This window comes from Streptomyces sp. NPDC053542 (assembly GCF_044544685.1).
Taxonomy (GTDB): domain Bacteria; phylum Actinomycetota; class Actinomycetes; order Streptomycetales; family Streptomycetaceae; genus Streptomyces.
In genome coordinates, this window is the sequence record NZ_JBITXL010000004.1 from 206219 (window position 1) to 262739 (window position 56521).

Here is a 56521-nt window from a genome sequence, read left to right on the forward strand (position 1 = left end):
CGGCGCCGGGCTGGGCTCACCGGCGTCTCGTTGGGGGGGGACTTATCGGGTTCCCCCCCGCACCCGCCAATAACGCCAACCGCCGGTCCGCCTTAGGGGGGGGGCCCCCGGGTGGCGGGGGCCCACCGCCCTTCCCTTTTGGCGGAAAACCATCTGCCGCGCAACCTTGCCAACGCCTACTGGCGCACTTACATTCAACTCAACTCGCCAGTAACACCGGCGGTAACACTGGCAGTCGGTAACACCGGGCTCGCGGCTCGACCCGCCGCGCTCACCCCCTCCCCACGCGCCTCGCTCTTCTCTCTTCTCCCCCCACTCATCGATCACGCACGCATCGAAGGGGATATATGCCATGAAAGACGCACACGGCAGACCGGTCACGGGACGCGTCAGCGCGCGGAAGTTCGCCGTGCTCGCCGTCCCGGCCTTCGCGGGCACCGCGGCCCTGGCCATCGCCCTGGCCAACGGGGCGCTGGCGGCGTCCTTCGCCGTATCGGGCCAGCAGTTCAAGGTCTCGGCGAGCAGCCTCGACGGGGACGGCTTCGCGCAGTACGGCGGCGTGGACGCGAACGCCCGCGGCGAGCTGCTGCCGGTCGCGGTGACCGCCATCAAGAAGGCGGAACTGAACAACCTCTGCCAGTCGGTGGTCACCAAGCTGCCGGTACTGGGCAACATCTCGCTCAACCTGACCGCGGGCAAGAACGGCAAGCCCGTCGAGGCCAAGAACCTCTACGTGGACGCCACCCAGCTCTCCGGCAACGCGTCCTTCCACAACATCGAGATCGGCCGCGACGCGTCGACGCTGGACAAGGGGCCGGCCGACGCGCAGGGCATGCAGGACGCGTTCTCCCAGCAGGCCGATGACGTGCACATCACCGATCTGAAGCAGACCGCGTGGGCGACCAACGCGGGCACCTTCAAGCTCTCCGGCCTGAGCATGAAGATCAGCAAGGGCAAGAAGGAATGCTTCTGACCCGGCGACCGACGGCCCGGCGGTCGGCCGACGGTCCGGCCCGCCCTCGCTCCGCCTGGTGGCACTGGCGCAAGGCGCGCCCCTTCTGGGGCGGGCTGGCCACGATCCTGGCGGGCGCCGAGATCTGCGTGATCCCGCTCGCCCCGCTGAAGATCATGCTGCAGCAGGGCATCGCCGGCATCCCGTCCGTGCTGCTCGGGCTGGTGATGATCGTGCTCGGCCTGGCGGTCTGGATCGCGCCGCAGTACCGCGGGCTGGCAGGCGTACTGACCGTCCTGCTGGCGGCCGCCGCGCTGGTCATGTCCAACCTCGGCGGCTTCCTGATCGGCACCGTGCTCGGCATCCTCGGCGGCGCCCTGATGTTCGCGTGGCAGCCGCTGCCGGCCGCCGTGGACTCCGCGGCCCCGGAGCCGCCCACCGCAGAGTCCGGCACCCCCACCGACCCACCCCCCGCACCTCCGCACCGGTAACCGCACGTTCACCCGCAACAACGGCAACCGTGAAGGAGCTCCCCCCGATGAGACACCACCTCAGACCCGGCACGTCCCGCCGCGCCTCCGTCCGCACCCTGCTCGCCGCCGGCACCGGCGTCGCGGCGGCCGGCGCGCTGTGCCTGGCCGTCACCGCCCCGGCCACCGCGGCGGCCCCCGCCGCGGCCGGCTCCACCACCGTCACCCCCGCCGGCCACGCCTTCGCCGCGAAGCTCAGCGGCAAGGCCACCTTCAAGGCCGGTTCGGTGACCGTGACCTGTACGGTCTCCAACGCCACCGGCAAGGTCCCGGACGCGCCCGCGAACCACAACGACGCGGGCCCGGTGGCCAGTACGATCACCGCCCCGACGTACAGCTCCTGCACGACGAGCATGGCGGGCGTCAGCGCCACCGTCACCACCAGCGGCAGCTGGGGCGTGGCCATGCAGAACGGCGCGCCCAGCACGGCCGCCATGCAGATCCCCCAGGGCGGCGTCGTCGTGAAGACCAGCGGCCTCGCCACCTGTACGGTCACGGCGGCGCCCGCCGGGCCCGCCACCGTGAACGGCACGTGGGCCAATGGCGCGCCGTCCACGCTCACCTTCTCGGGCGCAACGGTCCCGGTGACCGTCACCGGCGGCTTCGGCTGCCCGACCAGCGCGACCACCTCGACGTTCGGTGCCACGTACACGGTGTCCGACACGACCGACCCGGCCGCACAGATCACCGTCACCGGCTGACCGCCGTCACCGGCCGACACCGTTACCGGCCGACAGCCGTGACCTGCTGACCGGCCGGCCCGCATCCGTCCGAGTGGCGCTCCACCGCCGCCGGGCGGATGCTGGACGGGCGACGATCCGACGGCGCGGTACTCACCGGAGTGCCGCGCCGTCCACGTGCGCCAGGCCACACGAAACGCCCCAGTTCCGCCGGATCGCAGCGACAAGGATCACAGGCATACTTTCGCGATGTCCGGTTTGGCGCCGAGGTCGCCCTTGCGATGCGGCGCTTTTAGCCGATTCCTTTATGCAACCGTGCACACTCCGTGACGGTCCGTTCTGCCCCTATGGTCGATGTTCGCTTGCCGGAGGCCCGTCGTTTGCTTGTCGGAGGCCCGGCGGGCGAACGTTTTGCAGTCGTCCCAGAGAGCGCAGGCGAGCGAGCACGTGCCGACGCACACTTCCGTCGCACCCGGCCCGGATACCCGCACGAAAAGTCCGTCCAGCACCTCGGTGCACGGTGCCACGGTCGTCGACCCGGCCATGGCCAAACGGGCCGTCTCGGCCGCCGCGCTCGGTAACGCGATGGAGTGGTTCGACTTCGGCGTCTACAGCTACATCGCGGTCACCCTCGGGCAGGTCTTCTTCCCCTCCGGGAACCCGACCGCGCAGTTGCTGTCGACGTTCGGAGCGTTCGCGGCGGCCTTCCTCGTGCGGCCCATCGGCGGCATGGTCTTCGGCCCGCTCGGCGACCGTATCGGACGCCAGAAGGTCCTCGCGATCACCATGATCATGATGGCGATCGGCACCTTCGCGATCGGCCTGATCCCCTCGTACGCCGCCATCGGCGTCTGGGCCCCGGTGCTGCTGCTGATCGCCCGCCTCGTGCAGGGCTTCTCCACCGGCGGTGAGTACGGCGGCGCCTCCACCTTCATCGCCGAGTACTCGCCCGACAAGAAGCGCGGCTTCCTCGGCAGCTGGCTGGAGTTCGGCACGCTGGCCGGCTACATCGGCGGCGCCGGCCTGGTCACCCTGATGACCGCGCTGCTCAGCCACGACGACCTGATCTCCTGGGGCTGGCGGATCCCGTTCCTGATCGCGGGCCCGATGGGCGTCATCGGCCTGTACCTGCGGATGCGCCTGGAGGAGACCCCGGCCTTCGCGGAGATGGAGAAGGAGGCGGCGGAGCAGGAGAAGGAGCGCCGCGCCGCCGAGAAGAAGACCGGCATCCGCGAGATGATCTTCGGCCAGTGGCGCGCGATGCTGCTCTGCGTCGGCCTGGTCCTGGTCTTCAACGTCACGGACTACATGCTGCTGTCGTACATGCCGAGCTACCTGACCTCGGAGCTGAAGTACGACGAGACGCACGGCCTGCTGGTCGTGCTGGCCGTGATGGCCCTGATGATGTGCGTCCAGCCGTTCGCGGGCCGGCTCTCCGACCGCTTCGGCCGCCGCCCGGTCATCGCCGCCGGCTGCATCGGCTTCTTCGTCCTCTCCGTCCCGGCGCTGCTGCTGATCCGCCAGGGCTCGCTGGCCGCGATCGGCCTGGGCATGGCCGCGCTCGGCCTGCTGCTGGTCTGCTTCACCTCGACGATGCCGTCCACGCTGCCCGCGCTCTTCCCGACGAAGGTCCGCTACGGCTCCCTCTCGATCGGCTTCAACATCTCCGTCTCGCTCTTCGGCGGCACGACCCCGCTGGTCGTGACGGCCCTGATCAGCGCGACCGGCGACAAGATGATGCCCGCGTACTACATGATGGCCGCCGGCGTCATCGGCGGTCTCGCGGTGTGGAAGATGGCCGAGAGCGCCGGCCGCCCGCTCCCGGGCTCCAAGCCCGCGGTGGCCACCGAGGCCGAGGCCCGCGAACTGAGCAAGGCGGCCTGACCCGCCCGCGCCGACTGCACGAGAGAGCCCCCTGCCCCGCGGCAGGGGGCTCTCTCGTGCGCGCGGACCGATGCGGCAGGATGACGGCATGAGCATCGTGAAGATCAATGTGCTGACCGTCCCCGAGGAGCAGCGGGAGGTCCTGGAGAAGCGCTTCGCCTCGCGCGCCGGCGCCGTGGAGTCCTCCGACGGTTTCGAGTGGTTCGAGCTGCTGCGCCCGGTGGAGGGCACCGACCAGTACCTGGTGTACACGCGGTGGCGGGACGAGGAGTCCTTCCAGGCGTGGATGGAGGGGCCGATGAAGGCCGCGCACCAGGGCGGCGGCGAGGGTGCCGAGCGCCCGAAGCCGGCCGCCTCCGGCTCCACTGTGTGGTCCTTCGAGGTCGTCCAGCAGGCCGCGCCGAAGCAGGGCTGATCCGTATGACGGGGGAATGCGTGGCCGGCCGCCCGGTGTGGGCGGTCGGTGCGGAGCCGGTCGCCTCGGCCGAGGCGGCCGGCGTGCTGCGGGAGTACCTCGCCGAGGTGGCCTCCCGCTGGTACGGCCGTCCGGCCACCGATGAGGAGCTGGACCGGGCCATCGCCGAGGATCCGGTCGATGACCTGACACCGCCCGGCGGGGTGTTCCTGCTGGCCCGGTACGGCGATGAGCCGGGCGGCTGCGCGGGCGTACGGCTGCTGGCTCCGGGCACGGCCGAGCTCAAGCGCATGTACGTCCGGCCCGGGCTGCGCGGCAGCGGGGGCAGCGGCGCGCTGCTGGCCGCCGTGGAGGCCGCCGCGCGCGGCATGGGCGCCCGGCGCGTCCGGCTGGACACCCGGCTCGACCTGGTGGAGGCGATCGGCTTCTACCGGCGGTCGGGGTTCGTGGAGATACCGGCGTACAACGAGGGTCCGTACTCGCAGATCTGGTTCGAGAAGCGGCTGGACTGAGCCACGGGCCCGGCGGACCGGGGATCAGCCCGCCGGGGTGGCTCGCGTCGTGCGGTGCTGGAGGGGTCTGGCGTCGCCGTTGTGCGGGCGTTCGCCGTCCGAGCCGCCCATTTCGGCGGTCAGCTGCTGGACGAGCTCGGTCAGGTCGGTGGGGCGGTCCTTGGTCCACCAGTCGCCGAGGAGGTCGGCAAGGGCCTCCTGGCGGGCGGCCGCGAGGCGGTGCGCGATCCGCCGGCCGGCCTCGGTGAGGACCATCGGCATGCCCTCCCGCTCGGCCAGCCCGCGCTCCTCCAGCTGCCGGGTCGCCTCGGAGATCACACCGAGGGGTACGGTGCTGCGCTCGGCGAGCAGCGCGGGCTCCACCGAGCCGTAGCGGTTCATCCGCAGCATCATCCAGCTCGCCGCCGGTTTCAGGTCGAGGCCGGCGCGCGCGGTGATCGACTGGTACAGCTTCTTGCGGCCTTCCAGGCAGGCGAGCTTGCTGAGCGCGCGGGCGCACTCGTCGCGGGAGGAGCGTTCGACCGGGTTGGAGGAGAGGACTTCCGTGGTGTCCGGGGCCGTGACCGAGCCGCGCAGCGGCTCTTCCTTGAGCAGCCAGGCCAGTGCGAAGGCGAGCAGGACGACGGGCACCGCGTACAGGAAGACGTCGGTGATGGAGGTCGCGTAGGCGTCCAGGACGCCGGACGCCTGGCCGGGCGGCAGCTTCGCCACGGCGCGCGGGTCCTCGGCGAGCGTGCCCGGGTCCACGCCGGGCGGCAGGCGGCGGCCGGCGAGCGCGTCGACGATCCGCGGGCCCAGCATGTTGGCGAAGATCGTGCCGAAGATCGAGACGCCGAAGGACGCGCCGATCGAGCGGAAGAAGGTCGCACCCGAGGTGGCCACGCCCAGATCGGCGTACGGGACGGCGTTCTGCACGATGAGCACGAGGACCTGCATGACCAGGCCGAGGCCGAGGCCGAAGACGAAGAAGTACCCGCTCATCTCGGCGACGCTGCTGGCGCGGTCGAGGTTGTGCAGGAGCAGCAGGCCCACGGCGGTGACCGCGGTGCCGGCGATCGGGAAGACCTTGTAGCGCCCGGTACGGCTGACCAGCTGGCCCGAGACCGTGGAGGACAACAGCATGCCGACCACCATCGGCAGCATGTGCACGCCGGACATGGTCGGCGAGACACCGTGCACGACCTGTAGGAACGTCGGCAGGTACGTCATCGCGCCGAACATCGCGAAGCCGATGACGAAGCCGATGGCCGAGGTGAGCGCGAAGGTGCGGATCGTGAAGAGCCGCAGCGGCAGGACCGGCTCGGCGGCCCGCCGTTCGACCAGTACGAAGGCGCCGAGGAGCAGCACGCCGAGCACCCCGAGGCCGATGATCTGCCAGGAGCCCCACGGGTAGCTGACCCCGCCGAGCGAGGTCATCAGGACGAAGCAGGCGGCGACCGCGGCGATCAGGACGGTGCCGGGGTAGTCGATGCGGTGCGGGGTGCGGCTCGACGGGATGTGCAGCACGGCGGCGATGACGATCAGCGCGACCGCGCCGATGGGCAGGTTGATGTAGAAGACCCAGCGCCAGCTGAGGTGGTCGACGAAGAGCCCGCCGAGCAGCGGCCCGAGCACGCTCGTCCCGCCGAAGACCGCGCCGAACAGGCCCTGGTACTTGCCGCGCTCGCGGGGCGGCACGATGTCGCCGACGATCGCCATCGACAGCACCATGAGGCCGCCGCCGCCCAGGCCCTGGATCGCGCGGAAGGCGATGAGCTGCGGCATGTTCTGCGCGATGCCGCACAGCACGGAGCCGATCAGGAAGATGCCGATCGCGGCCTGGAAGAGTTTCTTGCGGCCGTACTGGTCGCCGAGCTTGCCCCACAGCGGGGTGGCCGCCGTGGACGCCAGGAGGTAGGCGGTGACCACCCAGGAGAGGTGGTCCAGGCCGCCGAGCTCGCTGACGATCGTGGGCAGCGCCGTGGCGACGATGGTCTGGTCGAGCGCCGCGATCAGCATGCCGAGCAGCAGCGCGCCGATCGCCACCAGGACGGTCCGCTGCGGCCGGTCCTCGGCGGGGACGGCGGGAGCGCTGGTGTCCTGCGCCATGGACGTCTCCTTACGTCGGAACCGCGGCGGGCGGGCAGGGGCGGGCCCGGCCGCGGCCGGGGAGCGGAGCCGCACTCCCCGTCCCGATCATTTTGCCCCGCTATGGCCGGTCGGGCGACGCGTCGGTCGCCGCTTGTTCACGTCCGGGGCCCCTGTGCAGGAAGCGGCGGCGACTGGATAATCGCAGCCGAAGACGAGGGAGGGGACCCGCACGTGGAGGCCAGGAACTGCCCGACCTGCTTAGCCCCCGCTCGGACCGACGGCCGCCCCGGCTGCCGGTGCGAGCAGGCGGCAGCGCCGGATTTTGACCCCTTGCACATCCGTCCGTACGTCTCGTTGCCGGACGCGCCCGACCCGGACGATCACCCGGACATGCACCGCAGGCCCCGCTCCTTCACGGTGCGGGCCTACAGCCCGCCGGCGTTCCCGCCGCCTTCGTACGTCCGGGTGGAGCGGCCGCCGTACGCGCCGCGGCCGGCGCCCGAGCCGTACACCGCGCGGGCCGAGGAGCCGTACGCCGCGCCGGCCGAGGAGCCGGTCCCGGAGCCGTACGAACCGTATGAGCCGTACGAACCGTACGAGCCGCACGCCGAGGAAGTCCCCGCGCCGCACGACGCCGGGTTACCCGGCCCGCGCCGGGCCCGGCTCCCCGTCGCGGGGCCGGTGGCCTTCATGGACCCGCCGCCGGAAGCCGCCCCCACGGCCGCGACGGCCCCGCCCGCGCCCCGGCGGCGCGGCCGGTCCGCGCTGCTGGCCGGGCTCATGGTCACCGCGGCGGCCGGCTCGGTCTGTGCCGCGCTCTTCGGCGGTGAGCTGCGCACCGCGGACGGTACGGGCCAGGCGCTGCCCGACCTCGGCGGGCGCTCCAGCGCCGACCTGCCCACGGAGGAGGCAGGGGAGGCCGGCGAGGCCGGGGAAGCCTCGCAAGCCGAGGACGCCGGGGAAGCCGCGCAGCCCCGGCCGTCCGCCCCCGCCGCTGCCTCCCGCTCGGCGGCCCGGCTGCCCGGCCCGCGGGCCGTCAGCGCGACCGTACTGTCGGCGGGCGCGAGCGGCCCGGAGGTCGTGGAGCTGCAGCGACGGCTGGCGCAGCTGGCCCTGTACGCCGGACCGGCGGACGGCCGGTACGACGCCGGGGTGACCGCCTCCGTGGCCCGTTACCAGCGGACGTACGGCGTGACCGGCGAGCCGTACGGCGTCTACGGGCCCGTGACCCGTGCCTCACTGGAGTCCCGTACGGCCCGCCGCTGACCACCCCTGACCAGCCCTTTCTCCGCTCCGTACCACTTCGCCCCCTTGGTCCTTCGGCCAGGGGGGCTTGGCGTGTGCCACCCGCGCTTTGTATCGTGGATGAACAAAGTGGTTCCGCCCGCTTCCCCTGACCGGCGGGCGGAGCCGCTCTGTCTCGCACCACTCAGCTCTCCAGCCGAGGAGCCCGCCGATGACGGCACCCCGCACGCTCACCGCCCGCGCGCTGCTGCTCGACATGGACAGCACCATCGTGAACTCCGAGGCCGTCGTCGAGCGCTGCTGGCGCCGCTGGGCCGCCGAGCAGGGGATGGACGCCGCAGAGGTACTGAAGGTCGTGCACGGCCGCCAGGGCTGGGCCACCATGGCCGCACTGCTCCCCGACCGTCCCATGGAGCTGAACCACGAGGACAACCGGCGGATGCTGGAGCAGGAGACCGCGGACACCGACGGCGTCGTACCGGTGCCGGGCGCGCCCGCGTTCATGGCCGCGCTCGACGGTGTGCCGCACGCCCTGGTCACCTCCGCGAGCATCCCGCTGGCCGACGCCCGGATGGGCGCCGCCGGGCTGGCGATGCCGGCCGTACGGATCACCGCCGAGTCGGTGAGCGCCAGCAAGCCGGACCCGGAGGGCTTCCTCAAGGGCGCCGCCGAGCTGGGCTTCGCACCCGAGGACTGCGTCGTCTTCGAGGACTCCGAGGCGGGCATCCGGGCCGGCCAGGCCGCCGGGATGCGCGTCGTGGGCGTGGGCGAGCGGGCCGCGGCCTTCGCACCGGCGGTGCAGGTGGACGACCTGACGCAGGTACGCGTCGAGGTACTCCCCGAGGGCGGCGTGCGGCTGCACTTCACCGCCTGAGCGCGCCACACAGACCACGAGGGGCGCCACCCGGCCGGGTGGCGCCCCTTCGCGCTGTCACAGGCGCGCTCAGCCCGCGATCGCCTCGTACAGGCTGAACCCCGCGAGCACGATCATCACGCAGGCCGCGATCTTCGTGATGAGCTTCAGGGGGACGAACCGCATCAGCGTGCGCCCGCCCAGAATGCCGAGCGCGGCCACCGCCCACAGGGCGAGCACGGCGCCGATGCCGACGGAGACGGGATCGCCGTAACGGGCCGCGAGGTTCGCCGTCATGATCTGCGTCAGGTCGCCGAACTCCGCGACCAGGATCATCATGAAGCCCGCCCCGGAGACCTTCCAGAAGCTCTGGTCGGCGGGCTTCTTGACCTCTTCCTCGTCGTCGTCCTTCTTGAAGAGCAGCACGGCGGCGCCCGCCAGGAAGAGCACGCCGACGATGCCCTGCACCAGGCGGTGCGGCAGCAGCGTGAGCACGCTGCCCGCGGCGATGGCGAGCGCGACGTGCACCAGGAAGGCCGCCGCGACACCCACGAAGACGTACGAGGCTCTGTAGCGGGTGCCGAGCATCAGCCCGGCCAGTGCGGTCTTGTCGGGCAGCTCGGCGAGGAAGACGACGCCGAAGACGACGGCTGCGACGGAAAAGCTGAACACGGGGTGGGATACCTCGTTCGATAGGGCCGCACCGAAAGGGGCCCGGGAAAGGGGTCGCTTCGGCACGGCAGCGTCGGACACTGCGGCCGAAGGTCTCGCTGGCGTACGGACGGAATCCGTACGCTCCGGGCGCCGGCGGGCCACGAGGGCCCGCAGTATGTCGACGGTCCGGCGGAGAGCTACTCCCCTTCTGCTGGGCTCAAGGGTACGCGGTGCAACCGGCCGCACGCGACCAGCTCCAGTACCACCGATACCGCGACCGCCTGCACGGCCAGCAGCGCCACCAGGACGAACAGCTGCACCGCACCGGCCTGAACGGGTGAAGCGCCGCCCAGCAGCATGCCGACGAACGCGCCCGGCAGTGTGACCAGTCCCACCGTCCGGGTCTGGTCCAGCCCCGGCAGCAGCGCGTCGGAGGCGACCGGCCGGGCGACCTCCAGCCGCGCCTCCCGGTCCGGCAGCCCGAGCGCGAGACCCGCCTCGACCTCCCCGCGCCGGGTCTCCAGCTCGTCCAGCACGCGCCGCCCGCTCAGTACCGTCGCGGTGAGCGCGCCGCCCATGAGGATGCCGGTCACGGGGATGAGGGTGACCCCGCGCGGCGGCACCAGCCCGGTCAGCAGCAGCGCGGCGACCACCGGCAGCACCCCGGCGGCGATCGGCACCGCGGCCCACCACCAGGTGCGATTACGGGTGATCCGGCGGCCCGCGGTACGCACCGCCACCGCGAACATCAGCAGCAGGAAGCAGACCAGCAGCGGGACCGCGCGCACCACCCAGCCGATGAGGAAGGAGACGGCGGCGAGCTGGGCGGCGGCGCGCAGGCCCGCGACGGCGATGTCCCGGGCGTGGTCCAGCCGGCACAGCGCGGCGACCGTCACGGCGGCGACGAGCAGCACCGCGAGCACGACCGCGAGGGTGGCGTTGACCGGCAGCAGCACACGATCACCTTAAGGAATCGGGTCGGTCGGCGAGGTCAACGAACGTGCGTTCGGCGCTTGCTGGCGGCGCGTCACCTCTTGATCTGACGTGAACATGTCGTCACTCTGTTACCTGGAGCCCACGCGGGCGAAACCCCCACTCGCCATCGTGTGGCCCGATCGACCGCACCATCGACCGATCGACCGATCGCTCGCGACTTCCTTCCCCCCACATCACACGGGAGTTCCGATGTCCAAGGTCTACGCGCGTCGTGCGGCCCTCGCCGCCGGCTCGGCCGCCGCGCTCGTCTGCACGCTGCTGCTCAGCGGCCAGTCCGCACAGGCCGCGCCGCCCTCGCCGCCCGATGCCGCCACCGCCCGTACGTATCTCGACGGGATCAAGGAAGCGGCCGAGGGCCCGCAGGACGGTTACAGCCGCGACAAGTTCCCGCACTGGAGCGACCAGGGCGACAGCTGCAACACCCGCGAGGTCGTCCTCAAGCGCGACGGCAAGGACGTCGAGACCGATGGCAGCTGCGCCGCGACCAGCGGCTCCTGGACCTCCCCGTACGACGGCGCCACCTGGACGCAGACCTCCGACGTGGACATCGACCACATGGTGCCGCTCTCAGAGGCGTGGAAGTCCGGCGCCGCCGACTGGACCACCGACCGCCGCGAGCAGCTCGCCAACGACCTCACGCACTCCCAGCTCCTCGCGGTCACCGACAACGTGAACCAGGAGAAGGGCGACCAGGACCCCGCCGAGTGGCTGCCGTCGAAGACCTCCTACCACTGCGAGTACGCGCGTATGTGGGTATGGGTCAAGCATGAGTACGGCATGACCGCCGACTCCGCCGAGAAGGCCGCGCTGAAGAAGATCCTCGACGGCTGCTGACCGGACGTCCGACCGGCTGCCGGCCGGCAGCCACCCCCGACCGGGCGGCTCCGCCCTCCATCCCCATGCCCCGCGGAGCCGTCCGACCCACCTCCCTCCGGCCGCCCGGCCACCGCCCGGCAGTACGCGGTACTCCTATCCTCGGAGCCGAGGCGCGGGCGCTCGCCCGTACGAGGTGCGGGCACCGGCCCGCGCGAGGGAGGACCGCGATGACCGGACTGCGGCTCGGACCGCTGCTGCGCTACGTGGACGAGGACAGCGCGACGGTGTGGGTGGAGACCGGGGCGCCCTGCGAGGTGACCGTGGCCTGCGGCGACGGCGTCACCGCCACCGACCGCACTTGGCAGGTCGCCGGGCACCACTACGCGCTGGTCCCCGTCGAGGGCCTGACGCCGGGCGCGGAGACGCCGTACCGGGTCCTGCTGGACGGCGAGCAGGTATGGCCGCTGCCGGACAGTCCGTATCCGCCCTCCGTCATCCGCACGCTGCCGCCCGAGGGGCGCGGCCCGCTCTCGGTGGCGTTCGGCTCCTGCCGCTGGGCCGCGCCGCCCTCGGGGAGCCGGAGCCACCATCTGTCGGCGATGCCGGGCGTGCCGGGCGACCACCACGACCCGGCGGGCCCGGACGCGCTGGACACCCTCGCCGCCACGCTGGCCCGCGATCCGGCCCGGCCCCGCCCCGACGTACTGCTGCTCCTCGGCGACCAGGTCTACGCCGACCAGACCTCCGAGGCGACCGCGGCGCTGCTGGCCCGCCGCCGCGACACCTCGCGGCCGCCGTGGACGCAGGTGGCGGACTATGAGGAGTACACCCTCCTCTATGAGGAGTCCTGGCTGGACCCGGAGGTGCGCTGGCTGCTCTCCACGGTCCCCAGCTGCATGATCTTCGACGACCACGACGTGATCGACGACTGGAACACCTCGGCCGCCTGGCTGACCCGGATGCGCGCGACCCCGTGGTGGCGCGACCGGATCCTCGGCGGCCTGATGTCGTACTGGGTCCACCAGCACCTGGGGAACCTCTCCCCCGCCGACCTGGCGCGCGACGAGCTGTACGGCCGGGTGCGGGCGGCGGCGGACGGCACGGACCCGGTGCGCGAGTTCGCCGCCGCGGCGGACGCCGACCCCACCTGCGCCCGCTGGAGCTACCGGCGCGACTTCGGCCGGGTACGCCTGGTCATGGTCGACACGCGCGCCACCCGCGTCCTGGAGGAGGGCAGCCGGGCGATGCTCGACCCGGCGGAGGCGAAGTGGCTGCGGCAGGAGGTGCTCGACGGACCCGGCAGCTACGACCACCTGCTGATCGGGAGTTCACTGCCGTGGCTGCTGCCCCACCTGGTGCACGACGCGGAAGTCTGGAACGCGGCGCTGTGCCGCGGCGTGCGCGGCCCGGGGTGGGCGCGCCGCGGGGAAGCGCTGCGCCAGCGGGCCGATCTGGAGCACTGGGCGGCGTTCCCGGAGTCCTTCGCGGCGCTGGCCGATCTGCTCTCGGCGGCCGCCGACGGGCCGGCCGCGCCCGCCACGGTGTGCGTGCTGTCCGGCGACGTGCACCACGCGTACGTGGCCGAGCCGCACTGGCCCGAGGGCGCGGGCCCGGCGGGCCGCGTCCTGCAGCTGACCTGCTCGCCGGTGCACAACAGCATCCCGGCGGCGCTGCGCGCCGGCTTCCGCTTCGGCTGGAGCCGGGCGGGCCGGTGGCTGGGGCGCGCGCTGTCCCGGCACGTGCGGGCCGGCCGGCCGCCGGTGTCCTGGCGCCGCACCGGCGGCCCGTGGTTCGGCAATCAGCTGATGACGCTCACCCTGCACGGCCGCGACGCCCGGCTGAGCCTGGACCAGGCCCGCGAGGCGACGGACTCCGGGAGCGGGCGGCGGTCGGCACGGCTGGAGCGCGTACTGGAGCGGTCGTTGACGTGAGGCGGCGTGATGCGGCGTGAACCGGCGTGCGGCAACCGGTGCTGCGCATCCTCTTGACGGACCCATTGGTCTGGACCAAAGTGACGGTCACGGCAAAGGTTCAGACCAAGACCGTCGGTAAACGCTTGAAGTTGCAAGCACGAATAAGGCACGCCTAACCTTCAGGTCTCTCGGTTACGTCCCCAAACCGCAGGAGTCCCTGTCATGTCCACTCCCCTCCCCGCGTTCACCGAACGCGCCCGCCCCCACGCAACAGCCCTCTTCCGCATCGTCACCGGCCTGCTCTTCGCCTGCCACGGCGCCTCCTCGCTCTTCGGCGTCCTCGGCGGCGCGATGGGCCAGGGCGGCACCGTCCCGGCCGGCACCTGGCCCGGCTGGTACGCCGCGGTCATCCAGCTCGTCGGCGGCCTCCTGGTGCTGCTCGGCCTCGGCACCCGCACCGCCGCCCTGATCAGCTCCGGCTCCATGGCGTACGCGTACTTCGCCGTCCACCAGGGCGAGGCGCTGTGGCCGATCCAGAACGGCGGGGAACCGTCCGCGATGTTCTGCTGGGCCTTCCTCCTGCTGGTCTTCACCGGCCCCGGCGCCTGGGCGCTGGACCGCGTCTTCTTCGGCTCCGGCGACCGGGACGAGAGCGCCGCTCCGGCCGCGCCCCGGCGGGAGCCCAGCGCCGCCTGACCGGCCGCGCGCACCGTCCGCTCCGCTCACAGGACCTGAGGGCCGCCCGTCCCGGCGGCCCTCAGGCCGTTTCGGATCCCGTCGCTTCGCCTACTTGGCCGTGTGCTTGAACGGCACCGAGAGGCAGCCCAGCCGGTCGCCCGCCATGCCGGCATGGCCGTGCCCGGTGTGCGTCTTGTGGTCGTGGATCACCACGGACCGCGCCTCACCCTGGCGGAACCACCACCAGTGCTTCGACGACACCGAGGCGTCGCCGTCGGAGTCCGTGGTGAAGTCCAGCCACACCTCGTTCTCCGGGTTGGCGTACTTGGGGTCGACGGACGGCTGCTTCGGGTCCTTCCGGTTCTGGTAGTGCGGCCCGGAGGAGTCCGGCTTCTCGCCGCACGGCTTGGTGTGGACGTGTGAACCGTAGGTGCGGTGCGGCTGGAGCCCCTTCACCTTCAGCCGGATGGTCATCCCGTGGTCGTTCTTCCACTGCGCCACCGCGATCCGCGCCGTGGTCGGCACCTTCTTCGTGTCGTACGTGACCGCGTCGGACGGGTCGAACTCCGACACCGGGGTGAACCGGCTCTCCTTGCCCACCACCAGGTCCCCGCCGCCGGGCGTGCCGCCGTGCGCGGGCGCCGCCACCGCCGGCGCCGCCAGCAGCAGCGCCGCCATCGCACCCGTCACCATTCCTGCCGCCATCCCACTTCCTCCTCGTGCTCCCCGTACCGGAGGCGCGCGGGCGCGCGCCGGATCCACGGTGTAGCCCAGCAGGCGATCTCACCGGCAGGAAATGCGTGATTCGGACAACACCTGCGCCCCTGGGCTCCGATCTCCGGACATCCCAGGCGTACGCTGTACAGCTGTACGAGCGACAAGCCGCCCCTGCCGCTGCCATGCGACGTCGCGGCCGGGGACGACTTGGAGTGACGAGGTGCTGGAAAGTCTGGGGGCGCTGGCCGATCCCCCATGGATTTATCTGATCGTCGGGCTGTGTGTACTGCTCGACGTCTTCGTGCCCTTCCTGCCGAGCGGCGTGCTGCTGATCGCCGCCGCGACGGCCGCCGGCACCCGGTCGGCCGCCGTCGGCGTCTCGCCGGTACGCGGCGACTCCGGCCTGCCGGACCTGCTCGCGCTCGCCCTGTGCGCCGCGACCGCTTCGGTGCTCGGCGACCTGGCCGCCTACCGGGTGGCCTGGCGCGGCGGCGACCGCTTCGACCGCGCCATCGCCCGCTCGCGCCGCCTGACCGCCGCGCAGGAACGTCTCGGCACCGCGCTCACCCGGGGCGGCGGGACCATCGTGGTACTGGCCCGCTTCGCGCCCGCCGGACGCTCCGTGGTCAGCCTCGGCGCAGGCGTCGCCCACCGCACGGTCCGCGAGTTCCTGCCCTGGTCGATGGTGGCCGGGGTGGCCTGGGCGGCGTACAGCGTGACCCTGGGCTACTTCGGGGGCCATCTGCTGGGCGCCACGTGGTTCAGCACCGCGGTCTCGGTCCTCGCCCTCTTCGCCGCCGGCTCCGCCGCGGTCTACGTGATGCGCCGCCCGGAGCGCGAGCCCGCGCACTGACCGTCCGGCGCGCCCCGCGCACTGGGGCTGACGGCCGCCGCTTCGTACTCCTAGGCGCCCTCGTCCCGCGCCACCTCCGGTACCACCGCGATCGGGCACAGCGCGTGCAGCAGCACGGCGTGCGCGACCGAGCCCAGCCGGCGGCCGATCCGCAGCCTGCGGCGGTGCCGCCCGACCACCACCAGGTCGCTCTGCTCGGACGCCTCGACCAGCTGCCCGGCCGCGTCCGCCGGGCGCAGCGTGGCCTCCACCGCGACCTCCGGATACCGCTCCCGGTATCCGTCGAGGACCTCCGACACCTGCCTGACCAGCGCTTGCTCGTACTCCCGCTGCGTCGTGTCGTACGCGATCACGTAGTCGTAGGCGTTCGGCACGACCATCGGCCACATGTACGCGGCGATCACCTGGAGGGCCGCGCCGCGCCGGGCCGCCTCCTGGAAGGCGAAGCCGATCGCGCTGCTCTCCCGCGCCTCCTCCGCCGTCGGGTCGATGCCCAGGGTGACGCGGCCGTGCGCCGGTCCCTGCCGGCGGCCGGCGCCGGGCCGGGCCGCGCCGCCGTCCGCCGCCGCCGTCCGCGCGCCGCCCCGGTCCGGGCGCGGCACGACCACGACGGGGCAGGCGGCGTGCGCGGCGCAGGCCATGCCGTTGGAGCCGAGCAGCAGGCTGGCGAAGCCGCCCCGGCCGCGCGAGCCGAGCACGAGCAGCTGCGCCTCGTCGCCGAGCGCGGGGAGGATGGTGTCGGTGAGGCCGTTGAGGCTGCGGAACTCGACCTCCGGCAGCCCGGCGGCCCCGGCCAGCCGCTGCCGCAGCTCTTCCAGTACGGGGTCGCCGGTGCCCGCCTCGGCGTCGGCCGCGCGTTCGGCGGTGAGGTACGGCCAGACGTGCACGACCTGCAATGGCGCTGCGCGGAGCCGGGCCGCCTCCGCCGCCCAGTGCAGCGCGCGCTCGCTGTCCGGGGACCCGTCCACCCCGACGATGACCGGCATGCTGTCCATGTCTGCCTCCCTGCGTTCGCCGGCGGGCCGTGGCGGCCGCGCGGCCGCCGCCCCGCGGCCGCCCCAGCCGCTCCACTGCGATCGTTACCACTCCCGGAAAGGATGCGGCCAGTACGCATTACAGGCGACATAGCCATGTATTCCGGACAGTCGTCGATGCCGTCGGACGAGCCGGGTGACGATCGTCAGAAGGCCGGGTGTCCCGGAGCCGGTAAAGTCGAACGTCCTCGCACCGCCCCGCTCCTGGGGCGTGCCCCTCCTCCGGGACGCGCCCTCAGCCGGCCGTGCCGCCTGATCCGGGACGTCATGAACGCACACCGGCCGACCGCCTCCACCACCGCCGCCGACTCCTCGTACCCCGTCCTCACCTGGGAGGAGTCCGGCGTACAGCGCTCCGCCCGCTGGCGTTCGGAGAACGGCGCCGCGCCGCCGCGGCGGGTCGCGATCGCCGACGACCGGACGAAGGCCGACGCCGCGTACAAGCTGGTCTGCGAGGGCACCGCGCTGCTCTGGCGCGGCGACTTCCACAACGCCCGCCAGCTGCTGGCCGCGCTGGCCCGGCGGATCGACCGCCGCCCCCGCAAGCCGGCCCCGGCCGACGACCCGGCCCGCGCCTTCCACCTGCACCGCGCCGCGCAGAGCCAGCGCGCCCGCATCCTCGGCATGCTGCTGGTGCCGCTCGACGCCGAGTACGGCGTGCCGCTGCACCGCGCCCCCGACGTCCGCGCGGCCTGCGCCCTGGCGTACGGCCCCGCCGGTCCCGCGCACGAGGGCGGCGGCGCGGCGGACGGCACGGATTCGGTCGTCTCCCTGCGCGAGCTCCTCGGGCTCGTCGGCGCGTACGAATGGCACCGCAAGGGCGTCGAGATCCCCGCCCTCGGCGGCGAGCGCGTCCACCCGGACTACGGCGTCTTCTCGCCCCAGCGCGGCGAGTACGTCGACCTGGTCGCGCAGGCGCCGCTGCCCGGAGAGCCGCCGGCGCTGGCGTTCGACATCGGCACGGGCACCGGCGTCCTCGCGGCGGTACTGGCCCGGCGCGGCGTCCCGCGCGTCATCGGCACCGACCAGGACCCGCGCGCGCTGGCGTGCGCGCGGCGGAACGCCGAGCGGCTGGGCGTCGCCGACCGGGTGGAAATCATTCAGGCCGACCTCTTTCCTTCCGGGCGCGCGCCGCTGATCGTCTGCAACCCGCCCTGGGTACCGGCCAAGCCGACCTCCTCCGTGGAGTACGCCGTCTACGACCCGAACAGCCGGATGCTGCGCGGCTTCCTCGCGGGGCTCCCGGCGCATCTGACGCCGGGCGGCGAGGGCTGGCTGATCCTCTCCGACCTCGCCGAGCACCTCGGGCTGCGCACCCGCGCCGATCTGCTCGCCCTCTTCACAGCGGCCGGGCTGACGGTCCTGGACCGGCTGGACATCGCGCCCCGGCACCCGCGCGCCCGCGACACCACCGACCCGCTGCACGCGGCCCGCGCGGCGGAGGTCACGTCCCTGTGGCGGCTGGGCGCGGCGACGGACTGAGCGCCCGCGGCTGGGCGGCTGGGCGGCTGGGCGGCTGGGCGCGCAACGGGCAGGCGAAGTGACCGATTCCGTCCGTTCTCTCCCGCCCTTCCCTTATCCACAGCAAAAGTGTGATCATGACACCATGAGCAGCGATATGAGGATGCCCGCGGGCATCGAGCCGGAGCCGTTCCCCGAGCCGGGCGTCGAGTCGGGCACCGCCCCCGTGGCGGGCGGCGCGCTGTACTACGAGGCGGCGGGGACGGGCCCGGCGGTGGTGCTGCTGCACGAGGGCATGCTCGATCTGACCATGTGGGACGAGCAGTTCGGGTGGCTCGCGCGCTCCGGGTACCGGGTCGTCCGGTACGACGCGCGGGGTCACGGCCGCTCCTCCGTCGTCGACGGGGACTACGCCCACCACGAGGACCTCCTGGAGCTGCTCGCCCATCTCGGCATCGACCGGGCGACGTTGGTCGGGCATTCGCACGGCGCGCGCGTCGCGCTGGACAGCGCGCTGGCGTATCCGGACGCCGTCACCGCTCTGGTACTGGCCGCGCCGGGCATCAGCGGCCGCGCGTTCTCCGACCCGTTCCTGCTGCACCACATCAGGGAGCAGGTCGCGGCGGTGAGCGAGCCGGGCGGCGTGAAGCTCTTCATCGAGCACTTCCTGCGGATGTGGGTGGACGGCCCGCACCGCGAACCGGCGTCGGTCGACGCCGATTTGCGCGAGCGGATACGCGTGACGGCCAGGTCCACCGTGCGGGCGCACGCCGAGGGGATGGGGCGCGGCATGGCCCAGGAGGTCGGCGCCGCGGGCCGGCTGGCGGAGATCAGGGTGCCGACCCTCGTCATGGACGGCGACCTCGACAGCACCGACATTTCGGCCAACGCCCATGCGGTGGCCCTCTCGGTACCGGGCGCCCGACGGGCCCGCATCCCGGCCGCCGGCCACATGGTGAACCTGGAGAACGCCGCACGGTTCGACCGCGAACTGGCCGAATTCCTACGCGGCGCCGCGTACTAGCGCGGGCGCTGACATCCACCGGGACATCAGCGGCCCCGCCGTCGCCTCCGGCCCCCGCGGGCAGTCAGCCGCTCCCGCGGGGAGCCGGGGTGCGTGCCGCCCGGCGACGGGCGGCGTCAGAGGCCGGGCAGCACGTCGTCGTCCACCTGCTCGATCAGCTCGAACGGCTCGCGCAGGGCGGCCAGTTTGAGCAGACGGAGCACGATGGGCCGGGGATTCATCAGCGCCAGCCGGCCGCCCCGGGCCGTCACCTCGTCCCGCAGCCGGCAGAGCAGATCCAGGCCGCTGCAGTCCATGAACGTGACGTGCCGCAGATCGACCACCATGGCCTTCTCACCGGGCCTGGCGTTCCGCCCGCCGGTCTCGCGGCAGCCCGCGAACACGCCGGGCAGCCCGTCGAACCGCACTTCGGGCAGAAACCCGGGAAGGGCGAGCGGCGCCCCGATCGCACGCGAAATCATTTCCGCGGGCACTTCGGTCCGGTCATCGGTGCGGCTTTCGCTCCGGTCATCGGAACGAACATCCGAACGGTCTTCGCTACCGACTTCCGCCCAGCCCTCCGACCGATCTTCCGGCCAGCCGCCCGACCGGCCTTCCGGCCGGTCTTCGGTCCGGACGACGTCAGGTCGGGCTTCCGGAAGAGTCTTGACGCGCGGAAGTATCCGCGGAATCACCCGCGGCGGCCTCGGTGCCACCCGGGCCCGAGGAGCGGGAAATATCGCCGACCGCCGCAGCGCGTACAGCGCGTGGAGCGCCAGCAGGACGTCGGCTTCGATGCGTAGTGCCATGGCCAGGTCGAGTTCGCCATGAAGTGCGAGAACGACCAGGTCGCCACCACGGCGAACGGTCGCCTGCACATCGGCGTCGCTTCCCCCCACGTCACCCCCAGTTGTGCTTCAGGCCGTATCACGAACACGGCGACGGGCCGGTGCGCACCGGGGTCTGGGATGCACAGGCACCGTAACCGCGCCCTGCGACGCAGAATCGATCAGGCATGACAGAACGCCACTGACGGGTGAATTTTATCCATATCGCTTGACGGCAGGCCAGGCTCAGATCGTGGCCGAATGGCGCCGTAAAACACCGCAAGGGGAAGCAGGATGCTGCATTTATGCAGTCAATCCCCGAACACCGGAAAGCATAAAGCAGAACGGTGAACGGTCAACCCTCGGCGGCCATATCCGTGGTGACGGCCTCGGCCCTGCCGCAGGCCCCGGACGCGAGCGGAACGACCGGCAGCGGAACGACATCCGCCGAGCCCTCCCGCTCGGCACCGCTCGCAGCCTCCCGCTCGCCCGGCCTCTCCGGACCGTCCGGCGCCAGCTCGGCGACCGGCGGGAACGGCCGGCGGAAGAACACCGAGACCGAGCCGTCCGCACGGTGCTGCACGCACAGCCGCCCGAAACCCGCGTCCCCGACGCCCTGCGACGGCCCAACTCCCTGCAGCTGGCCGGCTCCTTGCGGCTGGCCGGCCCCCTGCAGCTGCCCTGCTCCCTGCTGCTCCGCAGCTCCCTCGGTCCCCGAATCCTCGCCCGTCTCCCGGTCGTCGACCCGTACCGTGCACTGCCCCCCGTCGATCTCGATCGTGAGGCGGTACGCGTCCGCGCTGCCGTGGGTCAGCACGTAGGCCGTCGCCCGGGCCAGGTCCGAGACCAGGGACGCGCTCCCCTCCCCCGGCACGCCGAGCGCGTCCAGCACCGCACAAGCCAGCACGGTGGCCTCCTTGTCGCTACCGGGTCGTCGCCGTGCGCTGAGCGCCCAGCGGAACGCGGGGGCGCGGCCGGCGGCCGGGGACACGGGGGAGGCGGCCGTACTCTGCTCCATGGCCGGACCCTGCTCTCCTTCGGAAGTGGACTCGGGGGCCTGCTGCCGGCGCATCCCACCGGCACTCCGCCACCGAAAGGGCGGGCTGAACAGGCGCGACCGGGGTCCGGGGCCACTCCGTTTCACCATAGAACTCACGATCGACACGGAACCCGCCAATTCCGGCCACTTCGCCTCTCGGCCACCTCACAGGCACACTGCTCTCTCCGCCCGTCACACCCGCCCCTTCCAACCCACTCCCGGCGCAGGAAGTCACCACGGCTGCATAACCGACAGAAAGGACACCCGGCGACCGCGCCCCAACGGCTACGCGGCCCGCCCCGGGCCGATGTTGTGGTTACCGCGGAAGACGTTGTCCGGGTCGTACGCGGCCTTCACCGCCGCGAGCCGCGCGTGGTTGTCCGCGCCCACGCCCGCGACGACCCGTTCGCCGCCCTCGTCCCCGATGAAGTTGAGGTTCACCGCGCCGATCGACCACGGCCGCATGTCGGCGCGCAGGTCACGTGCCCACTGCCGGGCGCGCGCGTCGTCGGCCGGGTCCTCCCAGAGGCCGAGCGGATGCACCGCCCACGGTGCCGACCGCCACGGCACCGGGTAGTCCACCGTGCCGCGCGCGAGCGCGCCGCCCAGCGGCAGCATCAGATGCTGGGACGGCGAAGGCACGACCATGTCACCGGCGCGCCCGCAGAAGACGTCGACGGCCCGGTCGGGCAGCTCCGTCAGGTACTCCGCCGACCAGTAGTTCCGGTAGCCGGGCGGGTCGTCGAGCATGCACTGGAAGTCCGCGTACGGCATGTCCGCGATCAGCTCGCCCTCGTGCCCGAGGCGCAGCATCGGCGCCATCACCTCGCGCGCCTGCGCCACCGGCCCCGCGTACGTGATCAGGCACGCACACGCCATCCGGCCCCGCAGCTGCGCGGGCACGAACTCCTCGGGCGGGCCCGTGAGATAGAGCAGCCCGCCGCCGATCTCGTCGGGCGCCGCCGCCATGAAGTCGCGGTACGCGCGCAGGACCTCGGGGCCGGCCTCCGGACGCCACAGCAGCAGCCCGAAGCTGAACGCGGGCAGTTCGTACAGCCGGAACGTGAAGGACGTCGCCACCCCGAAGTTGCCGCCGCCCCCGTGCAGCGCCCAGAACAGCTCCGGATTCTCGGTGCCGCTCGCCCGTACGGTCTCCCCGGCCGCCGTGACCAGCTCGACCTCCAGCAGGTTCTCGCAGGTCAGGCCGTACTTCCGCTCCAGCCAGCCGGAACCGCCGCCCAGCGTGTAGCCGCCCACGCCGGTGGTCGAGACCCGCCCGCCGGTCGTCGCCAGCCCGTGCGCGCCGGCCGCCCGGTCGAGGTCCCCCATGGTCGCGCCGCCGCCGACGCGTACCGTGCGGCGCTCGGGGTCGGCCGTCGCGCCGTTCATCCGCCGCAGGTCGACGACGAGACCGCCGTCGTTCACCGCCGTCCCGGCGACGCCGTGCCCACCGCCGCGCACCGCGATCTCCAGCCCCTCCTCGCGCGCCCAGCGGACCGCCCGCCCGACGTCCTCGGCGGTCGCGCAGCACGCGATGACGGCGGGCCGCCGGTCGATCATCGCGTTGAAGACACCGCGGTACTCGTCGTACGACGGATCACCGGCCGTGATCAGCTCCCCACCGAACCCGGCCCGAAGACCCCCCAGCACCGCACCGCTCACCTCACGGGATCCCATCAGATACCCCCCTGGTACCCACCTGGTCCACTCCCCCGTCCCCGGAGCGTAGCGCCGTCCGGCCCCGCCCCGAAGACGCCGAAGACCCCCAGCCGAACCGGCTGGGGGTCTTCGCACACGTGGGCACAACAGGATTTGAACCTGTGACATCTGCTTTGTAAGAGCAGCGCTCTACCGCTGAGCTATGCGCCCGGATGAACCGACAGACTACCTTGCCTGCGGGGATGGTTCGCAAACCCGTGTGGGGAAGCGTCCGGATGGTGAACCTACCGGCCGGTGTGTTCGTCCGTACAGGGTGGGAGAATGGCTTCGGGCCTGGGGCGACGCGAGCGGGAGAGGGTTGTGACGGCGACACACACGCGGCTGTACGAGCAGCGAGCAGGTCGTCGGTGCCCGCGCCGGCCGCGACGGCAGTCGGTGGGGGGATGATGGCGTTCGCCGGTGGCGGTACCAGACGGTGGTTCGGGCGCGGGGAGAGTCAGCGGGCGGAGGCGCAGGCCGCGAAGGACGCCGCGGCGGCCGCGTTCTACGAGCTGGACACCGCGCAGCGGGACCTGAAGATCTCGATCGAGACGATCACGGCGGTGGACGACTCGCCGGGCGCGCGGCGGGCCGCCGAGGGGTACGCGCAGCTGGGGCGGCGGATCGACGAGGTCAGCCGGACGTACATCGCGGCCGTGGACGCCCATGATCTGGATCGCGATGATCTTGATGGGGGTGCCGCCTCGCGGGCACGCGCCGACCTGACCCGGGCCAAGGACGAGCTGACGGCGGTCGGCAAGGAGCTGGAGCGGTTCGCGCAGGGGCTCGGGCCGCTGCTGCAGACCGCGGAGACGCAGCTCGCGCGGCTGGCGCCGGCGGTGGAGCGGGCCCGGCAGGCGCTGCTGGCGGCGACCCAGGCGCTGGACGCGGTGCGCGCGAAGGGCCTGAAGGCCGATGATCTCGCGGCCCGGCTGGCGGCGCTGTCGCCCGAGCTGACCAAGCTGAACCAGGGGGCCGGGCAGCACGGCGTGCAGGAGACGCTGCAGCGCGCCGATGACGTGCTGCGGCGGGCCGAGGCCGTACGGAGCGAGGCGGAGCGGCTGCCGGAGCGGGCCGCGGAGATCGACAAGCGGCTGGTGTCGCTGCGTACCCGGGCGCAGGCGATCACGACGCGGGCGGGGCAGGTGGACCCCGTACTGAGCGAGCTGCGGCGGCGGTACAGCGCGGCGTGCTGGCAGGACCTGCAGCAGGTGCCGCAGCAGGCCGCGGACGCCGTGCGGCAGGCGGAAGTGAAGCTGCGGGAGGCGCAGAGCGCGCGGGACGAGCAGCGGTGGGCGGACGCGACGAGTCTGCTGGCGACCGTACGTGCGCTGCTGAACACGACGGACGAGGCGGTGTCGGCCGCCGGGGACCGGCTGCGGCGGCTGGACGAGGTGTCCTTCGACCGGAAGCGGGAGGTCGAGCGGACGCGGTTCGCGATCCGGGACGCGCAGCGGCTGGCGATGGCGGGGCGGAGCACGCCCGACCCCCGGCACGCGCGGCCGCTGGACGAGGCGGTGGCCCGGCTGGAGCGGGCCGAGGCCGGGCTGGAGGGCAGCCGGCATCCGGACTGGTGGCACTTCCTGACCGAGACGGACGCGGTGCGGGAGATCGCGGCGCGGGTGGTCCAGGCGATCCGCGAGGAGCGGGGCGGCGGCAGCTGACGGCCTCGTCGGATGGCGTTGTCCGGCGCGGGAGCGGAAGCTGGAGGGAGGTACGGCGGTACGGCCCTGGCGGTCCTGCTGCGCAAAGGAGGCCGGACATGACTGCTGGCCACGCCCTTCACGGGCCCTCCCACAGCCCCCGGCGGCACGCTCCCCGGCGGCACATCAGGCTCGACGAGCATCTGCCCGTCGACCACCGGCTCAGTACGGTCTACCGGGTCGGCGCCGGGCTGATGGGACTGGTCCTGGTCGCCTTCGGCGTCCTCGGCCTGATCGACCGGATCGGCTTCTTCGACACCGGCGGCGACACGGTCGCGGGCCTGAACACGAACGGCGCGCTGAGCGTGCTGTCCATCCTCATCGGCCTGCTGCTCTTCGTGGGGATGGTGATCGGCGGGAACTTCGCCTCCACCCTGAACACCGTGCTCGGCCTCGCCTTCCTGCTGAGCGGCTTCGTCAATCTGGCGGTCCTGGAGACCGGCTTCAACTACCTCGCCTTCCACCTCCAGAACGTCCTGTTCAGCTTCGTGGTCGGGCTGATGCTGCTGGTCTTCGGGATGTACGGCCGGGTCAGCGGCGGCCTGCCGCACGACAACCCGTACTGGCGCGCCCGGCACCCGGAGGCCGTGCCCCGCGCCTCCCGGCTGAACCCGCAGCAGGCGGCGCTGCTGCGGAAGGCGCGGCAGGACGGCACGCTGCGGCATGGCGGAGCGCGACGGGGAGAGGGAGCATGACGGGGTCGTAGCGGACCGGCCGGAGGAGGGCGTCGTTGGGTGCGGGGCGGATTGCGCGGGTCGAGACGTTTCTGGCGCCGCCGCGGTGGCTCTTCGTGCGCGTGGAGACCGAGGACGGCGTGGTCGGGTGGGGCGAGCCGGTGGTCGAGGGGCGCGCGGAGCCGGTGCGCGCCGCGGTCGGCGTGCTCGCCGAGTACCTGATCGGGCGGGAGGCGGGCCGCATCGAGGACCACTGGCAGGTCATGACCAAGGGCGGGTTCTACCGGGGCGGCCCGGTGCTGTCCTCGGCCGTCGCCGGGCTGGACCAGGCGCTGTGGGACATCAAGGGGAAGACGTACGGCGTGCCCGTGTACGAGCTGCTGGGCGGCGCGGTGCGGGAGCGGGTGCGGGCGTACGCGTGGGTGGGTGGCGATGAGCCCGCCGAGATCAAGGACGCGGTGACGGCGCAGGTCGAGGCCGGATTCACCGCGGTGAAGATGAACGGCTGCGGGCGGCTGACGCCGGTCGCGACCCTGGCCGAGGTACGGGACTGCCTGCGGCGGGCCGAGGCCGCCCGCGAGGTGCTGGGGGACGAGCGGGACTTCGGGCTGGACTTCCACGGCCGGGTCTCGCCCGCGAACGCGCGCCGGCTGCTGCCATTGCTCGCCGAGTACGCGCCGATGTTCGTGGAGGAGCCGGTGCTCGCCGAGTACGGGGACGAGCAGGTCCTCGCCGGTCTGGTGAACGCCGCCGGCATCCCGGTCGCGCTCGGCGAGCGGCTCTACTCGCGGCGGGAGTTCCTGGCGCCGCTGCGGGCCGGGGTGGCGATCGTGCAGCCGGACGTGTCGCACGCGGGCGGGATCTCGGAGCTGCGCCGGATCGCGGCACTGGCGGAGACGTACGGGGCGCAGCTCGCGCCGCACTGCCCGCTGGGGCCGGTCGCGCTGGCGGCCTGTCTGCAGCTCGCCTTCACCACCCCGAACTTCCTCGTCCAGGAGCAGAGCATCGGCATCCACTACCACCGGGGCGCGGGCGGGCAGCGCGGTACCGAGCTGCTGGACTACGTCGTCGATCCGGAGCCGTTCCGGTTCGAGGAAGGGACGCTCGTACGGACGGACCGGCCGGGGCTGGGCGTGGAGGTGGACGAGCAGGCCGTACGGGCGGCCGACCGTACGGGGCACGCCTGGCGGAACCCGGTGTGGCGGTACGAGGACGGGTCGTTCGCCGAGTGGTGAGCGGGCGGCGGGGGCCGGCCGCCGCCGCTCCCGCATGGCCCACAATGGCCACATCACCCAGGAAGGACTCCACGCACCATGGACTTCAGCGCAGCGCTCCGGGCCGGACGGCTCGTCGCCATCATCCGCGGCAAGGACCCCGAGGCGTCCTTCCGTACGGTCATGACCCTCGCCGAGGAGGGGGTGCGGCTCGTCGAGGTCTCGCTCAGCGGCACGGACGCGCTCGGCGTCATCCGGCGGGCCCGGCAGGAGCTGGGGCCGGACGCGTGGCTGGGCGCCGGGACGGTCACCACCGCCGAGGACGTCGAGCGGGCGGCCGAGGCGGGCGCGAACCTGGCGGTCACGCCGGGGCTGGGCGCCGGCGTGGACGAGTGCGTGCGCCGTGGGCTGCCGGTGGTGGCCGGGGTGCTGACGCCGACCGAGGTGATCGCGGCGCGGGCCGCCGGGGCGACGGCCCTGAAGCTCTTCCCCGCCTCCATCGGCGGCCCCGCGTACCTCAAGGCGCTGCGGGCGCCCTTCCCGGAGCTGCCGTTCGTGCCGGTGGGCGGCGTGGACGCGGCGGCGGCCCGCGCGTACCTGGCCGCGGGCGCGGTGGCGGTGGGCGTCGGCTCGCCGCTCATCGGGGACGCGGCGGACGGCGGCGACCTGGCCGGACTGCGGCGCCGCGCTGCGGACTTCCTGGCGGAGTGCGCCGAGGGCGCGGAGGGGCTGGCGTGAGCGGTACGGACGCGACCGGTCCGGAGGTACTGACGCTCGGCGAGACCATGGTCGCGCTGCGCGGCAGCGGGCCGCTGAAGCTGGGCGGCACGATGCAGGTGTCCGTGGCGGGCGCCGAGAGCAACGTGGCCATCGGCCTGGCCCGGCTCGGACACTCGGTGCGCTGGGCGGGCGCGGTCGGCGACGACGAGGCCGGGCAGCTCGTGCTGCGCACGCTGCGGGCCGAGGGCGTGGACGTCTCGGGCGCGTCGACGGACGACGGCGGCGCGCCGACCGGGCTGCTGATGTTCGAGCCGCGGCTGCCCGAGGTGACGCGGGTGCACTACTACCGGGCGGGCTCGGCCGGTTCCCGGCTGCGCGCGGACGCCGTGGAGCGGGCGTTCGCGGCCGCGCCGCCGCGCGTCCTGCACCTCACCGGGATCACCCCCGCGCTGGGCCCCGAGGCGCGTGGCGCGGCCGAACGGGCCCTGCGGCTGGCCCGCGCGCACGGCAGCACGGTCTGCCTGGACGTGAACTTCCGGTCGCGGCTGTGGAGCGCGGCGGCCGCGGCCGAGGTGCTGTGCGCCTGGGTGCCGTCCGTGGACGTACTGATCGCCTCCGAGGACGAGCTGCCGCTGTGCCTGTCGGAGAGCGTGTCGTCCGCGGCCTCGCAGGCCGAGCTGCTGCTGAAGGCCGGTGTCGGAGAGGTGGTGGTCAAGCTCGGCGCGGCGGGGGCCACCACGTACACGGCCGACGGGTCGCTGCACGCGCCCGCGAAGGCCGTACGGGCGGTGGACGCGGTCGGCGCGGGCGACGCCTTCGTGGCCGGGTATCTCTCGGCCCTGCTGGACGGCGAGCCGGTGGCCGGGCGGCTGGAGCGCGCGGTCACCACGGGCGCGTTCGCGGTCGCCTCGCCCGGTGACTGGGAGGGCGCCCCGACCCGCGCCGAACTGGGCATGCTGGGCGCGGCGCCGGGCACGGTCGTGCGCTGAGCACCGGTGTCCCGGCGGGCCCCGGCCCGCTCGCCGTATTCTTTGGCCATGCCCCGATACGAGTACCGCTGCCGCTCCTGTGAGACGACCTTCGAGGTCAGCCGCCCGATGGCCGAGTCCGCCGCGCCGGCCCCCTGCCCCGAGGGCCACGCCGACACGGTGAAGCTGCTGTCTGCTGTCGCGGTCGGCGGCACGGCCGCGGCGCCCGCCCCGAGCGGGGGCGGGGGCGGCGGCTGCTGCGGGGGCGGCTGCTGCGGCTGAGCCTTACAGGGCGGGGGCGCCCGCCCTTTACGGCTGAGCGCCCGCGCCCGCCGTGTCCGCGGTGTCCGCGGTCAGCCCCACCGTGTCTTCGAGCAGGCCCGCCGTGTCCTCCGTCAGGCCCGCCAGGAACGCCCGTACGATCTCCTCCCCCGCCGCCACGCCACGCTCCGTCAGCGCCGTGACGTGCGGGGCAGACCACCCCGCGGCCGCCAGTTCGCCGTGGCCCGGGCGCCAGCCGCGGTCCGCCGCCAGCAGCAGGTCGGCGTCCAGGAGCGAGTCACCGGCGGCGAGGATCCGGCCGGCGCCCGCGCGGCGCGCTGCCTCGCGGACCGCCGCGCTCTTCGTGAGCGGCTTCGGCACGGCGTAGACCTTGCGGCCCTGGAGGGAGACGGTCCAGCCGCGCCGCTCCGCCCAGCCCGCGAGGTCCTTCACCCAGGTCTCCGGCAGCTTCGCCCGGTCGACGACCAGGTACGCAAAGAGGTCCTCGGCGGTACGTTCCTTCAGCAGCCAGGACGGGTCCGCGGTACGCAGCAGATGTGCGCGTACCTCGTCGAGCGGGGCGCACTCGGCGGCCAGCCGCGCGGCGACCGTCCGCTGCCAGTCCCGGTCGGACTCCCCGTTGACCAGCAGATGGCCGCCGTTCGCACAGACCGCGAACTCCGGGACCGGGCCCGGGAGACGGATGCGCGCGTACTGCTCGCGGGTGCGGGTGGTGGCCGGGGCGAAGCGGGCGCCGCGGGCGGCCGCCAGGGTGGCGAGCAGCCCGGCCGCGGTCTCCGTCAGGTACGAGAGCGGCTTCTGCTCGTACACCTCGACGCACAGCAGGCGCGGCGCCCGTGCGTCGGGCATGCCGAGGGCGAGCGCACCCGCGGAGTAGATGAGCGTACGGTCCAGGTCGCTGGCCACGAGAGTGCGCACGGTGCTCACTTGGCCGCCACCGCCCTGCCGTCGGCGCCGGTCGCGCCGCGGGTGTAGCGCGGGTGGATCAGCCCGACGCAGCTGTACGGCAGGCCGTCGGTCTCCTCCACGGGAACGCCGCGCTGCTCCGCGAGCAGCCGGATGTGTTCCAGGTCCGCGCCCGCGCCCTTGCGCGCGAGGATCTTCCAGGGGACGCGGCGCAGCAGGACGCGGGTGGTCTCGCCGACGCCCGGCTTCACGAGGTTGACGTCGTGGATGCCGTACTCCTCGCTGATCCGCTCCACGGCTGCCCAGCCCTCCCAGGTGGGCGTGCGGTCGGCGGCGAGCAGCGCCGCGGCGTCGGCGCGGGCGTCCGCCGCGACCTCCTCGAAGCGGGCCGCGACGGTGTCGAGGAAGTGCTGCGAGACGTCCGTGTCCGCCAGCTCGCGGTAGAACTTCGCGCCGTGGAAGTCGTCCGGACCGACCAGGTCGGCGCGGAGCACCGTGCGGGATATCAGCCCGGAGACCGTGGAGTTCAGGCAGGCGGAGGGGATGAGGAAGTCGTCGCGGGTGCCGTAGGTGTCCACGCAGCCGCCGGGGTCGGCGAGCACCGCGATCCGCGGGTCGAAGGCCGCGCCGGGGAAGTCCCGGAGCGCCTGCGCCAGTTCGCGGGTGATCGCGCCCTTGCCGGTCCAGCCGTCGACGAAGACCACGTCGGCCGGGTCGTGGTGGGCGGCGAGCCAGCGCAGCGCGGTGGTGTCGATGCCGCGGCCGCGCACGATCGATATGGCGTAATGCGGCAGGTCCAGGCCGTGTGCGTGCTGGGCCCAGCGGCGCATCAGGACGCCGACGGGGGTGCCGGCGCGGGCGAGCGAGACCAGGACCGGGCGGGGCGACCGTTCGGCGAGCACCGTTTCGGTGACGGCGCCGACGGCCCGCGCGATGCGCGCCGCGGAGGTCTCCAGCGCGGCGCGGAAGAGCGCCTGGTACTCCGCGCTGGGCTGGTACTCCACCGGCAGCGACTCGGCGTAGTGCGCGCCGCCGCGCTGGATCGCCTCCTCGCGCTCCTCGGTGGGGGCTTCGAGGGTGACGCCGGAGAGGTCCTGCAGCAGCCAGCCGACGTCCTCGGGGGCGTAGGAGCCGAAGGCGGGGCCGCGCAGCGGTCCGGCTCCCGGTCTGTACGCGGGGACGACGCCGAGCAGTACCTGGTCCGTGTGCGCGGCGAGGGACGCCAGCAGGCCGCCCGGTGCGTGCAGTTCGGGGGTGTCACCGGCCGAGTCGACCAGCGCGACGACCGCGTCGAAGCGGCGGCCGGGGTCCGTGCCGGGCGCGACGTTGTACGCGTACCGCTCGCCCGGGCCGTCCGCCGGGCGGTCGTGCGCCGGGAAGGCGAGCTTCGTACGGATCGCGTAGCCGGGGTCGTCCACGGCGAGCACCGGGGAGCGCGTCGTGGTGGAGAAGCGGACCTCGGCGGGCAGCGCCTCGTCCAGCGCGCAGGCCAGCCGCAGCGGCGCGTACATCAGCTCTTCGTTGCCGAGGACGAGGACGCGGGCCTCCGCGCGGCGCCCGCGCTCGCCCAGCGCGGCGGCGATCCGGGCCGCCATGGCCGGCAGCGCGGCCTCCAGCCGGGCGCGGTGGTCCGGGGTGAAGCCGTGCCGGCCGCCGTCCGGGAGACCGGCGGGCCACTCCAGGGCGGTCCGGGTGATCCCGGCGCGGGACGCGTCCCGGGCGGCGGGGACGGCGGCGGGCTCCGTGCCGTACTCCGCCACCAGCGCCTGCCCGCGCTCCAGTACGTCCGCCGGGAGCCCGGCCGTGCCCGCGGCCAGCGCGACCAGGTCGACGCGCGCCCCCAGCTCGGCCGCGAACTTCTCCAGGTGTGCGCGGTCCGCCGCGGAGCGCATGTCGGTCAGGGCGACGATCACGTACCGCGCGCGGGGGTAACGGGCGTGCAGGGCCGCGATCGTGTTGAGGACCGTGCGCCCCGTGGAGAACTCGTCGTCGACCAGGACCAGCGGGCCGTCGCCGGTGAGCAGGGCGGGGTCTTCGGGGAGCAGCAGATGCGACGTGGCGTGGCTGTGCTCCTCCTCGAAGCCGCCGGCCTGCTCGACGCCGGGCACGGGGCGCCGGGTCGAGTGAAGGTAGGTCGCGAGCCCCAGGCCGTCGGCGACGCTGTGCCCGAGGCCGGTGGCGGTCTCGGCGTACCCGAGGACGACGGCCCGCGCGGCGGCCTCGTCACCCAGCAGCGCGCGGACCCGGCGGCCGAGGCCGTGCCCCGCTTCGTACACCACGGCGGGCCGCTGCGGCACATGCTTGCCGAGCACCTGCGACACGAGCAGATGGGCCCGCTTGGGGTTGCGCCGCAGCGCGAGCCCCAGCAGCCCGTTCAGCCCGCCCGCGCCGTTCGGCCCGTCGACGCCGTTCGGCACGTCCGTGCCCTTCAGTTCGACCCCGAGCCGCTCCGCGACCCATGTGCCGGTCCACACCACTGTGTCATTCCTCTTCTCGGGCACCATCTCAAGCCTGCGGCACGCTTGCCGCCAGCAGTTCCACGAAGCTGACGCCCTCGCGCGCGACGCCGAAGACCTCGGCGCGCAGCAGCGTGCGCTCCGCCCAGGCGCGGTGCGGCTTCACCTCGTTCATCTTGTTCGTGTAGGCGGAGCGCAGGACGCCGCCGCCGTCGCGCTCGGGGCGCAGGATGTCGACCGCGTCGCTGAACTCCTCGTGGCTGACGACCGACAGAGCGTGCACCGGGGGGACGTGCGAGGGATGGATGCAGGTCTTGCCCTGCAGACCGTTCGCCCGGTCCAGCTCGATCTCCCGGAGCAGGCCGTCCATGGCGTGCTCGATGAGGGACGTACGCAGCTCCTCCGCGCGGCCCTGGAAGGGGCTCTGCCGCAACTGCGGCTTGAACATCCGCTCGTGCAGCCGGAAGTACTCCCAGACCGGCCCGGTGACGGTGAAGCCGCTGCCGTCGGCGCGGCCCAGCACGTTGACGACATCGGCGATCACGGAGGCGACGATCCGTACGTCGTACGCGGTCATGTCCGGCGCGCGGCGCAGGCCGTACGCCGAGCAGAAGTCCGTGACGCCGAGGCGCAGCGCGAGGACGCGGTCGCGGTAGGCGTCGACGGTGCGGGCGATGCCCTGCAAGGTCTCCGTGCGGCTCTCCAGATGGAGCAGCTCGGGGGACTCCAGCACCGGCATGGCGAACAGCCGCCGCCCGCAGGACGCTTCGGCGGCGGTGAGGGCCTCCAGGAAGGGCACGCCGCGCAGCGCGGTGAACTTCGGCAGCACGAATCCGGAGAGGAGCCGGACGGCCGGGCCGAGCCGCCGGGTCAGGTCCGGTATCTGGTCGGGGGTGCGGACACGGATGAAGAGAAGGGGAAGCGGACTTTCCGGGTCCCTGGCCTCCGTTTCGGCCAGCTCGGTGAACTGCCGTACGAGGTTGTCCTCGCCGGCCGCCACGTCGCCGTCGCCGATGGAGTCCTCCAGGCACAGCACCATGGACACCACGCCGCGCGCGGCCTGCTTGATGACGTCGGCGGCCAGCCGGGGCCTGGTCGCGGGGCTGTAGAGGGTGGCGCCGAGCGCGACGGCGAGCAGCCGCTGCGGGGAGTCGGCGGTGAACTCACCCGGCTCCTGGTGGAACAGCGTCGCGCGGAGGCCGGGCGGCAGGTGTCCGAAATGACGCATACAACTCCCCGTGTGCGGGCTGGATTCGGCCACCCCTGCGGCGCTTCTCCCGGCTTCCGGTGTCTGGATCCGGTCGGTAATCGTACGTGTGGGCCCCTATGGAAAGTTCCCGCGCAGGTGAAATTCACGTGACGCGCGCCCGGCCGGAGCGGGCCACGCGACCGGCCGGAGGGGGCCCGCGTACCCGGCCGAAGCGGACCGCGCGTCGCCGTTTCCCGGGCCGGACGGTCCCCCGCGTTGTCCGGCGCCCCGCTCAGCAGGCAGGATGACGTCATGACGCACGCCATGCAGAAGGGGTCGAACGTGCCCCTCGATGCCACTGCCGTACGCGCCGTCCTGCGCTGGACACCGGGCACGGGAGTGCCCGACGTGGACGCCTCCGCACTGCTGCTGGGCGCCGACGGCCGGGTGCGCTCGGACGCGGACTTCGTGTTCTACAACCAGCCGCGGCACCCCAGCGGAGCGGTGCGTCATCTCCCCAAGAAGCGGCTGTCCGACGCGCTGACCGACACCGTCGAGGCGGATCTCGCCGCGCTCGACCCGTCGGTGGACCGGGTGGTGGTGGCCGCGTCCTCGGACGGCGACCCCTTCGGGCACGTACCGGACCTCCGGGTGGAGCTGTACGACGCGACGCAGGGAGACGGCGGGCCACTGGCGGTGTTCGAAGTCGAGCCGGAGACCGGCGAGGAGACCGCACTGATCTGCGGGGAGCTGTACCGGCGGGCGGACGCATGGAAGTTCCGCGCGCTGGGCCAGGGGTACGACAGCGGCCTGGTGGGGCTGGCGACGGAGTTCGGGATCTCGGTGGACGAGGGCGAGGACGCGGCGGACGACGCCGCGGAGTCTGCCGGCGCCGCGCCGGGAGCCGTGCCGGGCGCGGACGACGCGACCCGGGCCGTGCCCGGGGCGCCGGTGACCGGCTCCGAGGACGTCACGCGTGCCGTGCCGGACCCGGTGCCGTTCCCCGAACCGGCCGCCGGGGCCACGGACCCCGTCGCCACCGCGGCGTTCGCACCGCCGCCGCAGCCCACCGGCGCCCCGGCGGCCGGCCCGGGCGCCTATGGCTACCCGGAGAACGTGCCCCCGCCGCCGCCCATGCCGCCCGGCCCGCCCGCGTACGGCTATCCGGGGCCGCCCGAGCAGTCCCCCGGGCCCGCGTACGGCTACCCGGGCCCCCAGCCGGGCCCCGGCCGGGCACAGCCCGCGTACGGCTATCCGCAGCCGCAGCCCCAGACCGCTGCCACCGGCTACGGCTACCCGCCGCCGCCCGCGCCCGACGGACCGGCCACCGCGCCGGTGCCGGACGACGGTCCGCTCGTACTGCCGCCGCAGGGCCCGCAGTTCCAGCACCGCTGAGGCGCGCGGACCGACGGCCGGCACGAGGCGCGCGCGACGCGGCGCGCGCCGCCCGTGCACCTCACGTGCGGGCGGGCGCGCCTGCCACCGTGCCGGCGGGCGCGCCCGGCGCTCACACCTGGCTCTTGTAGCCGCGGCCCCACTGCAGGCCCCAGCCGTACAGCCGGTCCAGCTCGGCCTGGAAGCCGTAGACGTACTTCACCTCGCGGCGCACGGTCAGCTCGCCCTTGACGTTCTCCAGCATGAAGACCGCGCACGAACGGGCCTGCGGCGCCCGCTCGTCCAGGCCGATCTCCACCCGCGGCCCACTGCTCGGGTAGAGCGTGATGATGGCGTGCGTACGGTCGAAGGCGGGGGTGCCGTCGTAGATGTAGACGAAGATCAGCAGGCGCTTGAACTCGTCCTGGTGGTCGAGGTTGATGTACAGCGTCTCGCCCGACCCCGAACCGAACCGGTCGTCGCCGCTGAGCTGGATGTACGGCGGGCTGTTGAGCTCACCGAGGAAGTTCCCCAGCGGCTGCACGACGCCCTTCGTGCCGTCCTTGAGCTCGTACATGCACGCCAGGTCGAGGTCGATCTTGACGACCGCCGGGCCCTGCGCCTGCACCACTTCGGGTTTGAATATCTGGCCCGGGTGCCGCCAGAGGCTCTTCCGCTTCCCCGCGAACTCCGCGAAGTCCGTGGTGCGCATCTGCCAGGAGAGGTTGACCCGGAGGTTACCGCTGGCGGCGCCCTGTTTGGTCAGCGAGACCACGGGATCGCGTTTGGTCAGTTTGACGACGTACGACGCCCCGCCGTTGTCGAACTGCGGCGCTCCGCCGCGTCGCCAGTTCCCCAAGAACGACACTTCGCCCCACCCCATCGATCAGCATCAGATACAGCCGCGGGGCGGCCGGAGGCATTCCGCCTCATGGCCGCCCCGCAGAGAAGCGTTCCTCAATCGGACCGGGGTCACACCCCCGAGCTGACCTCGGGTTTCGAGGAAGATCCCGCCCCCGGCCGCCCCTCGGCACGATTCTTGCGCACCGAGGACCAGAAGGAGAGCGCAATCAGGATCACGCCGACCAGACCGGTGATGACCTCGTTGATCTCGTACTTGATGGTGATGAGCAGGATCACCGCCAGCGCGCCGATGGCGTAGTGCGCGCCGTGCTCCAGGTAGACGTAGTCGTCCAGGGTGCCCTTGCGGACCAGGAAGACGGTCAGCGACCGGATGTACATCGCGCCGATGCCCAGACCCAGCGCCATCTCGAAGATGTCGTTGGTGATGGCGAAGGCGCCGATGACGCCGTCGAAGGAGAAGGACGCGTCGATGACCTCGAGGTAGAGGAACATGAAGAACGCGGCCTTGCCGGCCAGGCCGACGGCCGCGCCGGTGCCCTTGCCCTTGGCGGGCGCGCGCTCCTCGCCCTCCTCCGCCTCGTCCTCGGCGTCCTCGAGCTTGTCCTCGAAGTAGCCGGAGACGCCGCCGACGATGAGGTACGTGAGCAGGCCCGCGACGCCCGAGAGCAGCACCGTGGCGCTCTTGTCACCACCGCCGTGCGCCACGTCGGTGGCCACGGTCATGGCCGTGATCAGCAGCGCGACCAGCGCGATGATGATCGACAGGGTGTCGAGCTTGCCCAGCTTGGCCATCGGCTTCTCGATCCACGAGAGCCACTTGTAGTCCCGCTCCTCGAAGATGAAGTCGAGGAAGATCATGAGCAGGAACATGCCACCGAAGGACGCGATGGCCGGGTGCGCCGCGGTGACGAGGTGCTCGTACTGCGGCTTGTCGTTGATCGCGAGGTTGACGGCCTCGATCGGGCCCAGCTTGGCCGTGATGGCCACGATGACGACCGGGAAGACCAGCCGCATGCCGAACACGGCGATCAGGATGCCGATGGTCAGGAAGATCTTCTGCCAGAAGGCATTCATCTTCCGCAGGATGCCCGCGTTGATGACGGCGTTGTCGAACGAGAGCGAGATCTCCAGGATCGAGAGGATCCCGACAATCGCGAGCCCCTGCCACCCCCAGAGGACGCCCGCCAAGGCCAGACCCGCCACCGTGACGGCGAATGACCAGCCAAAGGTTTTCAGGAGCACTTCCTACCCAATCCCTCGTTGTGTGGGGTCCCCCGCGCACGGGTGGACGGCGCTTTACGAAACGTTGACCCCGAAGTCTAGAGCGATGCCGCGCAGACCCGACGCGTACCCCTGTCCAACGGCCCTGAACTTCCACTCACCGCCGTACCGGTAAACCTCGCCGAAGATCATCGCGGTCTCGGTGGAGGCGTCCTCGCTGAGGTCGTAGCGCGCCAGCTCGGTGCCGTCGGCCTGGTTCACCACCCGGATGAAAGCGTTGCTGACCTGCCCGAAGCTCTGGCCGCGCGCATCGGCGTCGTGGATCGAGACCGGGAAGACGATCTTGTCGACCTGGGCCGGGACCTTCGAGAGATCCACCAGAAGCGACTCGTCGTCACCCTCACCCTCACCGGTGAGGTTGTCCCCGGTGTGTTCGACGGAGCCCTCCGGGCTCTTGAGGTTGTTGTAGAAGACGAAGTACTCGTCCCCGAGCACCCGGCCGTTCGCGCACAGCAGGGCGCTGGCGTCCAGGTCGAACGGCGCGCCGGTCGTGGAGCGCGCGTCCCAGCCGAGACCGACCATGACCTGCGTGAGATTGGGTGCGGCCTTCGAGAGGGAGACGTTTCCTCCCTTGGCGAGTGTGACGCCCATGTTCTTCGCTTCCTCCCCGGTGTCGGTGCTGTGCTCTCAAGCGCGCCCGGCGCCGCACTCCCCAGGGGGCGTACGGCGCCGGGCAGGTGCTGCGTCCTCGGTCAGACGTTCACGCCGAAGTCCTGCGCGATGCCACGCAGGCCCGAGGCGTAACCCTGGCCGATGGCCCGGAACTTCCACTCCGCGCCGTTGCGGTAGAGCTCGCCGAAGACCATGGCGGTCTCCGTCGAGGCGTCCTCGCTCAGGTCGTACCGCGCCAGCTCGGTGCCGTCGGCCTGGTTCACCACGCGGATGAAGGCGTTGCGCACCTGGCCGAAGCTCTGCTGGCGGGTCTCGGCGTCGTAGATCGACACCGGGAACACGATCTTGGCAACGTCGGCCGGCACGGCGGCCAGGTTCACCTTGATCTGCTCGTCGTCACCCTCGCCCTCACCGGTGATGTTGTCCCCGGTGTGCTCGACCGACCCGTCCGGGCTCTTCAGGTTGTTGAAGAACACGAAGTTCTGGTCGTTGGCGACCTTGCCCTGGTCGTTGGCCAGCAGCGCGCTGGCGTCGAGGTCGAAGTCGGTACCGGTGGTGGTACGCGCGTCCCAGCCCAGACCGACGATGACCGCGGTCAGATTGGGGGCTTCCTTCGTCAGCGAGACGTTGCCGCCCTTGCTGAGGCTGACTCCCACGAGTCCTCCCATAGGTTCGAGGGGTACACATTCGCCCCCGTCGTGCATGGCATCAGAACAACGAATTGATCCTAGTGACCGGTTCCCGCCGATGACGCGTTGTCGAATCGGCGGGTGTCGAACCGGAAGACGCCGGCCCGGAGGGGGCTCAGAGGCTGCCGAGGGCCTTGGCGTACTCGTTCAGGTCACGCGCGTCGGGCAGGCCGTTGACGACCGTCCAGCGGACCACGCCCTCCTTGTCGATGATGAAGGTGCCGCGCACGGCGCAGCCCTTCTCCTCGTCGAAGACGCCGTAGGCACGGGAAACCTCGCCGTGCGGCCAGAAGTCCGACAGCAGCGGGTACTCCAGGCCCTCCTGCTCGGCGAAGACGCGCAGCGAGAACGGGGAGTCATTCGAAACGGCGAGCAGCTGCACGTCGTCGTTGACGAACGTGGGGAGCTCGTCGCGCAGGGCGCACAGCTCGCCGGTGCACACGCCGGTGAAGGCGAAGGGGTAGAAGAGCAGCACGACGTTCTTCTCGCCGCGGAAGTCGGAGAGCTTGACGGTCTCCCCGTGCTGGTTCTTCAGCTCGAACTCCGGAGCCTTCGCGCCGACCTCGATCGCCATGGGTTCTGTTTCCCTTCGCAGATGCTCAACAGATACCCGCCAACCCTACGCGGCGACCCTCCCGCGAAGACGCGTCGAGCCCCCTTCCGGACGGCCTTCCCTGGGCACGGGGGCCGGGGAAGGCTGCGGAAGGGGGCTCGGGGACGTGCCGGCGGACGGCTCAGCGCTTGCCGGACTTGGCGGCCTTCGGCGTGACCAGCCGGCTGCCGCTCCAGTCCTTGCCCGCGTTGATGCTCTTCGTCTGGGACAGACCCGCAGTCTGCGCGGCCTCATTGATGTCGCTCGGCTCGACGTAACCGTCGCGTCCGGTCTTCGGCGTCAGCAGCCACACCGGGGCACCTTCGTCGATCAGTCCGATCGCGTCGACCAGGGCGTCCGTAAGGTCGCCGTCCTCGTCTCGGAACCAGAGCAGGACGACATCGGCGACGTCGTCGTAGTCCTCGTCGACGAGCTCCTGGCCGATCGCGGCCTCGATGCCTTCACGGAGCTCCTGCTCGACGTCGTCGTCGTAGCCGATCTCCTGGACCACCTGTCCGGGCTCGAACCCCAGCCTGACGGCCGGGTTGGTCCGCTCCTCCGCGTGGTCCGCGGTCGCGCTCACGGATTGCCTCCTGTCATGTCTTGTGGATATGCCTTACACCTCGCGCGTGCGCGGGGCATTGGGCGTAGTCCACACGGGCGGGGCGAATCGCGCAAGTACCCGGCCCTCCAGACCGCCAAAACGGTGACGGATACGGCCGTCTCGCCGCAACTGCGACCCCTTCTACCCCGTGCCGCGGTGATTCACGCCACAGCGTCGGGCTGGTCTTGTGGGGTACACGCGCGCGACCGTGCCCGGTGAGGGGTACGGACAGCCCGCATGCGGGTGTTCGATAACCGTACGGCCGGACGCCGGGGGCGCGCGACATGGGCGTATGGTTGCGATTTGGTCTCCCCCGGGGCGCGCCTGCCGGCGGCCGTCTGCCAGGGGGCGGTTACCCGCAGGTAGAGATGACGTATCCGCGTGCCTCGGTACACGATGGAAGACGGCGCGACACCAGCAGAGACAGAAATCTGACCTCGTACTCGGCACTGCATGGACCTCACATGCGCGCAAAGTACGACACGACCAGAACAGTGAAGGAACAGCGTGGCTTCCGGATCCGATCGCAACCCGATCATCATTGGCGGCCTTCCCAGCCAGGTCCCGGACTTCGATCCTGAAGAGACCCAGGAATGGCTCGACTCGCTCGACGCAGCCGTCGATGAGCGAGGCCGGGAACGTGCCCGCTACCTCATGCTCCGCCTCATCGAGCGGGCCCGCGAGAAGCGCGTGGCCGTGCCGGAGATGCGCAGCACGGACTACGTCAACACCATCGCGACCAAGGACGAGCCGTTCTTCCCCGGCAACGAGGAGATCGAGCGCAAGGTCCTGAACGCGACCCGCTGGAACGCGGCCGTCATGGTCTCCCGGGCCCAGCGCCCCGGTATCGGTGTCGGCGGCCACATCGCCACCTTCGCCTCCTCCGCCTCCCTGTACGACGTGGGCTTCAACCACTTCTTCCGGGGCAAGGACGACGGCAAGGGCGGCGACCAGATCTTCTTCCAGGGCCACGCCTCGCCCGGCGTCTACGCCCGCGCCTACCTGCTGGACCGGCTCTCCGCCGACCAGCTGGACGCCTTCCGCCAGGAGAAGTCCAAGGCCCCCAACGGCCTGTCCAGCTACCCGCACCCGCGGCTGATGCCGGACTTCTGGGAGTTCCCGACCGTCTCGATGGGCCTCGGCCCGCTCGGCGCGATCTACCAGGCCCGGATGAACCGCTACATGGAGGCGCGCGGCATCGCCGACACCTCCGACAGCCACGTGTGGGCGTTCCTCGGCGACGGCGAGATGGACGAGCCCGAGTCGCTCGGCCAGCTGTCCATCGCCGCCCGTGAGGGCCTGGACAACCTGACCTTCGTCGTCAACTGCAACCTGCAGCGCCTGGACGGCCCGGTCCGCGGCAACGGCAAGATCATGCAGGAGCTGGAGTCGCAGTTCCGCGGCGCCGGCTGGAACGTGATCAAGCTGGTCTGGGACCGCTCCTGGGACCCGCTGCTCGCGCAGGACCGCGACGGCGTGCTGGTCAACAAGCTGAACACCACGCCCGACGGCCAGTTCCAGACGTACGCCACCGAGACCGGTGCGTACATCCGCGAGCACTTCTTCGGTGACGACCACCGGCTGCGCAAGATGGTCGAGAACATGACCGACGACCAGATCCTGCACCTGGGACGCGGCGGTCACGACCACAAGAAGATCTACGCGGCGTACGCGGCGGCCAAGGCGCACAAGGGCCAGCCGACCGTGATCCTCGCGCAGACCGTCAAGGGCTGGACGCTCGGCCCGAACTTCGAGGGCCGCAACGCGACCCACCAGATGAAGAAGCTGACGGTCGACGACCTGAAGATGTTCCGCGACCGGCTGCACCTGCCGATCCCGGACAAGGACCTGGAGGACGGCCTCCCGCCGTACTACCACCCCGGCCGGGACTCCGAAGAGATCCAGTACATGCACGACCGCCGCAAGGCGAACGGCGGGTACGTCCCGACCCGTATCGTGCGCGCGAAGCCGCTGCAGCTGCCGGGCGACAAGGCGTACGCGACCGCCAAGAAGGGCTCGGGCCAGCAGAAGATCGCCACGACCATGGCGTTCGTCCGCGTCCTGAAGGACCTGATGCGGGACAAGGAGATCGGCAAGCGCTTCGTGCCGATCGCACCGGACGAGTACCGCACGTTCGGCATGGACGCGTTCTTCCCGACCTCCAAGATCTACAACCCGCTGGGCCAGATCTACGAGTCGGTCGACCGCGAGCTGCTGCTGGCGTACAAGGAGTCGCCGACCGGCCAGATGCTGCACGACGGCATCACCGAGGCCGGCTGCACGGCGTCACTGATCGCGGCGGGCTCGGCCTACGCCACGCACGGCGAGCCGCTGATCCCGGTGTACGTCTTCTACTCGATGTTCGGTTTCCAGCGGACCGGCGACCAGTTCTGGCAGATGGCCGACCAGCTGGCGCGCGGTTTCGTCCTGGGTGCGACCGCGGGCCGTACGACCCTGACCGGTGAGGGTCTGCAGCACGCCGACGGCCACTCCCAGCTGCTGGCCTCGACCAACCCGGCGTGCGTCGCCTACGACCCGGCCTTCGGGTTCGAGATCGCGCACATCGTCCGGGACGGTCTGCGCCGCATGTACGGCGAGACCGCGGACGGACAGCCGGGCGAGGACATCTTCTACTACCTCACCGTCTACAACGAGCCGATCGTCCACCCGGCCGAGCCGGAGGACGTGGACGTCGAGGGCATCCTCCAGGGCATCCACAAGCTGCAGCCGGGCTCGGCGGGCTCCATCCCGGCGCAGATCATGGCGTCCGGCGTGGCCGTGCCGTGGGCGATCGAGGCCCAGAAGATCCTCGCCGAGGAGTGGAACGTCAAGGCGGACGTCTGGTCGGCGACCTCCTGGAACGAGCTGCGCCGCGAGGCCGTCGAGGTGGAGGAGCACAACCTCCTGCACCCCGAGGAAGAGCAGCGCGTCCCGTACGTGACGCGGAAGCTCTCCGGCTCCGAGGGTCCGTTCGTGGCCGTCTCCGACTGGATGCGTGCGGTTCCGGACCAGATCGCGCGCTGGGTCCCGGGCACGTACCAGTCGCTGGGTGCGGACGGCTTCGGCTTCGCCGACACCCGTGGCGCGGCCCGCCGCTTCTTCCACATCGACGCGCAGTCGATCGTGCTGGCGGTGCTCACCGAGCTCGCCAAGGAGGGCAAGATCGACCGCTCGGACCTGAAGAAGGCCGTGGACCGGTACCAGCTGCTGGACGTCACGGCGGCCGAGGCCGGCGAGGCGGGCGGCGACGCGTAGGACCGGCCGCTGAGCGCAGCGGGTGCCCCCGGACAGCACGGCTGTCCGGGGGCACCGGCGTTTCACCGCTCCGCGATCCTGAAAGCCCGTACCGCGTACGGCGCGTCCGGTACGTACGTCCCGCCGCCCGGATACGTGTCGAACTCGCCGGTCTCGGCGCACTCGGCACTCTGGAAGGTCGTCACGGGCCGGCCCGTGCGGTTCACGAAGGAGCGGGCGGGACGGCCCTCCGGCAGCGGCACGCAGCTCTCGATGTCGGTGTCGGAGAGCTCATGGGTCTCGCGCGGGCCTTCGTAGCCGGCCTTCGGCCAGAGACAGAGCTGCCCGGCGGCACAGCCCCCGGAAGCGGCGTCCGCGGCGAAGGGCGTGCTGAGCAGTGCGGCCGTACCGAGCGCGGCCACGAGAAGTGTCGTACGCATGAGGGTCCCCCCGAATAGTGATCGTGTGACGATCGTTCCGGACCCACGCTGGCGGTCTCACCACTCCGTGGCGAACGCATCCGGGCCCCGCCCACCCGGATGAGGGAAGACGAGGCCCGGAAGTTGTCGCGCCCCGTAGGGGCGCGGGGAACTGCGCGCCCAGCCACAACGGCGCGGCAGCCGAGTACGGCCTAGATGTGACCCATGCCGGCGCCGGCCTCCGCATTCGCCCCGCGCTTGGTCAGCACCGCAACCGCCGCCGCCACGATGGCAACACCGCAGGCGACCGTGAAGGCCAGCCCCATCCCGGAGATGAACGTGTCATGGGCGACCGCAGTGATCTTCTCGGCGAAGGGCGCCGGGGTGCCCTTCGGCACCGGCGCCATGCCGACGGCGACCGCGTCGGCGGCCTTGTCCAGCTGGGCCGCCGGGATGGGCGGCAGATGCGCCGCATTCCAGTTGTCCGGCAGCTCGCCGGTCACCCGGGACGACATCACCGCGCCCAGCACGGCAGTGCCAAGGCTGCCGCCGACCTGCATCGCGGCCTGCTGGAGGCCGCCCGCGACGCCGGAGAGCTCCATGGGCGCGTTGCCCACGATGACCTCGGTGGCGCCGACCATGACGGGCGCGAGGCCGAGGCCCAGGAGGGCGAACCAGAGGGACATCGCGCCGGTACCGGTGCCGACGTCCAGCGTGGACATGCCGTACATCGCGACGGCGGTGAGGACCATGCCGCCGACGAGCGGCACCCGCGGCCCGAACTTGGTGATCATGGCGCCGGCGAGCGGCGAGCCGACGATCATCATGCCGGTGAGCGGCAGCAGGTGCAGGCCGCTGTCCACCGGGCTCATCCCGTGCACGTTCTGCAGGTAGAAGGTCACGAAGAACAGGCCGCCCATGAAGGCGAAGGCCATCAGCACCATCAGGATCGTGCCCGCGGTGAGCGGCAGGGAGCGGAACATCCGCAGCGGGATCAGCGGTTCGCGGACCTTGGTCTCCAGCGCGCCGAAGGCCACGAAGAGCACGATCGAGCCGATCAGGAAGCCCCAGGTCTTCCCGTCGCCCCAGCCCCACTCGCCGGCCTTGATCAGCGCCCAGATCAGGCAGAACATCGCGCCGGACAGCAGCACGATGCCGGGGATGTCGAACGAGCGCGGGGCGTTCTTCGCGCGGTGGTCCTTGAGGATCACCAGGCCGAGGAGGAGGGCCACGACGCCGACGGGCACGTTGATGAAGAAGACGGACTGCCAGTTGACGTGCTCGACGAGCAGGCCGCCGACGATCGGGCCGCCGGCGGTGGACGCGCCGATGACCATGCCCCAGATGCCGATGGCCATGTTGAGCTTCTCGGCCGGGAAGGTCGCGCGCAGCAGGCCGAGCGCGGCCGGCATCAGCAGCGCGCCGAAGAGGCCCTGCAGTACGCGGAAGACGATGACCAGCGAGACCTCGCTCGACAGGCCGATGGCCCCGGAGGCGAGCGCGAAGCCGACCACGCCGATGAGGAAGGTCTGGCGGTGGCCGAAGCGGTCACCGAGCTTGCCGGCCGTGATCAGCGCGACGGCGAGCGCGAGGAGGTACCCGTTGGTGATCCATTGGACGTCGGCGAGCGAGGCGCCGAGGTCCTGCTGGATGGCCGGATTGGCGATGGCGACGATCGTGCCGTCGAGCGCCACCATCATCACGCCGATCGCGACGGAGAAGAGGGTCAGCCAGGGATGGCCACGCAGCCCCCTGCGCGGCTCCGGGGTCGGTATGTCCGGTATCGCCTCGGCTACCGGGGTCTGTGAGCTCATGCCCCCGACAATAATGTCAGCCACTGACAGTTGACAAAGCGTTTCGTTCGTCAGTAACTGTCAGTTAACTCACAGGTATCGTGAGCAGCAGTGATCCACCAAGGAGGGCGGCGCATGAGGGCCGAGATGACGCCGCGTGAGGGGCTGCGGTGCGGACTGCGCGAGCGGAAGAAGCGCCGTACGCACGACGCGCTGATCCGCGCCGCGCTGGAGCTGTGCACCCAGCAGGGGTACGACCGCACCACGATCGACGAGATCGCCGAGGCGGTCGACGTCTCCCAGCGGACGTTCTTCCGGTACTTCACCACCAAGGAGGACGTGGTCTTCGCCGTCCAGGAGATAGTGGAGGCGCGCTTCCTGGAGGCCCTGCGGGCCCGCCCGGCCGCCGAAACCCCGCTGGAGGCGCTGCGCAACTCCGTCCTGCTGGCCTGGGACGACCTCGGCCAGGTGATCGAGTCGATCATCCCGGTCGAGCTGCACATGCGGACGTACCAGATGATCGAGTCGACGCCCGCGCTGATCGCGGCCCACCTGCGGCGCAGCTCCGACCTGGAGGAGCTGATCGCCACGGTCATCGCCGGGCGCGAGGGCCTGGACGTGCACACCGATCCGCGGCCGCGCATCGTGGTGGCGGCGTTCAGCGGCGTGATGCGGCTGGCCGGGCGGCTGTGGGGCGAGGCCGGGGAGTGCAGCGTGGAGTCCATCCGCGCGACCACCGAGCAGCATCTGGACGGGATCATTCCGGCAATCGCCGGCGAGTGGCGGAAAACCGCCCCTCAGCGCGACCACGCGAGCGCGCCGCCGCACGCCTGAGCAGGACATATGGGCGCGAAGTGTCCGTTGTGACCCTAATGACCCACAGTGAAACGTGAGTTGCCTCACCCAATCCACGGCCGCTGCATAGCGTCTCCTAGGCTGTCCCGCGGTGACTTCCTTCTCCGAGCTCGGCGCTCCTCCCGGTTTCCTGCAGTCCTCCGCCTGGCGTGCGGCACTCGCCCTGGCGGTGGTGTTCGTGATGCTCGCCGTGACCGGCTGGACGGGGATCAGAGGTACGAAGGGCGACACCGACCCGCTGGGCAGCTCCCGCGCCGCCTGGGCGGGCGCCACCTTCCACGGCCACCGGCTGCCCGACCCGGCAGCGGGCCCGCACCGCATCGCGGCGTTCTTCGCCAAGCTCCGCAAGGCCGACCGGCTGCGGCTGGCCGACCGCTACCCGCTCGCCGTCGGCAACATGGCCGGTGCCCCCGCCACGCTGCGTTACCAGGCCAACCGCAAGGCCATGGACCAGGCACGCGACGTGGCCGCGCGGCGCTCGCACGACGCGCGGCTGACGCCGGAGGGGCGCCAGGACGCCGGCCGGCTGATGCACCGCCTGGACTCGATGATGCGGCCCGGCCGGCAGATCCTCTCCTTCGATCCGGCCGCGGGCGGCCGGGCCGCCGAGGTCTTCGGCGATCTCACGCACGCCCGCCGGGTGTCGGTCGTGGTGCCCGGCGTGGACACCAACCTGGTGAACTTCGAGCGGACCAAGCAGGCCGTCCGGGCCCCGGTGGGCATGGCGTCCTCGCTGTACGACGCGGAGCGCGCGGTGCGTCCGGACGCCCGTACGGCCGTGATCGCCTGGGCCGACTACACCGCGCCCGCCGGCATCGGCGTGGACGCGGCGGCCGGCCAGCTGGCGCAGGCGGGAGCGCAGCGCCTGGAGTCGATGATCGGCGCGCTGCCGACGGGCGCCGACGTCTCGCTGTTCTGCCACAGCTACGGCTCCGTGGTCTGCGGCGTGGCCGCCCGCGCGCTGCCTTCCCGGGTCGGCGACATCGTCGTGGCGGGCAGCCCCGGCATGCGCGCCCAGAACACCGCCGCCCTGCACACCAGCGCCCGGGTGTGGGCGATGCGGGACTCCGGCGACTGGATCCAGGACATCCCGAACCTGGAATTCGGCGGGCTGGGGCACGGCGCCGATCCGGTGGACCCGGCGTTCGGCTCCCGGGTGCTGTCCGCGGCGGGCGCGAACGGGCACGCGGGGTACTTCGCCCGCGGGACCCAGAGCCTGGCCAATTTCGCGCTCGTCGGGGTCGGCGCGGTCGCGGGCGTCAGCTGCGCGACCGACGACGGAGACTGCTCGGCCGACCTGGCGTGAGGGCCGGTCCGGCCGGGTAGGGGCCGGTGGCCGACCGCATCCGGGGAGCGGCGTGACGCGCGTAGCACGGTGCTGTACGGAAGGGGGACGGGCGGGCCGCCCGCCGCTTACGATGAACCGCATGGGTGATGTGCTGGCCGGTTTTCATGCCGTCTGGGAGTTCGACACGGACTCCGTGCTCATCCGCTTCGAACGGGGGATCCGCAAGCCCAAGCTGTTCCAGGCGCTCGGCGAGCGCCGCATCCCCTACGAAGCGCTGAGCTCCGTGCGGCTCTCGCAGGGCAGGCGCGGGACGGTGGTCCTGCATGCCCGGCCCCGGCCTGGCGCCGACCCGCTGATGGACGCCGCCGACGGCCAGCTCAAGGACGACGCCGACCCGTACCGCCTGGTGCTCCCCGCCGACCGCGCGGACAGCGCCGAGTACTACCGCGACCAGCTGGCCGGCCTCCTCGGCCCGGACGCGGCGGCCCCCGCCGAGCGGCACCTCGTGGCGGCCCCCGAGCCGCCGCTGACCTTCAAGGCGTACGACGGCAAGGCGTCCTTCGACGGCAGCTCGGTGGCGTTCCGCTGGTTCTGGACCGGCGCCTCGTCCGCGAAGTGGAAGTCCGGTGACCAGAGCTTTTCCGTCGACGGGCTGTCCGGCGTGGTGTGGCGCTCCCCGGAGAGCGGCAGCTCGGCGCCCGCCCCGTCCGGCACGTGGCACAACGGCTATCTGCGGCTGCTGGCGCACGGCGCCGGGGAGGAGAACCAGGACGGCGCCGAGCAGGACCCGGCCTCGGTGATCTTCGGCCTCGGCTACGGCCCGGTGCACGAGTCGCTGCCGTTCGCCGCGGCCGTCCTCCAGGCCGTACGGACCGCGGGCCCGGCCCCCGCGCCCGCGCCGCAGTGCCGTCCCCTGGAGCCGCACCGCGGCCCCGCCGACATCGCCGACCGCATACGGCAGCTCGGCGAGCTGCACGACGCGGGACTGCTGACGGACGCCGAATTCAGCGCGAAGAAGGCCGAGCTGCTGGCGGAGTTGTAGAGCGCCGGGCATCCGGCCGGCGGCCGCCTGATACCCAGGTATGACCTCCTACCGAGGACCGCAGTATGACGCCCCGCCGGGGTCCGCCCGCATACGCTGATCCGGCGATGTCCACCTCCTCCCCCTCCTCCGATCCCCTCTTCGGCGTGGGCGGGCCCCGCTGGCTGCGGTGGCTGCCGTACGTCGTCGCCTTCGGGTTCACCGCCTCGCTGCTGCCCAGCACCATCGTCGTGCTGGCCAACGACTACGACATGAACAGCGGACTGGCCGGCGCGCTCGGCGTCGCCCAGACCCTCCCGCTGCTGCTGGCCGTGGTCCGCCCGCTGCAGGCGTGGGGGGTGATCTTCGCCGCCGACCTGGGCGCCGCGCTGGCCCTGGCGAGCATCCCCGCCGCCCAGGGCACCATCTGGCCCTGGCCGCCGCCCACCATCGTGGGATACCTCGCCCTGGCGCTCGCCCTCGGACTGCGCGAGCGGCGCCGCGTGCTGCTCGCTGTGTGGCTCGCCACCGGCGCGGCCGGCATCCTCTTCGGCTTCCTCCGGCCCGCCCGCTCCGACGCCACCTGGCTGCTGCTCTTCATCCTCACCGGCGTGGTGCTGCTGCTGGCGGGCGCCCTGCGGGAACGCGGGGACGCCCGGCGGCAGTTGGCGGAGCAGGAAACGATCAGCGAGGCGGAGCGCGCCCGGCGCACGCTGCTGGAGGAGCGCACCCGCATCGCCCGCGAGCTGCACGACGTCGTCGCGCACCACATGTCGGTGATCACGGTGCAGGCGGACAGCGCGCCGTACCGCCTCCAGGGCCTGCCGCCGGAAGCCGCCGAGGAGTTCGGGACGATCGCCGCGACGGCGCGCGAGTCGCTGGCCGAGATGCGCCGGCTGCTGGGCGTGCTGCGCAGCGAGGAGAGCGAGCGGCAGGGCGGCCCCGAGAAGGCGCCGCAGCCGGGCCTGGACCAGCTGGAGCGGCTGGTGGAGGGGACCGTACGCGCCGGTGTACCGGTGGAACTGACGCTCTCCCGGGCGCTCGGCGAACTCCCGCCCGCCGTCGGCCTCTCGGGGTACCGGATCGTGCAGGAGGCGCTGTCGAACGTCGTACGGCACGCGCCCGGCGCCCGCACCCGGGTCTCGGTCACGCCGGACCGCACCGGCCTGTCGGTCCTGGTCGTCAACGGCCCGCCGCCGCACGCCGCCGAGCCGCTGGAGACGACCGGAACCGGCCACGGACTGGTCGGGATGCGGGAGCGCGTACGCCTGTTGGACGGCACCCTGGACACCGGTCCGCTGCCGGACGGGGGTTACCGTGTCGCCGCCCGGCTCCCGCTCACGGAGCCCCCGACGGGGAAGGACCCGACGCGCGCATGACCACCCGCGTGATCATCGTTGACGACCAGGCCATGGTGCGGGCGGGCTTCGCCGCGCTGCTCGCCGCGCAGAGCGACATCGACGTCGTCGGCGACGCGGCGGACGGGGCGCAGGGCGTCGAACTGAGCCGCCGTACCCACCCCGACGTGGTGCTGATGGACGTCCGGATGCCGGAGATGGACGGCCTGGAGGCGGCCCGGCAGCTGCTGTCCCCGCCCCCGGGCGTCGTGCACCGCCCGAAGGTCCTGATGCTCACCACCTTCGACGTCGACGACTACGTGTACGAAGCGCTGCGCGCCGGCGCGTCCGGCTTCCTGCTGAAGGACGCGCCGCCGGCCGACCTGATCTCCGCGGTCCGGGTCGTGGCGGCCGGCGAGGCGCTGCTCGCTCCCTCGGTGACCCGCCGCCTGATCGCCGACTTCGCACGGCAGCGCCCCGCGCCCCGGAGGGACCGCGAGTCGCTGCGGCTGAACGGGCTCACACCGCGCGAGACCGAGGTACTGGAGCTGATCGCGCGCGGCCTGTCCAACCAGGAGATCGCGGCCGAACTCGTACTGGCCGAGCAGACGGTGAAGACCCACATCGGGCGGGTACTGGCCAAACTGGACCTGCGCGACCGCGCCCAGGCCGTGATCTTCGCGTACGAGTCGGGGCTGGTGACGCCGGGCGACCGGTGAGCCTGCTCCTCCGTACGGAGGAGCACCCGATACCCCGGTATCACCCGGCAGTTGGCGCCGCAGTGTGACGCCGCGCCCGGCACCCCCTCCCTACGTTTCCCTCCGGCCACACCGCCTGGAGAGGGAGACCCACGATGCCGCCGCGCACCCTGCCGCTTACGGCCGCGCCACCTACCGGTACCCGGCCCGGTGAGCAGCCCGGTACGCGATCCGGCACCCGCCGGCGGCGCCGCGGGCTCGCCGGCGTCCTCGTGGCGGCCGCGATCATCGCGGCCACCGGCGGCTGGGCCGCCGGCAGCGAGCAGACCGCCGTCACCGGCCCCGCGCCGGGCGCCGCCGCCTGGCGCGCCGACCACACGCTCGGCCGGCCGCTGCCCGACCCGGCGACCGCCTCGCCCGCCGCCGTGGCCCGCTTCTTCGCCGGCCTGACCGAGGCGGAGCGGCAACGGCTCGCCGACCGGCACCCGATGACCGTGGGCACCATGGACGGCGCGCCGGCACGGCTGCGTTACCGCGCGAACGCCCGCGCCCTGCGGGCCGAACGCGCCCGCCTGTACGCCCGCGCGGACGACCCCGCCCGCGCTGCCGAAGACCGGGCCCGGGCCCGCACGCTGGCCGCCCGCTGCACCGAACTCCTCGCCCCCGGACGGCAGATCCTCTTCTTCGACCCGCGCGGCCGGGGCCAGGTCGCCGAGGTGTACGGAGACCTCGACGCGGCCCGGCGCACGGCGGTGGTCGTGCCCGGCTCGGACATCGACCTCGGCTCGTTCGACCGCGAGCGGGACCGGTACGGCACGCCGACCGCCATGGCGGCCTCGCTGCGCGCCCGGATGTCCGCCGAGGAGCCGGCGACGCCCACCGCGGTGCTCGCCTGGGCCGGTTACACCACACCCGTCGGGCTCGGCCCGGACGCCGCGACGGGGCGGCTCGCGGAGGCCGGCGCGCCGCGGCTGGCCCGACTGCTGGCGGGACTCGCCGCGACCGGCGTCCCGGCGCCCGCCCTGCTCTGCCACAGCTACGGCTCGGTCGTCTGCGGCCTGGCGGCGCCCCGCGCCGGACGGAGCGCGGTCGGGGACGTGATCCTCTTCGGCTCGCCGGGGGCGCGTACGGAGCGCGCCGCCGACCTGCACGCCGGCGGGCGGGTGTGGGCGGCCCGGGACGCCTCGGACTGGATCGGCAACATACCGAACGTCGAGGTGCTGGGCCTGGGCCACGGCACCGACCCGACCGACCCCGCGTTCGGCGCGCGCCGCGTCGCCGCCGACCGCGCCGAGGGCCACACCGGCTACCTCGTGCCCGGCACCGACTCCCTGGCCGGCTTCGCCGACATCGTGCTCGGCCACCCCTCCCGCGTGCGCTGACCGCGCCCTCACCCGAGGACACCGCCATGACTCTCGCGTTACCGAACCCGCTCCGCAGGACCGTGGCCGCCATCGAGACCCGCACCCCGGCGCACCGCGACCGCGGGATCGACGGGCTGCGGGCGCTCGCGCTGCTCGCCGTGCCGACGGGGCACTGGCTGGCCGGCGGCTTCACGCGGGACGCCGACGGCGCGCTGCACAACGCCAGCGCGCTGTCCGCGCTCGGCTTCCTCGCGCCGGTGAGCTGGGTGCTCCAACTGCTGGGGATCTTCTTCCTGGTCGGCGGGTACTCCTCGGTGCTGTCCTACCGGCGCGCGAGCGGGCGCGGGGAGTCCACCGCGCGCTGGCTGGGCGGCCGGCTGGCCCGCCTGGGCCGCCCGGCGCTCGCCGTCACGGCCATCTGGGCGCTGCTGATCGGAGTGCTGTCCGCCGCGGGGGTGCCCGAGGCGACGCTGCGCACGGGGGCGGTGCTGGTCGTCCAGCCGTTGTGGTTCGTCGCCGTGTACGCCGGGGTCACGGCGCTCACCCCGTACTGCGTGCGCGCCGCGCGCCGGCTCGGACCATGGGCGGCCGCCCCGCTGTTCGCGGCCGTCGCGGTGGTCGACTTCCTGCGGTACGGCCCGTACGCCGCCGCCGTGCCGTCCTGGCTCGCGCTGCTCAACCTGCTCCCCGGCTGGCTGTTCGCGTACCAACTGGGGGTCTGCTGGGGCGAGGGGGACGCCCGCACGCCGTCCACGTACCGGGGCGGGCTCGGCCGACGCGCCGCGTGGGCGCTGCTGACCGGCGGCGCGGTCGTCTTCGCCGCCCTCCTGCTGGTCTTCCATTACCCCGCGAGCATGGTCGGCGTCCCGGGCGCCGCCCGGACGAACTCGCACCCGCCGTCGCTGCTGGTCCCGGCGCTGGCGGCGGCGCAGTGCGGGGCCGCCGTCCTGCTGCGGGACCGGATCGCCGCGCTGCTGCGCCGGCCGGCGCTGTGGGCGCCGGTCGTGATCGTCAACCTGTGCGCGATGACCGTCTTCTGCTGGCATCAGACCGCGATGCTGGCGGTGGCGGTGCCGTCGTCGTACTGCGGCCCGATACCGGGCCTGACCACGGCGCCCGACTCAACGGCCTGGCTGCTGACCCGCCTGGCCTGGCTGCCGGTCTTCGCCCTGGCCCTGGCCGCGATCAGCCTGCTCACCCGTCGCTTCGAAGCGCCGTGGGGCGCGGGCCGCACGCTGCGCGGCGGCGCCGCGGCCCTCTCCGCGGGCTTCACCCTCTTCGCCCTGGGTATGGGATGAGTGGGGCCCTCCCCCGCCGCACAAGTAGGCCCCCCACCCCCGCCCCAAACCACCCACACGTGCCTCAGCCGCCCACACGTGTCTCAGCCGTGTTCGAGCTCCCGCTCCGACGCCAGGCGGGCGTCGGCGTACAGGTCGATCTTGTAGTCGAGGACGTCCAGCGTGTCGCGCAGCTCGGCGATCCGCTGCCGGACGTCCTCGCGGTGCGCCGTGAGGAGCCGTTCCCGCGCGGCGAACGTCGCCGGGCCCTCCCGGACCATTTCCGCGTACCGGACCATGTCGGCGACCGGCATGCCGGTCAGCCGCAGCTTGCCCACCAGGTCCAGCCAGTCCAGGTCGCGGTTGCTGAAGCGGCGCTGTCCGGTGTGGGTGCGGTCGACGTGCGGCATCAGGCCGATGCGCTCGTACCAGCGCAGGGTGTGCGCGCTGAGCCCGGTGAGGCCGACGACCTCGCTGATCGTGTACCGGTCCTGGCCGTCCGGCCGCCGCGGACCGGACCGCAGGCCGGCGCAGTTGCGCGGCCTCGCCGGGGCCGTGACCGGAGCGCTCTCCATGACCGTCATGCCGTCTCTCCCGTTCGCCGTTTCGCTCACGCCGCTGACAACGCTAGAGAGCTGGAGTGCACTCCAAGCAAGCGAAGACTTGGCGCAATCTTGAGGAAGTTACGCTGGGCGCCATGGAGAGCCTGCGGATGATAGAGAACTGGCCGGTGCCCACTGCTGCGGCGGTCGTCGTACGAGCCGACGGCACGGTGGCCGGTGCGCACGGGCCGCAGGAGCACCGCTTCGCGCTGGCCTCCGTGACCAAGCCGCTGGCCGCGTACGCCGCGCTGCTCGCGGTGGAGGAGGGCGCGGTGGAGCTGGACGAGCCGGCGGGCCCGGACGGCGCCACGGTACGGCATCTGCTCGCGCACACGTCGGGGCTCGCGTTCGACGAGGACCGTGTGATGGCCGCGCCCGGTACGCGGCGGATCTACTCCAACGCCGGTTTCGAGGCGCTGGGCGAGCACCTCGCGAAGGCCACGGACATCCCCTTTCCGCAGTACTTGAAGGAGGCCGTGCTCGATCCGCTGGGCATGACGGCGACCGAGCTGCCGGCCGGCGGCTCACCGGCCAAGGACGGCGTGTCGACCGCCGCCGACCTGGCGCGTTTTGGCGCCGAGCTGCTGGCGCCGCGGCTGCTGGCGCGCGAGACGCTGGACGCGGCGACGTCGGTGGTCTTCCCCGGGCTGTCGGGCGTGCTGCCGGGGTACGGCAACCAGAAGCCGAACGACTGGGGGCTGGGCTTCGAGATCCGGGACGGCAAGGCGCCGCACTGGACGGGCGCCGGGTCCTCGCCGCGTACGTTCGGGCACTTCGGGCAGGCCGGAACGTTCCTGTGGGTGGACCCGGACGCGGGCGCCGCCTGCGCCGCGCTCGCGGACCGCGCGTTCGGGCCGTGGGCGATCGAGGCGTGGCCGCCCTTCACGGACGCGGTACTGGCGGACCTGCGGGCCGCCTGAACCGAGCCCCTCCCCGGGCCGCGGCACAAAGGCCCGGCCCGGGCATCAGCCGTACGTCGGCTCCTCCCGCATCTCCCACATCAGGAGCTCCGCCGGGGACTCGGCGGTCAGCTCCAGCTCCTTGGCGTCGGTGACACGCGCCGCGTCGCCCGCCTCCAGCAGCGCCGGGCCGCCGTCGGTGAGCGCGTCGCCGAGGCGTACCGCGCCGCGTACGACGTGGACGTAGACGCGCGCGCCGTCCGGTACGGCCGTACGGTCGCCCGCCGCGAGCCGCCGTACGTGCAGCAGCGCGTCGGCGCGCGGCACGGCGTACGGGGTGCCGTCGGCGATGCCGCGCACCACTTCGTAGTCGGGTTCGCCGCCGGAGGCGGTGGGGGCCAGCCACATCTGGACGAAGCGCAGCGGCCCGTCGGAGTCGTTGCGCTCGACGTGCCGTACGCCGGCGGCGGAGCTGAGCCGCTGGACGTCGCCGGCCCGTACGAGCGTTTCGTGTCCGGTGGTGTCGCGGTGGGTCAGTTCGCCCTCGACGACCCAGGTGACGATCTCGGTGTTGCTGTGCGGGTGTTCGTCGAAGCCGGCGCCGGGGGCCAGCCGCTCCTCATTGCACGCGATCAGCGCGCCGAAGCGGATGTTGCCGGGGTCGTAGTGCGGTCCGAAGGAGAAGGCGTGCCGCGTGTCGATGCCGGCGTCCGCGTCCCCGCCCCGGTACCGCTCGTCGCTTCTCCGTACCTCGATCACCCGTGTCCACCTCTCCTGATCCAAGCCGACCGGCCCCGGCTGAGGGTCCGGGGAGCACCCGCCGGGCAACACAGCATTCAGCCACCGTAGCCCCACCGCGCCACCACCCCGCCCTGATAAGGCAGGCTTGTCCCCGTGTCTGAACCCGCATCGCACGACGCCCACCCGCACTCCGCGACCCTGCGCCGCCTGGAGAAGTCCTCCGGCAAGCTCGCGGCCCATGCCATTGCCCGCATGGACGAGACACTGCCGTGGTACCGGGCGATGCCCCCGGAGAACCGGTCGTGGATCGGTCTGGTGGCGCAGGCGGGCATCGCGGCCTTCACCGAGTGGTTCCGGCATCCGGAGACCCCGCAGGCGATCTCCACCGACGTTTTCGGTACGGCGCCGCGCGAGCTGACCCGGGCGATCACGCTGCGGCAGACCGTGGAGATGGTCCGCACCACGATCGAGGTCATGGAGACGGCGATCGACGATGTCGCCGCTCCGGGTGACGAGTCGGTGCTGCGCGAGGCGCTCCTGGTGTACGCGCGGGAGATCGCCTTCGCGACCGCACAGGTCTACGCGCAGGCCGCGGAGGCCCGGGGTGCCTGGGACGCGCGGCTGGAGTCGCTGGTCGTCAACGCGGTGCTGTCCGGTGAGGCGGACGAGGGCGCGGTGTCCCGGGCCGCGGCGCTGGGCTGGAACTCCCCGGAGCATGTCGCGGTGGTGCTCGGCACGGCCCCGGACGGGGACAGCGAGCTGACGGTGGAGGCGATCCGGCGGGCCGCGCGGCACGCGAAGCTGCAGGTGCTGACGGGCGTGCTGGGGCAGCGGCTGGTGGTGATCGCGGGGGGTTCGGACGAGCCGCTGAAGGCGGCGAAGGCGCTGATCGGGCCGTTCGCCGCGGGTCCTGTGGTGGCGGGCCCGGTGGTCTCGGACCTGCTGGCGGCGACGCGGTCGGCGCAGGCCGCGGCGGCGGGCCTGAAGGCGTGCGCGGCATGGCCGGACGCGCCGCGGCCGGTGCTGGCGGACGATCTGCTGCCGGAGCGCGCGATGGCCGGCGACCCGGCGGCGCGCGATCAGTTGGTGGAGGAGATCTACAGACCACTGGAGGAAGCAGGCAGTGCCCTCCTCGAAACACTGAGCGTCTACCTGGAGCAGGCGAGCAGCCTGGAGGGGGCGGCGCGGATGCTCTTCGTCCACCCCAACACCGTGCGCTACCGGCTCCGACGTGTGACGGACGTCACCGGATGGTCGCCCTCCGATGTCCGCTCGGCATTCACCTTGCGTATCGCCCTCATCCTGGGGCGTCTGGCCGACGGTGAGGCGCAACCCTAAGCTTTTGTCGGACACCAACAATTACCCCGATGGTTCTTCGTCCCTGTCCCCACGGGCGGGCGGGACCTCCCACAAGAGAGAGTGTGAGAGTGCTCGTACTCGTCGCTCCCGGCCAAGGCGCTCAGACGCCCGGCTTCCTGACTCCCTGGCTCGACCTTCCCGGTGTCGAGGACCGGCTGCGTGCCTGGTCGGCCGCCATCGACCTCGACCTGGTCCACTACGGCACGAAGGCGGACGCGGAAGAGATCCGCGACACCGCCGTCGCCCAGCCGCTGCTGGTCGCCTCCGCTCTGATCTCCGCGCGGCAGCTCTTCGCCTCGCCGGAGGACTTCGCGTCGCTCGTCGGCGCCGCGGCCGGGCACAGCGTCGGTGAGCTCGCCGCCGCCGCGCTGACCGGTGTACTGCCGGACGAGGCCGCCATGGGTCTCGTACGCAAGCGTGGTCTGGCCATGGCCGAGGCCGCGGCCGTCACCGAGACCGGCATGTCGGCCCTGCTGGGCGGCGAGCCGGAGACGGTCCTGCCGCACCTGGAGAAGCTGGGCCTGACCCCGGCGAACGTGAATGGCGCGGGCCAGATCGTGGCCGCCGGCACCGCCGAGCAGCTGGCGGCGCTCGCCGAGGACAAGCCGGAGGGCACCCGCCGGGTCGTCCCGCTGAAGGTCGCCGGCGCGTTCCACACGGTGCACATGGCCCCGGC

At 72.6% G+C, this 56521-nt stretch carries 53 protein-coding genes and 1 tRNA gene (1 of these 54 only partly in view); 32 read left to right on the top strand and 22 right to left on the bottom strand.

All coding sequences use genetic code 11. The annotated features are described in order from the left end of the window. Window positions 1-352: 352 nt before the first annotated feature. The 6 genes from ACIGXO_RS12615 to ACIGXO_RS12640 all read left to right on the top strand — a co-directional run bounded on the left by ACIGXO_RS12615 (window position 353) and on the right by ACIGXO_RS12640 (window position 4973). Window positions 353-973: a DUF6230 family protein gene (locus tag ACIGXO_RS12615; protein ID WP_399784396.1), complete on the top strand. Its 621-nt coding sequence runs from the start codon at window positions 353-355 to the stop codon at window positions 971-973. After that, window positions 964-1443, top strand: coding sequence for a DUF6114 domain-containing protein (locus tag ACIGXO_RS12620; protein WP_399784399.1), 480 nt, complete (start codon window positions 964-966; stop codon window positions 1441-1443). The genes ACIGXO_RS12615 and ACIGXO_RS12620 overlap by 10 nt, the downstream gene beginning before the upstream one ends. A gap of 47 nt (window positions 1444-1490) precedes the next feature. Next, window positions 1491-2183 carry a hypothetical protein gene (locus tag ACIGXO_RS12625; protein ID WP_399784402.1) on the top strand — a complete coding sequence of 231 codons (693 nt, stop codon included), beginning with the start codon at window positions 1491-1493 and terminating at the stop codon, window positions 2181-2183. 522 nt (window positions 2184-2705) lie between these two features. Further along, complete coding sequence (proP, locus tag ACIGXO_RS12630; RefSeq protein ID WP_399785628.1) at window positions 2706-4046, top strand: glycine betaine/L-proline transporter ProP; 1341 nt, start codon at window positions 2706-2708, stop codon at window positions 4044-4046. Between the two features lie 88 nt (window positions 4047-4134). Continuing rightward, window positions 4135-4461 carry an antibiotic biosynthesis monooxygenase gene (locus tag ACIGXO_RS12635; protein WP_363256563.1) on the top strand — a complete coding sequence of 109 codons (327 nt, stop codon included), beginning with the start codon at window positions 4135-4137 and terminating at the stop codon, window positions 4459-4461. Between the two features lie 5 nt (window positions 4462-4466). After that, entirely contained in the window at window positions 4467-4973 is a 507-nt protein-coding gene (locus tag ACIGXO_RS12640) for a GNAT family N-acetyltransferase (RefSeq protein ID WP_399784406.1), read from the top strand. Between the two features lie 24 nt (window positions 4974-4997). Here the strand turns inward: ACIGXO_RS12640 and ACIGXO_RS12645 are convergent, their stop codons facing one another. Continuing rightward, complete coding sequence (locus tag ACIGXO_RS12645; RefSeq protein ID WP_399784409.1) at window positions 4998-7061, bottom strand: MFS transporter; 2064 nt, start codon at window positions 7059-7061, stop codon at window positions 4998-5000. Between the two features lie 312 nt (window positions 7062-7373). Here ACIGXO_RS12645 and ACIGXO_RS12650 point away from each other — a divergent pair, with 312 nt between their 5' ends. After that, a complete protein-coding gene (locus ACIGXO_RS12650; protein ID WP_399784412.1) occupies window positions 7374-8309 on the top strand; it encodes a peptidoglycan-binding protein in 936 nt (311 codons plus the stop codon). 190 nt (window positions 8310-8499) lie between these two features. Next, window positions 8500-9162: an HAD-IA family hydrolase gene (locus ACIGXO_RS12655; RefSeq protein WP_399784415.1), complete on the top strand. Its 663-nt coding sequence runs from the start codon at window positions 8500-8502 to the stop codon at window positions 9160-9162. Between the two features lie 69 nt (window positions 9163-9231). Here ACIGXO_RS12655 and ACIGXO_RS12660 read toward each other — a convergent pair whose 3' ends face one another. Continuing rightward, window positions 9232-9813, bottom strand: a complete 582-nt coding sequence (locus ACIGXO_RS12660) for a TMEM165/GDT1 family protein (protein ID WP_399784418.1) — start codon at window positions 9811-9813, stop codon at window positions 9232-9234. Window positions 9814-9992: 179 nt separating this feature from the next. Next, window positions 9993-10751 carry an ABC transporter permease gene (locus ACIGXO_RS12665; protein WP_399784421.1) on the bottom strand — a complete coding sequence of 253 codons (759 nt, stop codon included), beginning with the start codon at window positions 10749-10751 and terminating at the stop codon, window positions 9993-9995. A 229-nt stretch (window positions 10752-10980) separates the two neighbouring features. On the opposite strand from ACIGXO_RS12665, the gene ACIGXO_RS12670 reads away from it, so the two are divergent. From ACIGXO_RS12670 to ACIGXO_RS12680, 3 genes are all read left to right on the top strand, one after another. After that, entirely contained in the window at window positions 10981-11625 is a 645-nt protein-coding gene (locus tag ACIGXO_RS12670; protein ID WP_399784424.1) for an HNH endonuclease family protein, read from the top strand. A 209-nt stretch (window positions 11626-11834) separates the two neighbouring features. Next, complete coding sequence (locus ACIGXO_RS12675) at window positions 11835-13538, top strand: alkaline phosphatase D family protein (RefSeq protein WP_399784427.1); 1704 nt, start codon at window positions 11835-11837, stop codon at window positions 13536-13538. Between the two features lie 204 nt (window positions 13539-13742). Next, window positions 13743-14216: a DoxX family protein gene (locus ACIGXO_RS12680; protein WP_399784430.1), complete on the top strand. Its 474-nt coding sequence runs from the start codon at window positions 13743-13745 to the stop codon at window positions 14214-14216. Window positions 14217-14306: 90 nt separating this feature from the next. Here the strand turns inward: ACIGXO_RS12680 and ACIGXO_RS12685 are convergent, their stop codons facing one another. After that, window positions 14307-14903 carry a superoxide dismutase family protein gene (locus ACIGXO_RS12685; protein ID WP_399784433.1) on the bottom strand — a complete coding sequence of 199 codons (597 nt, stop codon included), beginning with the start codon at window positions 14901-14903 and terminating at the stop codon, window positions 14307-14309. 232 nt (window positions 14904-15135) lie between these two features. On the opposite strand from ACIGXO_RS12685, the gene ACIGXO_RS12690 reads away from it, so the two are divergent. Then, window positions 15136-15768, top strand: a complete 633-nt coding sequence (locus ACIGXO_RS12690) for a DedA family protein (protein WP_399784436.1) — start codon at window positions 15136-15138, stop codon at window positions 15766-15768. A gap of 50 nt (window positions 15769-15818) precedes the next feature. On the opposite strand, the gene ACIGXO_RS12695 is transcribed toward ACIGXO_RS12690, so the two are convergent. Beyond that, a complete protein-coding gene (locus ACIGXO_RS12695; RefSeq protein WP_399784438.1) occupies window positions 15819-16763 on the bottom strand; it encodes a universal stress protein in 945 nt (314 codons plus the stop codon). A gap of 306 nt (window positions 16764-17069) precedes the next feature. Here ACIGXO_RS12695 and ACIGXO_RS12700 point away from each other — a divergent pair, with 306 nt between their 5' ends. Beyond that, window positions 17070-18284, top strand: a complete 1215-nt coding sequence (locus tag ACIGXO_RS12700) for a methyltransferase (RefSeq protein WP_399784441.1) — start codon at window positions 17070-17072, stop codon at window positions 18282-18284. Window positions 18285-18408: 124 nt separating this feature from the next. After that, complete coding sequence (locus ACIGXO_RS12705; RefSeq protein ID WP_399784444.1) at window positions 18409-19287, top strand: alpha/beta fold hydrolase; 879 nt, start codon at window positions 18409-18411, stop codon at window positions 19285-19287. Between the two features lie 116 nt (window positions 19288-19403). On the opposite strand, the gene ACIGXO_RS12710 is transcribed toward ACIGXO_RS12705, so the two are convergent. The 4 genes from ACIGXO_RS12710 to ACIGXO_RS12725 all read right to left on the bottom strand — a co-directional run bounded on the left by ACIGXO_RS12710 (window position 19404) and on the right by ACIGXO_RS12725 (window position 23001). Next, window positions 19404-20165, bottom strand: a complete 762-nt coding sequence (locus ACIGXO_RS12710; RefSeq protein WP_399784447.1) for an STAS domain-containing protein — start codon at window positions 20163-20165, stop codon at window positions 19404-19406. Window positions 20166-20448: 283 nt separating this feature from the next. Next, window positions 20449-21111 (bottom strand): hypothetical protein, encoded by a 663-nt coding sequence (locus ACIGXO_RS12715; protein WP_399784450.1) that lies wholly within the window; start codon window positions 21109-21111, stop codon window positions 20449-20451. A 306-nt stretch (window positions 21112-21417) separates the two neighbouring features. Continuing rightward, a complete protein-coding gene (locus tag ACIGXO_RS12720) occupies window positions 21418-22809 on the bottom strand; it encodes an FAD-binding oxidoreductase (RefSeq protein ID WP_399784453.1) in 1392 nt (463 codons plus the stop codon). A gap of 120 nt (window positions 22810-22929) precedes the next feature. Next, window positions 22930-23001, bottom strand: a tRNA-Val gene (locus ACIGXO_RS12725). Window positions 23002-23234: 233 nt separating this feature from the next. On the opposite strand from ACIGXO_RS12725, the gene ACIGXO_RS12730 reads away from it, so the two are divergent. From ACIGXO_RS12730 to ACIGXO_RS12755, 6 genes are all read left to right on the top strand, one after another. Further along, window positions 23235-24494 (top strand): hypothetical protein, encoded by a 1260-nt coding sequence (locus tag ACIGXO_RS12730; protein ID WP_399784455.1) that lies wholly within the window; start codon window positions 23235-23237, stop codon window positions 24492-24494. Between the two features lie 98 nt (window positions 24495-24592). Next, on the top strand, window positions 24593-25228 hold the full coding sequence (locus ACIGXO_RS12735; RefSeq protein ID WP_399784457.1) for a DUF4383 domain-containing protein: 636 nt from the start codon (window positions 24593-24595) through the stop codon (window positions 25226-25228). Window positions 25229-25263: 35 nt separating this feature from the next. Next, the gene (gene dgoD / locus ACIGXO_RS12740; RefSeq protein ID WP_399784460.1) at window positions 25264-26442 is read left to right on the top strand and encodes a galactonate dehydratase; all 1179 of its coding nucleotides are present in this window, start codon (window positions 25264-25266) and stop codon (window positions 26440-26442) included. A gap of 78 nt (window positions 26443-26520) precedes the next feature. Continuing rightward, complete coding sequence (locus ACIGXO_RS12745; protein ID WP_399784463.1) at window positions 26521-27159, top strand: bifunctional 4-hydroxy-2-oxoglutarate aldolase/2-dehydro-3-deoxy-phosphogluconate aldolase; 639 nt, start codon at window positions 26521-26523, stop codon at window positions 27157-27159. Continuing rightward, a complete protein-coding gene (locus ACIGXO_RS12750) occupies window positions 27156-28130 on the top strand; it encodes a sugar kinase (RefSeq protein ID WP_399784465.1) in 975 nt (324 codons plus the stop codon). The genes ACIGXO_RS12745 and ACIGXO_RS12750 overlap by 4 nt, the downstream gene beginning before the upstream one ends. A 48-nt stretch (window positions 28131-28178) precedes the next feature. Continuing rightward, a complete protein-coding gene (locus tag ACIGXO_RS12755) occupies window positions 28179-28391 on the top strand; it encodes a zinc ribbon domain-containing protein (protein WP_030618155.1) in 213 nt (70 codons plus the stop codon). A gap of 27 nt (window positions 28392-28418) precedes the next feature. Here the strand turns inward: ACIGXO_RS12755 and ACIGXO_RS12760 are convergent, their stop codons facing one another. From ACIGXO_RS12760 to ACIGXO_RS12770, 3 genes are all read right to left on the bottom strand, one after another. After that, on the bottom strand, window positions 28419-29240 hold the full coding sequence (locus tag ACIGXO_RS12760) for an HAD family hydrolase (RefSeq protein WP_399785631.1): 822 nt from the start codon (window positions 29238-29240) through the stop codon (window positions 28419-28421). 74 nt (window positions 29241-29314) lie between these two features. After that, the gene (locus ACIGXO_RS12765) at window positions 29315-31801 is read right to left on the bottom strand and encodes a phosphoribosyltransferase (RefSeq protein WP_399784469.1); all 2487 of its coding nucleotides are present in this window, start codon (window positions 31799-31801) and stop codon (window positions 29315-29317) included. A gap of 1 nt (window position 31802) precedes the next feature. Then, the gene (locus tag ACIGXO_RS12770; protein ID WP_399784472.1) at window positions 31803-32981 is read right to left on the bottom strand and encodes an HpcH/HpaI aldolase/citrate lyase family protein; all 1179 of its coding nucleotides are present in this window, start codon (window positions 32979-32981) and stop codon (window positions 31803-31805) included. A gap of 273 nt (window positions 32982-33254) precedes the next feature. Between ACIGXO_RS12770 and ACIGXO_RS12775 the strand changes: the two genes are divergently transcribed. Continuing rightward, window positions 33255-34337: a TerD family protein gene (locus tag ACIGXO_RS12775; protein WP_399784475.1), complete on the top strand. Its 1083-nt coding sequence runs from the start codon at window positions 33255-33257 to the stop codon at window positions 34335-34337. A gap of 112 nt (window positions 34338-34449) precedes the next feature. On the opposite strand, the gene ACIGXO_RS12780 is transcribed toward ACIGXO_RS12775, so the two are convergent. The 6 genes from ACIGXO_RS12780 to ACIGXO_RS12805 form a co-directional block, all read right to left on the bottom strand. Further along, window positions 34450-35184, bottom strand: coding sequence for a Tellurium resistance (locus ACIGXO_RS12780; protein WP_399784478.1), 735 nt, complete (start codon window positions 35182-35184; stop codon window positions 34450-34452). Window positions 35185-35288: 104 nt separating this feature from the next. After that, a complete protein-coding gene (locus tag ACIGXO_RS12785; protein WP_399784481.1) occupies window positions 35289-36422 on the bottom strand; it encodes a DUF475 domain-containing protein in 1134 nt (377 codons plus the stop codon). Between the two features lie 54 nt (window positions 36423-36476). Continuing rightward, a complete protein-coding gene (locus tag ACIGXO_RS12790) occupies window positions 36477-37052 on the bottom strand; it encodes a TerD family protein (protein WP_399784483.1) in 576 nt (191 codons plus the stop codon). Window positions 37053-37153: 101 nt separating this feature from the next. Next, a complete protein-coding gene (locus ACIGXO_RS12795; protein WP_399784486.1) occupies window positions 37154-37729 on the bottom strand; it encodes a TerD family protein in 576 nt (191 codons plus the stop codon). A gap of 148 nt (window positions 37730-37877) precedes the next feature. After that, window positions 37878-38336: a peroxiredoxin gene (locus tag ACIGXO_RS12800; protein ID WP_399784489.1), complete on the bottom strand. Its 459-nt coding sequence runs from the start codon at window positions 38334-38336 to the stop codon at window positions 37878-37880. A gap of 160 nt (window positions 38337-38496) precedes the next feature. After that, window positions 38497-38937, bottom strand: coding sequence for a DUF3052 domain-containing protein (locus tag ACIGXO_RS12805; RefSeq protein WP_031055156.1), 441 nt, complete (start codon window positions 38935-38937; stop codon window positions 38497-38499). A 528-nt stretch (window positions 38938-39465) separates the two neighbouring features. Between ACIGXO_RS12805 and aceE the strand changes: the two genes are divergently transcribed. Beyond that, the gene (gene aceE, locus ACIGXO_RS12810) at window positions 39466-42213 is read left to right on the top strand and encodes a pyruvate dehydrogenase (acetyl-transferring), homodimeric type (RefSeq protein WP_399784492.1); all 2748 of its coding nucleotides are present in this window, start codon (window positions 39466-39468) and stop codon (window positions 42211-42213) included. Between the two features lie 62 nt (window positions 42214-42275). Here the strand turns inward: aceE and ACIGXO_RS12815 are convergent, their stop codons facing one another. Both ACIGXO_RS12815 and ACIGXO_RS12820 read right to left on the bottom strand, forming a co-directional pair. Next, window positions 42276-42632 (bottom strand): peptidase inhibitor family I36 protein, encoded by a 357-nt coding sequence (locus ACIGXO_RS12815; RefSeq protein ID WP_399784495.1) that lies wholly within the window; start codon window positions 42630-42632, stop codon window positions 42276-42278. A 191-nt stretch (window positions 42633-42823) separates the two neighbouring features. Then, entirely contained in the window at window positions 42824-44425 is a 1602-nt protein-coding gene (locus tag ACIGXO_RS12820; RefSeq protein WP_399784498.1) for an MFS transporter, read from the bottom strand. A gap of 114 nt (window positions 44426-44539) precedes the next feature. Here ACIGXO_RS12820 and ACIGXO_RS12825 point away from each other — a divergent pair, with 114 nt between their 5' ends. The 7 genes from ACIGXO_RS12825 to ACIGXO_RS12855 all read left to right on the top strand — a co-directional run bounded on the left by ACIGXO_RS12825 (window position 44540) and on the right by ACIGXO_RS12855 (window position 52265). Then, window positions 44540-45238 carry a TetR/AcrR family transcriptional regulator gene (locus ACIGXO_RS12825; RefSeq protein ID WP_399784500.1) on the top strand — a complete coding sequence of 233 codons (699 nt, stop codon included), beginning with the start codon at window positions 44540-44542 and terminating at the stop codon, window positions 45236-45238. A 112-nt stretch (window positions 45239-45350) separates the two neighbouring features. Further along, window positions 45351-46565, top strand: coding sequence for an alpha/beta hydrolase (locus tag ACIGXO_RS12830; protein ID WP_399784503.1), 1215 nt, complete (start codon window positions 45351-45353; stop codon window positions 46563-46565). A 121-nt stretch (window positions 46566-46686) separates the two neighbouring features. Further along, a complete protein-coding gene (locus tag ACIGXO_RS12835; RefSeq protein WP_399784506.1) occupies window positions 46687-47589 on the top strand; it encodes a DUF4429 domain-containing protein in 903 nt (300 codons plus the stop codon). A 107-nt stretch (window positions 47590-47696) separates the two neighbouring features. Continuing rightward, window positions 47697-48947: a sensor histidine kinase gene (locus ACIGXO_RS12840; RefSeq protein WP_399784509.1), complete on the top strand. Its 1251-nt coding sequence runs from the start codon at window positions 47697-47699 to the stop codon at window positions 48945-48947. Further along, window positions 48944-49624: a response regulator gene (locus ACIGXO_RS12845; RefSeq protein ID WP_399784512.1), complete on the top strand. Its 681-nt coding sequence runs from the start codon at window positions 48944-48946 to the stop codon at window positions 49622-49624. The genes ACIGXO_RS12840 and ACIGXO_RS12845 overlap by 4 nt, the downstream gene beginning before the upstream one ends. Window positions 49625-49758: 134 nt before the next feature. Next, the gene (locus tag ACIGXO_RS12850) at window positions 49759-50985 is read left to right on the top strand and encodes an alpha/beta hydrolase (RefSeq protein WP_399784515.1); all 1227 of its coding nucleotides are present in this window, start codon (window positions 49759-49761) and stop codon (window positions 50983-50985) included. A gap of 26 nt (window positions 50986-51011) precedes the next feature. Beyond that, window positions 51012-52265 carry an acyltransferase gene (locus ACIGXO_RS12855; protein ID WP_399784518.1) on the top strand — a complete coding sequence of 418 codons (1254 nt, stop codon included), beginning with the start codon at window positions 51012-51014 and terminating at the stop codon, window positions 52263-52265. Between the two features lie 83 nt (window positions 52266-52348). Here the strand turns inward: ACIGXO_RS12855 and ACIGXO_RS12860 are convergent, their stop codons facing one another. Continuing rightward, complete coding sequence (locus ACIGXO_RS12860) at window positions 52349-52828, bottom strand: MerR family transcriptional regulator (RefSeq protein ID WP_399784521.1); 480 nt, start codon at window positions 52826-52828, stop codon at window positions 52349-52351. A 113-nt stretch (window positions 52829-52941) separates the two neighbouring features. Here ACIGXO_RS12860 and ACIGXO_RS12865 point away from each other — a divergent pair, with 113 nt between their 5' ends. Next, window positions 52942-53766 (top strand): serine hydrolase domain-containing protein, encoded by an 825-nt coding sequence (locus ACIGXO_RS12865; RefSeq protein WP_399784524.1) that lies wholly within the window; start codon window positions 52942-52944, stop codon window positions 53764-53766. Window positions 53767-53811: 45 nt separating this feature from the next. Here ACIGXO_RS12865 and ACIGXO_RS12870 read toward each other — a convergent pair whose 3' ends face one another. Continuing rightward, window positions 53812-54504: a pirin family protein gene (locus ACIGXO_RS12870; protein ID WP_399784527.1), complete on the bottom strand. Its 693-nt coding sequence runs from the start codon at window positions 54502-54504 to the stop codon at window positions 53812-53814. Window positions 54505-54639: 135 nt separating this feature from the next. Here ACIGXO_RS12870 and ACIGXO_RS12875 point away from each other — a divergent pair, with 135 nt between their 5' ends. Together ACIGXO_RS12875 and ACIGXO_RS12880 are read left to right on the top strand one after the other, a co-directional pair. Next, on the top strand, window positions 54640-55824 hold the full coding sequence (locus tag ACIGXO_RS12875) for a CdaR family transcriptional regulator (RefSeq protein WP_052865563.1): 1185 nt from the start codon (window positions 54640-54642) through the stop codon (window positions 55822-55824). An 89-nt stretch (window positions 55825-55913) separates the two neighbouring features. Further along, window positions 55914-56521, top strand: partial view of an ACP S-malonyltransferase gene (locus ACIGXO_RS12880; RefSeq protein WP_399784530.1) — the 5' portion only. The gene runs 349 nt beyond the window's last position; only the first 608 of its 957 coding nucleotides appear in the window; the start codon lies at window positions 55914-55916; its stop codon lies off the right edge, out of view.

Coding starts and splice junctions, on each gene's coding strand:
- ACIGXO_RS12860 (WP_399784521.1), bottom strand. CDS start 52,828: ATGACGGTCATGGAGAGCGCTCCGGTCACGGCCCCGGCGAGGCCGCGC.
- ACIGXO_RS12645 (WP_399784409.1), bottom strand. CDS start 7,061: ATGGCGCAGGACACCAGCGCTCCCGCCGTCCCCGCCGAGGACCGGCCG.
- ACIGXO_RS12800 (WP_399784489.1), bottom strand. CDS start 38,336: ATGGCGATCGAGGTCGGCGCGAAGGCTCCGGAGTTCGAGCTGAAGAAC.
- ACIGXO_RS12700 (WP_399784441.1), top strand. CDS start 17,070: ATGAACGCACACCGGCCGACCGCCTCCACCACCGCCGCCGACTCCTCG.
- ACIGXO_RS12835 (WP_399784506.1), top strand. CDS start 46,687: ATGGGTGATGTGCTGGCCGGTTTTCATGCCGTCTGGGAGTTCGACACG.
- ACIGXO_RS12865 (WP_399784524.1), top strand. CDS start 52,942: ATGGAGAGCCTGCGGATGATAGAGAACTGGCCGGTGCCCACTGCTGCG.
- ACIGXO_RS12680 (WP_399784430.1), top strand. CDS start 13,743: ATGTCCACTCCCCTCCCCGCGTTCACCGAACGCGCCCGCCCCCACGCA.
- ACIGXO_RS12675 (WP_399784427.1), top strand. CDS start 11,835: ATGACCGGACTGCGGCTCGGACCGCTGCTGCGCTACGTGGACGAGGAC.
- ACIGXO_RS12815 (WP_399784495.1), bottom strand. CDS start 42,632: ATGCGTACGACACTTCTCGTGGCCGCGCTCGGTACGGCCGCACTGCTC.
- ACIGXO_RS12620 (WP_399784399.1), top strand. CDS start 964: ATGCTTCTGACCCGGCGACCGACGGCCCGGCGGTCGGCCGACGGTCCG.
- ACIGXO_RS12695 (WP_399784438.1), bottom strand. CDS start 16,763: ATGGACAGCATGCCGGTCATCGTCGGGGTGGACGGGTCCCCGGACAGC.
- ACIGXO_RS12840 (WP_399784509.1), top strand. CDS start 47,697: ATGTCCACCTCCTCCCCCTCCTCCGATCCCCTCTTCGGCGTGGGCGGG.
- ACIGXO_RS12730 (WP_399784455.1), top strand. CDS start 23,235: ATGATGGCGTTCGCCGGTGGCGGTACCAGACGGTGGTTCGGGCGCGGG.
- ACIGXO_RS12825 (WP_399784500.1), top strand. CDS start 44,540: ATGAGGGCCGAGATGACGCCGCGTGAGGGGCTGCGGTGCGGACTGCGC.
- ACIGXO_RS12755 (WP_030618155.1), top strand. CDS start 28,179: ATGCCCCGATACGAGTACCGCTGCCGCTCCTGTGAGACGACCTTCGAG.
- ACIGXO_RS12705 (WP_399784444.1), top strand. CDS start 18,409: ATGAGCAGCGATATGAGGATGCCCGCGGGCATCGAGCCGGAGCCGTTC.
- ACIGXO_RS12775 (WP_399784475.1), top strand. CDS start 33,255: ATGACGCACGCCATGCAGAAGGGGTCGAACGTGCCCCTCGATGCCACT.
- ACIGXO_RS12845 (WP_399784512.1), top strand. CDS start 48,944: ATGACCACCCGCGTGATCATCGTTGACGACCAGGCCATGGTGCGGGCG.
- ACIGXO_RS12655 (WP_399784415.1), top strand. CDS start 8,500: ATGACGGCACCCCGCACGCTCACCGCCCGCGCGCTGCTGCTCGACATG.
- ACIGXO_RS12760 (WP_399785631.1), bottom strand. CDS start 29,240: ATGCCCGACGCACGGGCGCCGCGCCTGCTGTGCGTCGAGGTGTACGAG.
- ACIGXO_RS12720 (WP_399784453.1), bottom strand. CDS start 22,809: ATGGGATCCCGTGAGGTGAGCGGTGCGGTGCTGGGGGGTCTTCGGGCC.
- ACIGXO_RS12640 (WP_399784406.1), top strand. CDS start 4,467: ATGACGGGGGAATGCGTGGCCGGCCGCCCGGTGTGGGCGGTCGGTGCG.
- ACIGXO_RS12765 (WP_399784469.1), bottom strand. CDS start 31,801: ATGGTGCCCGAGAAGAGGAATGACACAGTGGTGTGGACCGGCACATGG.
- ACIGXO_RS12855 (WP_399784518.1), top strand. CDS start 51,012: ATGACTCTCGCGTTACCGAACCCGCTCCGCAGGACCGTGGCCGCCATC.
- ACIGXO_RS12790 (WP_399784483.1), bottom strand. CDS start 37,052: ATGGGCGTCACACTCGCCAAGGGAGGAAACGTCTCCCTCTCGAAGGCC.
- ACIGXO_RS12770 (WP_399784472.1), bottom strand. CDS start 32,981: ATGCGTCATTTCGGACACCTGCCGCCCGGCCTCCGCGCGACGCTGTTC.
- ACIGXO_RS12715 (WP_399784450.1), bottom strand. CDS start 21,111: ATGGAGCAGAGTACGGCCGCCTCCCCCGTGTCCCCGGCCGCCGGCCGC.
- ACIGXO_RS12670 (WP_399784424.1), top strand. CDS start 10,981: ATGTCCAAGGTCTACGCGCGTCGTGCGGCCCTCGCCGCCGGCTCGGCC.
- ACIGXO_RS12735 (WP_399784457.1), top strand. CDS start 24,593: ATGACTGCTGGCCACGCCCTTCACGGGCCCTCCCACAGCCCCCGGCGG.
- proP (WP_399785628.1), top strand. CDS start 2,706: ATGGCCAAACGGGCCGTCTCGGCCGCCGCGCTCGGTAACGCGATGGAG.
- ACIGXO_RS12820 (WP_399784498.1), bottom strand. CDS start 44,425: ATGAGCTCACAGACCCCGGTAGCCGAGGCGATACCGGACATACCGACC.
- ACIGXO_RS12625 (WP_399784402.1), top strand. CDS start 1,491: ATGAGACACCACCTCAGACCCGGCACGTCCCGCCGCGCCTCCGTCCGC.
- ACIGXO_RS12635 (WP_363256563.1), top strand. CDS start 4,135: ATGAGCATCGTGAAGATCAATGTGCTGACCGTCCCCGAGGAGCAGCGG.
- ACIGXO_RS12745 (WP_399784463.1), top strand. CDS start 26,521: ATGGACTTCAGCGCAGCGCTCCGGGCCGGACGGCTCGTCGCCATCATC.
- ACIGXO_RS12615 (WP_399784396.1), top strand. CDS start 353: ATGAAAGACGCACACGGCAGACCGGTCACGGGACGCGTCAGCGCGCGG.
- ACIGXO_RS12850 (WP_399784515.1), top strand. CDS start 49,759: ATGCCGCCGCGCACCCTGCCGCTTACGGCCGCGCCACCTACCGGTACC.
- ACIGXO_RS12685 (WP_399784433.1), bottom strand. CDS start 14,903: ATGGCGGCAGGAATGGTGACGGGTGCGATGGCGGCGCTGCTGCTGGCG.